This window comes from Pseudomonas boreofloridensis, from assembly GCF_030580795.1.
Classification (GTDB): domain Bacteria; phylum Pseudomonadota; class Gammaproteobacteria; order Pseudomonadales; family Pseudomonadaceae; genus Aquipseudomonas; species Aquipseudomonas boreofloridensis.
In genome coordinates, this window is the sequence record NZ_JAUQOQ010000025.1 from 1 (window position 1) to 47,557 (window position 47,557).

Sequence of the window (47,557 nt, forward strand, 5' to 3'; positions counted from 1 at the left end):
GAAGTGATGCGCTTGAAGAAGGCTGCAGTGCTAACGCTGTTCACTTGAGATCTGTCGTGCTGGCATTGGGGCTGCTGCGCAGCCCATCGCGGCACAAGGCCGCTCCCACAAAAATCCGTGCCAGGCCCTGTTTTCAGGGGGTACGCGGACGTTGTGGGAGTCCAATCCATGCATACCGCTGCTGGAGCGCATGAAGACTGGCAAGGCGCCGGCTGCGGTGAAGTCGAAGAAGTGATGCGCTTGAAGAAGGCTGCAGTGCTAACGCTGTTCACTCGAGATCTGTATTGCGGGCATTGGGGCTGCTGCGCAGCCCATCGCGGCACAAGGCCGCTCCCACAAAAATCCGTGCAAGGCCCTGTTTTCAGGCGTTACGCGGACGTTGTGGGAGTCCAATCCATGCACACCGCTGCTAGAGTGCATGAAGGCTGGCAAGGCGCCGGCTGCGGTGAAGTCGAAGAAGTGATGCGCTTGAAGAAGGCTGCAGTGCTAACGCTGTTCACTTGAGATCTGTATTGCGGGCATTGGGGCTGCTGCGCAGCCCATCGCGGCACAAGGCCGCTCCCACAAAATCCGCGCAACCCCTGAAAACAGGGGCCTTGCACGGATTTTGTGGGAGCGGCCTTGTGCCGCGAAAGGGCCGCAAAGCGGCCCCGACGATACCTGACTTACAGGCCTTCGAGCAGGTCCGACATGTCGTCGGCGTGCTCTTCTTCCTGGGCGAGGATGTCTTCGAAGATGCGGCGAGTGGTTGGGTCTTTGTCGCCGATGTACTGGATGATCTCGCGGTAGCTGTCGATGGCGATGCGCTCGGCCACCAAGTCTTCGAGGACCATTTCCTTCAGGTTGGAACCGGCCACGTACTGGGCGTGGGAGTTCTTGCTCAGGTTGTCCGGGTTGAAGTCCGGTTCGCCACCGAGCTGCACGATACGCTCGGCCAGCTTGTCGGCGTGCTCGGATTCCTGGTTGGCGTGCTCGAGGAACTCCTCGGCGGCGACGCTGGCCTTGATGCCGCTGGCCATGAAGTAGTGGCGCTTGTAGCGCAGGGTGCAGACCAGCTCGGTGGCCAGCGACTCGTTGAGCAGGCGGATGATCTCTTCACGGTCGGCCTTGTAGCCTTCGGTGATGGCGCCGTTCTCGACGTGCTCACGGGCACGATGGCGCAGGGTTTCGATGTCGGTCAGTACAGAGTTGCTCATGGGATTCTCCAGTCGAATCAGCTTTTCAGGTCAGAGTCTCGAGAGGTTTTACGCGCCAGGCACGGCCTTGCGGTCCTCTTCTCGTTGCTTGCAGGTCTTGAAACCTTTGGCGTCGACATGCCCGCTGGCGTCGAAGCGCACGTAGTAAGGCTGCTGCTTGCCATCCTTGTTGAGGATGTAGTCGTTGCAGATGCCCCCGTTGGGCAGGTCGCTCATGTTCGACGGACTACCGCCGATGGCGATGACCTTCTGCGTGGTCATGCCGTTCTCGACCTGCTTGACCAGCGGCTCGTTGCGGAAGGTGACGTAGTCGACCGGATTTTCCGGGCGGCTGTTGCTGCTGCAGGCGGCGAGGGCTGCGCTGGCGATCAGGACGGCCAGGGTCGCTTTGCTCATGATTACGCTCCTTGCAAAAGGTCCGTTACGGGTGGCTGTTAAGCTTGGAACCGCACGGCGCGTCAGGAGTTCGATTCATCAAGCGAAGCGGCAAGAGGCCGGAATACGGGGCCTGGCCGAGGATGTAAAAATTCTTGTCTACACTCAGCAGGACGAGCGCGCATCCAGCGCGCAGACAAGGAGACCACTCCATGAAGCTGCTGCACGTGTCATTGCTGGTGTTGGGCATGTCGATCGCCGGGCAGGGATTCGCCGCCACGGCGCAACAGGAAAAGATGAAGACCTGCAACGCCGAAGCCACGGGCCAGTCGCTCAAGGGCGATGCGCGCAAGGCGTTCATGAGCACCTGCCTGAAGAAGTCGCCCCCCACCCAGCAGGAGAAAATGAAGACCTGCAACGCTGACGCCAGCGGCCAGTCGCTCAAGGGCGACGCACGAAAAGCGTTCATGAGCGACTGTCTGAAGAAGAAGTGACCGGTGCCTATGCCTGTCGCCTGAAGGCTGGCAGACTGCGGATCTTCCCGCTGTCTGCCGCCGAGGCTGTATGACCTTCACTCCCCGCCAGATCATCCTGGCCAGTTGCATCATCGTGGTTGCCGGCCTGCTCCTGGCGTTGCCCCTGAAGTTGTTGCCCAGCCTGCTGGCCGGCCTGCTGGTGTTCGAACTGGTGAACATGCTCACCCCGCGCCTGCAACCGCTGATCGCCGGTCAGCGCGCCCGTTGGCTGGCGGTGGCGCTGTTGGGCACCTTGGTGGTCACCAGCCTGGCGTTGCTGATCGCCGGCGCCTTCAGCTTCCTGCTGCACGAGGCCGAGAACCCCGGCGCTTCGCTGGACAAGTTCATGGGCCTGGTGGAGCGCGCGCGGGGTCAGTTGCCGCCGTTCATCGAGGGTTACCTGCCCGCCAGCGCTGCCGAGTTCAAGGTGGCCATCGGCGACTGGATACGCAGTCACCTGAGCGATCTGCAACTGGTGGGCAAGGGCATGGCACACATGTTCGTGACCCTGCTGATCGGCATGATTCTCGGCGCCATCATCGCTTTGCAGCGCATCCCCGACCTGTCCCGGCGCAAGCCGCTGGCGGCCGCGCTGTTCGAGCGCCTGAGCCTGCTGGTGCAGGCGTTTCGCAACATCGTCTTCGCGCAGATCAAGATTTCCCTGCTCAACACCACCTTCACCGGCATCTTCCTGGCCGTGGTGCTGCCGCTGTTCGGCGTGCACCTGCCGTTGACCAAGACCCTGATCGTGCTGACCTTCCTGCTGGGTCTGCTGCCGGTGATCGGCAACCTGATCTCCAACACGCTGATCACCATCGTCGGGCTGTCGCTGTCGATCTGGGTGGCGGCTGCCGCGCTGGGTTACCTGATCGTGATCCACAAGGTCGAGTATTTCCTCAACGCGCGCATCGTCGGCGGGCAGATCCGCGCCAAGTCCTGGGAACTGCTGCTGGCGATGCTGGTGTTCGAAGCGGCGTTCGGGTTGCCGGGGGTGGTGGCGGGGCCGATCTACTACGCCTACCTGAAGAGTGAGTTGCGGCGTATGGAACTGGTTTGAAGGCCATCGGGGCTCTAGCGCAGGTTGCCCGCGCTAGAGCCCCGCGCGATCTCAGTCCGCCCCGTAGCGCTTGCGCGCTTCGATCGCCAGCCCGCTGCCGATGCTGCCGAAGATGTTCCCTTCCACGTGCCGGGCGTTGGGCAGCATCGCCGCGACGCTATTGCGCAGCGCCGGGATGCCGCTGGAACCGCCGGTGAAGAACACCGTGTCGACCTGCGCTGCCGTTACCCCGGCCTTGACCAGCAGCTCGTCGACACTGCCGCGCACCCGTTGCAGCAAACCGTCGATGGCGTCTTCGAACAAGGCCCGGCTCAACTGCGCCACCAACCCCGACTCGACCCGGCCCAGGTCGATGCTGCGGCTGTCGCGCTCGGTCAGCTCGATCTTGCTGGCCTCCACTTCCATCGCCAGCCAGTGCCCGGCGCGCTGTTCGATCAGGTTGAACAGCCGGTCGATGCCCAGGGTGTCCTCGATGTCATAGCGCATGTTGCCCAGGGCCAACTGCGATTTCTGGCCATACAAGGCGTTGATGGTGTGCCAGGTGGCCAGGTTCAGGTGATAACTGGTGGGCATCAGCGCGCCGCTTTTCATTCGGCTGCCATAGCCGAACAGCGGCATCACGCCTTGCAGGCTGAGCTGCTTGTCGAAGTCGGTACCGCCGATGTGTACGCCGCCGGTGGCGAGGATGTCGTCCTGGCGCGCGTCCAGCCGATGACGCTCGGGTGACAGGCGGATCAGGGTGAAGTCCGAGGTACCGCCGCCGATATCGACGATCAGCACCAGCTCTTCAGCGGCGATGCCCGACTCGTAGTCGAAGGCGGCGGCGATGGGTTCGTACTGGAACGACACGTCCTTGAAGCCGATCTTGCGCGCCACCTCGGCCAGGGTATCCTCGGCCTCCTGGTCGGCGGCCGGATCGTCGTCGACGAAGAACACCGGGCGGCCCAGCACCACCTGCTCGAAACTACGCCCGGCACTGGCTTCGGCGCGCTTCTTCAGTTCGCCGATGAACAGTCCCAGCAGGTCCTTGAACGGCAACGCGCTGCCCAGCACGCTGGTGTCGTGCTTGATCAGCTTGGAGCCCAGCAGGCTCTTGAGCGAGCGCATCAAGCGGCCTTCGTAGCCTTCGAGGTACTCGTGCAGGGCCAGGCGGCCGTACACCGGGCGACGCTCCTCGATGTTGAAGAACACCACCGACGGCAAGGTGATCTTGCCCTCTTCCAGGGCGATCAGCGATTCGACGCCCGGGCGGTGCCAACCCACGGTGGAGTTGGAGGTGCCGAAGTCGATGCCGAGGGCGCGGGCCGGGGATACGTCAGACATGGGGGAAAGCTTCCGGAGGCAAAACGGCCGCGCAGTTTATGCCAGTGGCCGACAGAATCAAGACCGATCGTCTGTCATGGCGCAACGCCAAACGGCCCTTGAAAGGCTATGCTTCACCCCTATCTTCACAAGCAGCACGATATTTCCTACTGGTGATCCTTAGATGGACTTCAAAGACTATTACAAGGTACTCGGCGTTGACCCCAGCGCGGACGAGAAGGCGATCAAGGCGGCCTACCGCAAGCTGGCGCGCAAGTATCACCCTGACGTCAGCAAGGAGCGCGACGCCGAGGACAAATTCAAGGAGGCCAACGAGGCCTACGAAGTATTGGGCGACGCCACCAAGCGCGCCGAGTACGACGAGATCCGCAAGTACGGTGGCCAGCACGGCCGGCCGTTCCAGGCACCGCCGGGCTGGGAAAGCCGTGGCGGTGGCGGCGGTGGTTTCGAGGGCGGCGATTTCTCCGACTTCTTCAGCTCGATCTTCGGTGCCCGTGGCGGCAATCCCTTTGGCGGCGCGCGCGGCCAGCAACAGCAGCGCAGTGCCGGCAGGCGAGGGCAGGACGTGGAACTGGAACTGGCGGTGTTTCTCGAAGAGACCTTGAGCAAGGAATCCAAGCAGATCAGTTTCCAGGTGCCGCAGACCAACGCCGCCGGGCAACGCACCGGCTTCACCACCAAGACCCTGAACGTGAAGATCCCGGCCGGCGTCACCGACGGCGAGCGCATCCGCCTCAAGGGCCAGGGCGCACCGGGTGCGGGCGGCGGCGCCAACGGCGACTTGTTCCTGACCATCCGCATGGCGCCGCACCCGCTGTTCGACGTCGAGGGCCACGACCTGATCATCACCGTGCCCCTGGCACCGTGGGAAGCCGCCCTGGGCACCAAGGTGGCGGTGCCGACGCTCACCGGCAAGATCAACCTGACCATCCGCCCCGACAGCCAGAGCGGCCAGCGCCTGCGGGTCAAGGGCATGGGCCTGGCCACCAAGCAGGGCGAGCGCGGCGACCTCTACGCCCAGCTCAAGGTGGTCATGCCGAGCACCTCCGATGCGACCACCCGCGAACTGTGGACCAAGCTCTCCGAGCAGGCCGCGTTCAACCCGAGGACACAATGGAGTAAGTGACCATGAGCAGCACCCTGATCGTTCAACTGGACATGCGAACCCTCTGCCAGGAAGCCAACCTCACGGCCGACTGCGTGATCGAGATCGTCGAGCACGGCATCGTTGAACCCTCAGGGCGAACGCCCGACGACTGGGTGTTCGACGACCACGCGCCGGTCACCGTCAAGCGCGCGGTGAAGCTGCACCAGGAGCTGGAGCTGGAATGGGAAGGGGTGGCGCTGGCGCTGGAACTGCTGGAGGAAGTGCAGCAGTTGCGCAGCGAGAACAGCATGTTGCGCCAGCGTCTGGGGCGGTTCACCCAGATGTGATCCTGCCGGTGCTCAACGTCAGCTTCAGCGGGGCTCGGCACCTGGGTTGAGCAGCAGTTGCATGAAGGTCAGATCCAACCACCGGCCGAACTTCACCCCCACCTGCGGCATCTGCCCGGTCACGGCGAAGCCCAGGCGTTCGTGCAGGCGGATCGAGGCGGTATTGCCGCTTTCGATGGCTGCCACCATGACGTGCTTGCCGCCGCGGCGGGCACGCTCGATCAGCGCCTGCATCAGCAGCGGCCCCAGGCCTTTGCCACGCTGGTCGCCGCGCACGTACACCGAGTGCTCCACCGTGTGGCGGAAACCTTCGAAGGGGCGCCAGTCGCCGAACGAGGCGTAGCCGAGCACGCCGCTGTCGTCGGTCGCCACCAGGATCGGGTAGCCCTGCTCGGCCCGGGCGGCGAACCAGGCCTGACGGTTGGCCAGGTCCACCGGGGTTTCATTCCAGATCGCCGTGGTGTTGCACACGGCGTCGTTGTAGATGTCGAGGATGCCGGCCAGGTCGTCGGGCCGGGCATCGCGGATGCAGTCGCTCATGGCAGTGTCTCGCGAAGTCGAGGCCGCAGATTAAATGGTTACCAGCCCGCGCACACCCTCGGCCTGCATGTTTTCGCCACGGCCGCGCTGCACGATCTCGCCACGGGCCATCACCAGGTACTGGTCGGCCAGCGCCTCGGCGAAGTCGTAGAACTGTTCCACCAGCAGGATCGCCATGTCGCCGCGCTGCGCCAGGCGGCGGATCACCGCGCCGATTTCCTTGATCACCGAGGGCTGGATGCCTTCGGTGGGCTCGTCGAGAATCAGCAGGCGCGGGCGGCTGGCCAGGGCACGGCCGATCGCCAGTTGCTGCTGCTGGCCGCCGGACAGATCGCCACCTCGGCGCTGCTTCATCTGTTCGAGCACCGGGAACAGTTCATAGATGAACGCCGGCACCTGCCGCGCCTCGCGGGCGCTGAAGCGCGACAGGCCCATCAGCAGATTCTCCTCCACCGTCAGGCGCGGGAAGATTTCCCGGCCTTGGGGCACGTAGGCGATGCCCGCGTGCACCCGCTGCTGGGGCTTGAGCGCGGTGATCGGCTTGCCTTCCCATTCGATGCGGCCCTCGCGGGCGGGCACCAGGCCCATCAGGCAGCGCAGCAGGGTGGTCTTGCCCACGCCGTTGCGGCCCAGCAGGCAGGTCACTTCGCCGACCTTGGCCTCGAACGACAGGCCTCGCAGGATGTGGCTGCCGCCGTAGTATTGGTGCAGTGCGTCGATTTTCAGCATGTTCTGCCATCCGATGATTCAGGTCGTGGGCGCGGGCTCGCCCCGCGCTAGCGCCAGACCTGCAAATGATGTTGGCCGGGCAGGTCTAGACGCGGGGCATGCCCGCTCCCACGCCGATTCAGCTGCTCCCTAGCGACCGAGGTACACCTCGACCACCCGCTCATCCGCCTGCACCTGTTCCAGCGATCCGTGCGCCAGTACGCTGCCGTGGTGCAGCACGGTGACATGATCGGCGATGCTGCCGACGAAGCCCATGTCGTGCTCCACCACCATCAGCGAGTGCTTGCCCGCCAGCCCCTTGAACAGCTCGGCGGTGAACTCGGTCTCGGCGTCGGTCATGCCCGCCACCGGCTCGTCGAGCAGCAGCAACTGCGGCTCCTGCACCAGCAGCATGGCGATCTCCAGGAACTGCTTCTGGCCGTGCGACAACAGCCCGGCCTGGCGCGAGGCCTGGCTGTGCAGGCGCACGGTGCTCAGCACCTGGTCGATACGCGCGCGTTGCGCGTCGGTCAGCCGCGCGGTCAGGCTGGCCCACACCGATTTGTCGGTCTTGAGCGCCAGTTCGAGGTTCTCGAACACCGTCAACGCCTCGAACACCGTCGGCTTCTGGAATTTGCGGCCGATGCCGGCCTGGGCGATCTGGTATTCGCTCAGGCGGGTCAGGTCGAGGGTGTCGCCGAAGAAGGCGCTGCCGCTGTCCGGCCGGGTCTTGCCGGTGATCACGTCCATCAGCGTGGTCTTGCCGGCGCCGTTCGGGCCGATGATGCAGCGCAGTTCACCGACGCCGATGTACAGGGTCAAGGCGTTGAGCGCCTTGAAGCCGTCGAAGCTGACGCTGATGTCCTCCAGGCTCAACACGGTGCCGTGGCGGGTGTCGAGTCCGGCCTTGCGGGGCTGGCCCAGGCCGATGGCATCGCGACCGCTGCCGAGCTGATCGAACACCGGCTCGAGCATGAACTCCGGGTGTACCGCAGGCAGGCCTCTCATGGCTGGCTCCTTTTCTTCAGCAGCCCGACCACGCCCTTGGGCAGGTACAGGGTGACCAAAATGAACAGTGCGCCGAGGAAGAACAGCCAGAACTCCGGGAAGGCCACGGTGAACCAGCTTTTCATCCCGTTGACCAGACCGGCGCCGAGCAGTGGGCCGATCAGCGTGCCGCGTCCGCCCAGGGCCACCCACACTGCGGCCTCGATGGAGTTGGTCGGCGACATCTCGCTGGGATTGATGATGCCCACCTGCGGCACGTACAAGGCACCGGCCAGGCCACACAGCACGGCGCTGAGCACCCACACCAGCAGCTTGAAGCCGCGCGGGTCGTAGCCGCAGAACATCAGGCGGTTCTCGGCGTCGCGCAGGGCGGTGAGCAGGCGGCCGAACTTGCTGCGGGTCAGCCGCCAGCACAGGTACAGGCTGCTTAGCAGCAAGGCCACGGTCAGCAGGAACAACACCGCCCGTGTGCCGGGCGCGGCCACGTCGAAGCCGACGATGGTGCGGAAGTTGGTAAAGCCGTTGTTGCCGCCAAAGCCGGTCTCGTTGCGGAAGAACAACAGCATGCCGGCGAAGGTCAGGGCCTGGGTCATGATCGAGAAGTACACGCCCTTGATCCGCGAGCGGAAGGCGAACCAGCCGAACACCAGGGCCAGCAGCCCCGGCGCCAGCACCACCAGGCACAGTGCCCAGGCGAAATGCTGGGTGCCGGCCCAGTACCACGGCAGCTCGCTCCACGACAGGAAGGTCATGAAGCCAGGCAGGCCGTCGCCGGCGGCCTGGCGCATCAGGTACATGCCCATGGCGTAGCCGCCCAGGGCGAAGAACAGGCCGTGGCCCAACGACAGCAACCCGGCGTAGCCCCAGACCAGGTCCAGGGCCAGGGCGACGATGGCGTAACAGAGGATCTTGCCGACCAGCGTCAGGGTGTAGGCCGAGACCTGCAGGGCGTGCCCCTCGGGCAATAGCGACAACAGCGGCAGGGCGATCAGCACCAGGGTCAGCAGGGCGCCGAGGGCCAACGACAGCCGAGGCCCGGCCTTGTGCGCGGCGGTGACAAGCAGTGGCTGGTTCATCAGTCGATTACCCGTCCCTTGAGGGCGAACAGACCTTGCGGGCGCTTCTGGATGAACAGAATGATCAGCGCAAGGATGAGGATCTTGCCGAGCACCGCACCGATCTGCGGTTCCAGCAGCTTGTTGGCGATGCCCAGACCGAAGGCCGCCCAGAGGCTGCCGGCCAGTTGCCCGACGCCACCGAGCACCACCACCAGGAAGGAGTCGATGATGTAGCTCTGGCCCAGGTCCGGGCCGACGTTGCCGACCTGGCTCAGGGCCACGCCACCGAGGCCGGCGATGCCCGAACCGAGGCCGAAGGCGAGCATGTCCACGCGGCCGGTGGACACCCCGCAGCACGCCGCCATGTTGCGGTTCTGGGTGACGGCACGCACGTTCAGCCCCAGCCGCGTGCGGTTGAGCAGCAGCCAGGTGAGCAGCACCACGGCCAGGGCGAAGCCGATGATCACCAGGCGGTTGTACGGCAGCACCAGGTTCGGCAGCACCTGCACGCCGCCGGACAGCCAGGCCGGATTGCTCACTTCGACGTTCTGCGCGCCGAACAGCAGGCGCACCGCCTGGATCAGGATCAGGCTGATGCCCCAGGTGGCCAGCAGGGTTTCCAGGGGGCGGCCATAGAGGTGGCGGATGACCGTGCGCTCCAGCGCCATGCCGACCCCGGCGCTGATGGCGAAGGCCACCGGCAGGGCGATCAGCGGATAGAACTCCAGGGCGCCGGGGGCGTAGCGCTGCACCAGCACCTGGACCATGTACGTGCTGTAGGCGCCGAGCATGAGCATTTCGCCGTGGGCCATGTTGATCACCCCGAGCAGGCCGAAGGTGATAGCCAGGCCCAGCGCCGCCAGCAGCAGGATTGAGCCCAGCGACAGGCCGCTGAAGGCCTGACCGAGCAGTTCGCCGATCAACAGCTTGCGTTGCACCTGGGCCAGGCTGGTCTCGGCGGCGGTGCGCACGCCCGGATCGCTTTCCGCACCGGGTTGCAGCAGTGCTTCGAGTCGGGTTCGGGCCAGCGGGTCGCCCGTCTCGCCAAGCAGGCGCACGGCGGCCAGACGTACCTGCGGTTCGCTGGCGCCCAGTTGCAGGTTGGCCAAGGCCAGGCCCAGCGCGGCGTGCACCGCCGGGTCGGACTCCTGGGCGAAAGCGCGGTCGAGCGTTGCCATCTGCGCCGGTTGCGCGCTTTTCTGCAACTGCTGGGCCGCGCCCAGGCGCACACGGCTGTCGCCTGCGGACAATTGGTGGCTGGCCAGGGCGTTGTCGATCAGGCCGCGCAAGCGGTTGTTCAGGCGCACCTTGCGCGTGTCATCGGCGGCGATGCGGCCCTCGCGCAGGTTCTCCAGCAGCGCCAGGCGCGCAGGGTCCGGTTGCGCAGCCCAGCGTTCGAGCAAATTGGCCTGCTCGGCAGGCTTGGCCGCGAGGAAAAATTCGCCCTCGCTAGCCTCGGCTGCCAGCGGCAGGAGCAGTAACAGCGTCAGCAGCAGTCTGAGCATGTGGGCAGTCCTGGAAATCGGAGGTGGATTCATCGCGGGGCAAGCCCGCTCCCACCGGGGCTGTGTAACCCCATGTTCATGGGGTCACGCGGCTGTTGTGGGAGCGGGCTCGTCGCGCGATTGGGCCGCCGCGCGGCCCCCTGCACTCAGTTGCCTTTCACCGCATGGTCAGGCCGCTTGTCGTTGCCCGGAATGAACGGGCTCCAAGGCTGCGCGCGCAGTGGCTGTTCGGTCTCCCAGACCACGCTGAACTGCCCGTCGTCCTGGATCTCGCCGATCATCACCGGCTTGTGCAGGTGGTGGTTGGTCTTGTCCATGGTCAGGGTGAAGCCCGATGGCGCCTGGAAGGTCTGCCCGGCCAGCGCTTCGCGCACCTTGTCCACATCGGTGGACTTGGCTTTTTCCGCTGCCTGCGCCCACATGTGGATGCCCACGTAGGTAGCTTCCATCGGATCGTTGGTCACCGCCTTGTCGGCGCCGGGCAGGCCTTTGGCCTTGGCATAGGCCTTCCAGTCAGCCACGAACTTCTGGTTGACCGGGTTATCCACCGACTCGAAGTAGTTCCAGGCCGCCAGGTGACCGACCAGCGGCTTGGTGTCGATGCCGCGTAGCTCTTCTTCACCCACCGAGAACGCCACCACCGGCACATCGGTGGCCTTCAGGCCCTGGTTGGCCAGTTCCTTGTAGAAGGGCACGTTGGAGTCGCCATTGACCGTGGAGATCACGGCCGTCTTGCCGCCAGCGGAGAACTTCTTGATGTTGGCGACGATGGTCTGGTAATCGGCGTGGCCGAACGGGGTGTACACCTCTTCGATGTCCTTGTCGGCCACGCCTTTGCTGTGCAGGAAGGCGCGCAGGATCTTGTTGGTGGTGCGCGGATACACGTAGTCGGTGCCCAGCAGGAAGAAGCGCTTGGCGCTGCCGCCGTCTTCGCTCATTACGTATTCAACCGCTGGGATCGCTTGCTGGTTAGGCGCCGCACCGGTGTAGAAAACGTTTGGCGACATCTCTTCACCCTCGTACTGCACCGGGTAGAACAGCAGCCCGTTGAGTTCCTCGAACACCGGCAGCACGGACTTGCGCGACACCGACGTCCAGCAGCCGAACACCACCGCGACCTTGTCCTGGGTCAGCAACTGGCGGCTCTTCTCGGCGAACAGCGGCCAGTTGGACGCGGGGTCTACCACCACAGGTTCGAGCATCTTGCCGTTGACCCCGCCCTTGGCGTTGATCTCGTCGATGGTCATCAGCGCCATGTCCTTGAGCGACGTCTCGGAGATGGCCATGGTGCCGGACAGCGAATGCAGGATGCCGACCTTGATGGTCTCGGCGGCCTGGAGGCTCCAGCTCAGGCCCATGGCCGCGAGCGATGCGCTGAGGGTAAAGGCCTTGATCAGACTGCGACGCTTCATGTGCTCTCTCCGCTGCGTTGTTGTGGTGTTGGCGCAGGGGAGACTGCAAAGGCTGTGCCGTGGTGCGCAAAGGCACGCGGCAGACGGGCTGTGCTTCGGGGCGGGGCGTAGGCGGGGGCGAGGTTGGTGCTCTGTGGTGAGGGCTGCACCGAGTTGGGGCCGGGGCGGGGTGATCGGGGCCGCACGGCGGCCCCGCGTCAGTCAATCGCGACGCACGGCGCCGCGCGCCTGGCGCTTGCTGCGCACGAACTGGTAAGTCACCGCCAGAATCAGGAACCACAGCGGCGTGACCACCAGCGCCGAGCGGGTATCGGCCTCCAGGCTCAGCAGCACCAGGATGAAGGCGAAGAACGTCAGGCACACGCAGCACATGAAGCGTCCGCCCGGCATCTTGTACTTCGAGGCCTGGTGCAGGGGCTCACGGTGCTTGCGGTAGCTCAGGTACGACAGCAGGATCAGCGTCCAGACGAACATGAACAGCACCGCCGACACCGTGGTCACCAGGGTGAAGGCTTCGATCACGTTCGGCACCAGGTAGATCAGCACCGCGCCCAGCAGCAGGCAGGTGCAGGAGAAGTACAGGCCGTTGGCCGGGACGGCGCGGCGCGACAGTTTCTCGAACGCCTTCGGTGCGTCGCCTTCCTGGGCCAGACCAAAGAGCATGCGGCTGGTGGAGAACACGCCGCTGTTGGCCGAGGACGCCGCCGAGGTCAGTACCACGAAGTTGATGATGCTCGCCGCTGCCGGCAGGCCGGCCAGCACGAACAGCTCGACGAACGGGCTCTTGCCCGGCACCACGTCGCGCCATGGGGTCACGGCCATGATCGCGATCAGTGCCAGCACGTAGAACACGATGATGCGGATCGGGATGGAGTTGATCGCCCGGGGCAAGGTGCGCTCGGGGTTCTTCGCTTCGGCGGCGGTGGTGCCCACCAGCTCGATGCCGACGAAGGCGAACACGGCGATCTGGAAGCCGGCGAAGAAGCCCATGACCCCATGCGGGAACATGCCGGCGTCGTTCCACAGGTTGGCCAGTTGCGCAGTGCGCCCGCTCGGCGAGGTGAAACCGGTGACCACCATGTACAGGCCGGTGGCGACCAGGCCGAGGATGGCGATGATCTTGATCAGGGCGAACCAGAACTCCATCTCGCCGAACAGCTTGACCGTGACCAGGTTCAGCGACAGCAGCACCGCCACGCAGGTCAGTGCCGGTATCCACTGGGGAAGCTCCGGAAACCAGAATTGCGTATAGGCGGCGATGGCGACCACGTCGGCGATGCCGGTGACCACCCAGCAGAACCAATAGGTCCAGCCGGTGAAGTAGCCGGCCCAGGGGCCGAGCAGGTCGGCGGAAAAGTCGATGAACGATTTGTAGTTCAGGTTCGACAGCAGCAGCTCACCCATGGCGCGCATGACGAAGAACAGCATGAAGCCGATGATCATGTAGACGAAGATGATCGACGGACCGGCCAGGCTGATGGTCTTGCCCGAGCCCATGAACAGGCCGGTGCCGATGGCGCCGCCGATGGCGATGAGCTGAATGTGGCGGTTGGTCAGGTTGCGTTGCAGATGCTGGTCATCTGTCGGGGAGGGAGAGGTTTGGGTCATAGGCTGCATTCCATTGAGGGTCAGTCTTTTTGTGCGCGAAAGCCGGGTAGGCTATCACGTCGCGTTCCGATCGCGGGTGTGGCAGATCGGCACGATCTTGACGGTGCAGACAGGACTATCACCTGACCGGCATCAAGCGTTGCCCTTTTCCCAGGTCAACCCGCCTGCACCGCTGCACCCGCGAAAACATACTGCTGTTCACGCCTGAACCGCGGCCCGACTCCGCCGTATCACCAAGCTGTCGAGCGCCCACATCACCAGCATCGATACTCCCACCAATGGGAAGACCACGCCCAGCACCAGCATCACCCCCACGGCGGCCTTCCAGCGTGGCAGGTCATGGCGCAGCGGTGGTACGCCCAGGCTGCCGCTGGGTTTGCGTTTCCACCACATGACCAGCCCGCTGACCGCGCCCAACAGAATCATCAAGCACACCAGCAGGATGATCGCCTGGTGCACCGGGCCGAACATCCGCCCCTCATGCAGCATCACCCCCAGCTCAGTGGCGCGCGCCGCCGTGCCGTAGTCCTGCCAGCGCACGTCGGCCAGCACCTGGCCGGTGTACTGGTCCACATGCAGGGTGGCGTCGTGGCGCGGGTCGTCGGCGAACACGGCGATGGTGAAGACGCCGTCGGCGGTGGTCGGCGCAGTGATGCTGTAGCCGGGCGTCACGCCACGCGCGTCGGCCAGGTCCTGGACTTGCTGCAAACCGATTTGCGGCGCCGCTGGAGCACTGTGGCCGGTGTGATGGCCCCTATGCTCGGCGTGCGCACCGGACACCGGCATCGGCGTATTTTCCAGGGCCCAGGGCACGGTTTGGCGGTGAGCGTCGTTGAGCGCACCGGCCTGTTGGTCCGAGGTGGGCACCGTAGTCCACATGGCCGCCGGAAAGCGGTTCCACAGCTCGGCGTATTGCTTGCCCCAGAAGCCGGTCCAGGTCATGCCGCTGAGCAGCATGAACAGCAGCAGTGCCGATCCCCAGAAGCCGACGACCGCATGCAGGTCGCGCCACAGCAGGCGCCCGCGCGCCGTCAGGCGTGGCCACAGCACGCCGGCGCCGCTGCGTCCTCGCGGCCACCACAAGTACAGCCCGGACACCACCAGCACGATGCCCCAACCCGCCGCCAGTTCCACCAGACGGTCGCCCAGGGTGCCGATCATCAGTTCGCCGTGCAGGGCGCGGGCGATGGCTTGCAGGTTGCGCTTGCCGTCCTGGACGCCCAGCACTTCGGCGCGGTAGGGGTCGACGAACACGTTCAGCTCACGGCCGCCGTCGTGCACCACGAACTGCGCACTGCGCTCGGCGTTCAGCGGCGGCAGGTACTGGCCGATGTGGCCCTGGGGATAGGCCTGCCGCACCTTGGCCAGCAGCGTGTCGGCGCTCTGGCGCTGCGCGCCGGCCTCGACCACCATCAGGTCGCGGTACATCCAGGGGTCGAGCTGCGGCTTGAACAGGTAGACGATCCCGGTGAGCGCCAGCAGGATCATGAACGGTGCGACGAACAGCCCGGCGTAGAAGTGCCAACGCCAGGCCAGGTTGTAGAAGGAAGGCTGCGGTTGTTTCACGGTATCTCCCGTTCGCCCCAGCGGGCGCGGTGTTGGCCGCGTCCGCGGGGTCGATGTCGTTGTTGTTATGTCAGAAGCTGAAATCGACCTTGGTCCAGAAGGTTCTGCCCGGCTCGTTGACCGGCTGCGGATCGGCGGCCGGATAGCCGAACCCGGCGTTGCCGGCCAGGTTCAGGTGCTCGGCGTAGGTCTTGTCGAACAGGTTGTCGACACCGGCGCTGAGCTTGAGGTTACGGTTGACCTTGTAGGCTCCGTTAAGCGAGAACACGCCGAATCCGCCGCTCTTCTCGTAGTCCTTGCCGACCACGTTGCCCTGGTTCTGGGCGATGCGGTTCTGCGCCGCCACCAGCCGCCACAGCCCGCCGACGCTCCAGGCGTCGCGACTGTAGGTCAGGCCCAGGCGACTTTCCAGCGGTGGCATCTGCGGCAGCGCCTTGCCGTCGCTGCTGTTTTTGCCCCAGGCGTAGGCCAGGGTGGCGTCGGCCTTCCAGTTGTCGGTCAGCGCATAGGCCGCGCCCAGTTCGCCGCCCATGATGCGCGCATCGATGTTCTGCGCCTGGGTGCTGCTCATGCCCATCATGCCGGTGCGGTAGTCGAACAGGATGTAGTCGCGGATCTGCCCGACATAACCCGATGCCCAGGCCTCCAGGCGCTCATCCTTGTACTGGATGCCAACGTCGAGCTGGGTGGTCTTCTCCGGCTTGATGGCGTCGAAGGCGTTCACCGCGCCGTTGGGGCCCTGCTTGGGCGAGAACAGCTCCCAGTAGTCGGGGAAGCGCTGGGCGTGGCCCAGGCCGATGTAGGCGGTGGCCGGGATTGCCGCGAGGTCGTGCTCGTAGCGCACGAAGCCGCTGGGCAGGGTGTCGGCGCGGGTGTCGCCGACGGTGGCGCTGGCCTGGCGGAAATCGCGGGCCGAAGCACGGTCCAGGCGGGCGCCGGCGATCAGCCGGTCTTCGCCGGTGGCGTACCAGGTCAGCTCGCTGAACGCCCCGTAGTTGTGGAAGTCGGCGTCCTTGGTCCAGGGCTGGCCCTTGTGGGCGTCGACGCCCATGCCGCCGCGCTTGCGGTGCTCGTTGGTCTGCGCGTCGAGGCCGCTGATCAATTGCACGTCGGCCCAGCGCCAGGTGGCCTTGAGGCGCGCGCCGAGGGTGCGGCGGTCGACGTTGCTGACCATGGGCATGCCCATCATGCCGCGCCCGGACGGGGTGCGCAGGCTGTAGTTGTCCATCACGTGGTCGGCGTAGTTGTAGTAGACCTGCGCCTCGACCGTGTCCAGCACCTCGCCCAGGTTGGACTTCTCGAAACGCAGGCCCAGGCTTTCGCGCTTGAATTGCGAGCCGTCCATACCGCGGCCGGCATAGCGCGCCTCGCCATCGCCCTTGCCAGCCGTGAGTTCGAGCAGGGTATCGGCGTCCGGGGTCCAGCCCAGGGTGACGTCGCCATTCCACTTGTCCCAGCGCGACGGCACCGTGTCGCCGTGGCCATCGTGGTAGTCGTCGGCGCGCGACTGGTTGCCGACGAAGCGGGCGTAGCCCTGATCGTTGCCGGCGGCGGCGTCGAGCACCTTGTCGAAGCGCCCGTTGGAGCCGGTCAGCAGGCTGGCGTTGACGCGGCTGCCGAGGGTGCCGAACTGTTCGGGCTCGCGCTCGAAGAGGATGGTCCCGGCCGAGCCGCCAGGCCCCCAGATCACGCTCTGCGGGCCTTTGATCACGGTCAGGCGGTCGTAGGTTTCCGGGGAGATGTAGGAGGTCGGCGCGTCCATGCGGTTGGGGCAGGCGCCGAGCATCACGCCGCCGTTGGTGAGGATGTTCAGGCGCGAGCCGAACATGCCGCGCAGCACCGGGTCGCCGTTGGTGCCGCCGGAGCGGATGGCGGAGAAGCCGGGGATGGTCTTGAGGTAGTCGGCGCCGTCGCTGGCCGGCACCGGCTGGCGGGGATCCTTGGGGTTGGTGACCACGGTCAGCGGCGAGCTGGGGGCCACGGCAGTGATCACCGTCGGGCTCAGCTCGGGTGCGTCATGGTGCGAGTGGTCGGCGGCGACGGCCAGCGCGAGAGGGCTGAGCAGCGAGCCGCAGAACAGGGCGAGGGTGCGCGGTAGCGCAGGGGTACGGGTGCAGCCGGACATAATGATTCCAGTCGATCAGTCGTGAAGACGCCCAAGGCCACCTGGCCTTGGGCATGAAGGGGGTTCAGACGACGATCGACAGGGGCGGCGCACGGCTGCGCGCGCCGGGAAACACGGCATGCAGGGCATGGCCCTGGCGGGTGGGAATGGCGCCCAGGGTGGGCGGCGCCAGGCGGCCAGCACTGAGCGGGCTGAGGGTCTGGGGCAGGGCAGGGCAGTTGAACAGCAGGCTGCAATAGCCGCAGCGTTCCCAGTCGGCGTGCAACTGGCCGTCGTTGCAGTGGTCCTGCGCGGCCGGCTCGGCGTGCGCCATGGGCATGCTCATGTCCATCGCCATGCCGGCGTGGTGATCCATCGGCAGCGACTGGGAAACCAGCGGCCCGATGAAGATCATCCACATGGCGAACAGGCTCAGCCAGCCGCCACCGACGCGCCTGCGATCAGGGCGGGTGTTGCGGGCTGTGCGTGTGCGCGACAGGCTCATGGCCAGCGCCGATCAGCGGTCAGTGCGCGTGGGCGTGTCCGGCCTGTTCGGCGGGCGGCTGCTTCTGCACCACCACCTGGACGGTGACGTCGCCGGCCTTCTCGAAGTGCAGGGTCAGCGGGAAGCGCTTGCCGTCCTCGAGCAGGCTACGGTCCTTGGGCTGCATCAGCATGACGTGGTAGGCGCTGGGGGCGAACACCACGTCCTTGCCCGCGGGCACCTCGACGCCCTTGACCTGCTGCATCTTCATGGCGCCGGTGGTGGTTTGCACATGCTCGTGCAACTGGGTGTCGTCGCTGATCGGGCTGTCGGCGCCGAGCAGGCGATCGTCGCTGGCGCCGTTGTTGTGCACGACGAAGTAGGCGGCGACGTTAGGGGCGTTGGGCGGTAGTTGCAGCGACCAGGGATGGGCGATATGCAGTTCGCCCACGCTGTATTCGTGGGCGTTGGCGAAGGCGCCGGGCAGCAGCAGGGCGGCCAGGACGAGGGCATGCTTGAGCATTGAATGTTCTCCGGTCTGTCGAGGTTCAGGGACGGCGTCGTGAACTCAGACCAGGGGAGAGGCGCGCGGATTGAGCGCCGGCCACAGTTGGCGCGGCGTCGGCTGGTGCGCGGGCAGTGGCGGTGACTGGGCGTAGCTGCGCCCGGGCGGGCTGTGCAGGTGCGGCGCGTGGCCGGTGAGGGCGAGCGCCGGAGCGCTGCCGGAACAGCACCAGCAGTGTTGCATGCCGGCGTGTTGGTCCTGCTGGCCGAGATCGATCTTGGCCAGGGACTGCACGTCGAACGTGGCCTTGCTCGCCCCGCTGGAGCAGAAGGCACCCCACAGCAACTGCTCGGCCGCACCCTTGGGTGCGGCCGAAGACAGCGGCATGGCCAGCAGGTTGAACAGCACTGCAAGGCAGGCTATCCAGGCAATGTGCCGACGTGGGGTCATGGAAAGATCCGGTCAGGAATCAGGTGGCTATTGTACGGCGCAGTATAGGGAAAAACGCCCCGGTGCGGTGATCTGCCGCAGAGGCGAGTCGCCTCGTCAAACCTTGCCGCGCCCCAGCAGCCCGCGCACGGTTTCCTGCAGGTCCGCCGGTAGCACCACGATCTTCGAATTGTCGCTGCCGGCCAGGTTATCCATGGCGTCGATGTAGCGCTCGCCCAGCAGGTACATGGCGGGGGTGGTTTCGTTACCCACCGCATCGCGCACCAGCGAGATCGCCCGCGCCGAGGCTTCGGCCAGGCTGATCTGTGCTTCGGCATCGAGGCGGGCGGCCTGCAGGCGTGCCTCGGCTTCGAGGATCGCCGCCTGTTTGGCACCTTCGGCGCGGGTCACGTCGGCCTTGCGCTCACGCTCGGCGGCGGCCTGGCGTTCCATGGCCTTCTGCATGTTCTCCGAGGGCTTGATGTCCTGGATCTCCACCGAGCGCACGGTCACGCCCCAGTCTTCGGTCTGCTCGGACATCGCCTCGCGCAGGCGTGCCTTGATCTGCTCGCGGCTGGACAGCGCTTCGTCCAGGTCCATGGCGCCGACGATGGCGCGCAGCGAGGTCATGGTCAGGCTGGTGACGGCGAAGGAGAAATTCTGCACGCCATAGGAGGCTTTCTGCGGGTCCACCACTTTGGCGAAGCACAGGGCATTGGCGACGATCACCGCGTTGTCGCGGGTGATGATTTCCTGCTGCTGCACGTCGAGGATGATGTCCTTGGTCGGCAGGCGATAGGCGACCACGTCCATGTACGGCACGAGGATGTTCAAGCCGGGCTTGAGGGTGCTGTGGTAGCGACCCAGACGCTCGACGATCCATTCCTCGCCCTGGGGGACGATGCGCACGCCCTTGAACACGGTGATCAACACGAACAGCGCGATGGCGCCGACGACGATGAGGCTGGTCATTGCTAGCTTCCTTTCAGTAGAGGTTCAGGGGCGGGTCACCCGCACGATGTTGCCTTCGATGGCGCTCAGGCGCACACGCTCGCCAGCGGCGATGTCGCTGTCGGCGATGCAGGTCCATTCTTCGTTGCCCAGCACGGGCTTCTGAAAACGCACACGGCCTTTCTGGAACTGCGACACGCTGGCGGTGAGCAGGCCGACTTCGCCGATCACGCTGTCGGCGGTCCAGCGCAGGTCAGGCTTCTTGTTGCGAAACACCTTGAACCACAGCAGCGTGGTGACGGAGGACAACGCCACCCACAGCAGCACTTGCATGTCCAGTTGCAGGGCCGGCGCGACCAGGGCGATCAACGCCACCAGCACGGCGCCGATGCCGAACCAGAGAATGAAGAAGGTCGGCAGCACCAGTTCCAGCAGGATCAGCGCGATGCCGAAGACGAGCCAGATCCACCATTGCATTTCCATATGGGCAGGGCCTTGCGGTGAGGGAGGCTGAAGTTTACGGCAGGGGGCCGCGACTGTCTTGTGCCTGAGCTTTGGCAGTGGTGAGGGCGGCGGTGAGCTGGCGTGTTGGGGTCGCCGTTTGGCGTCCTGCAGGTGTGCAGCGCTCGGGATCATGGGGCCGCTGTGCGGCCCAATCGCGACGCAAGGCCCACGCGGGCGTGCAGACTCCAAGAAGTTGAGCAAGACCACGGGTCGGTGGTAGGTGAAAGACAGTTGGCTCCTACCGAGATTGCGCTCGCTTTATTTCCGGGGCACGGCATGCGAAACCGGGTAATCATGCGTTTGTTACTCATCTGCAGCGCATGATTTCCAGAATCCAGCGCGTCTTTTTGTGGGAGCGGCCTTGTGTCGCGATTGGACCGCACAGCGGTCCCGGCAATGGCAGCGGCGAAGCTGAAAACATGGGACCGCTACGCGGTCCAATCGCGACACAAGGCCGCTCCCACGAGGGCGTGCAGACTCCAATGAAGTTGAGCAAGGCCACGGGACGGTGGTAGGTGAAAGACCCCCCAGTCCAACCAGATCATGGTTGTCATACGAAGCAACACTGCAATCCAACCGCTCAGGCGCACCGCGTCTATCGTCGAACACACCTTCCACAGGAGCGCGACATGGACCGTCCCAGTTCCCATCGGCTACGACGAGGCCGCTTTTCCGAGCCAGGCCGTTTCTATCTGCTGACTACCACCACCCGCAATCGGCTTGCTCTTTTCGACGCCTTCCCGCTCGCCCGGACGGTCATTTCTCAATTGAGACATTCTGACCAAGAGCAGGCCTGCCGCTCGCTGGCCTGGGTGCTGATGCCTGATCACCTGCATTGGTTGATCGAGTTGGGCAATGTGAAACTCGACACACTCATGTGCCGCTTCAAGTCCCGCAGCAGTTGCGCACTGTATCGGGCAGGGGCCCCACGTAGGCCCATCTGGCAGCCAGGCTTCCATGATCGAGCGCTGCGTCGTGAAGACGACCTCAGGGCTGTCGCTCGCTACATCGTTGCCAACCCGCTCCGAGCAGGGCTGGTCAGGCAAGCGGGTGATTATCCGCATTGGGATTGCGTGTGGTTGTGAGCCCGGCAGTACTCACCTGCCCAGGTTTCACAACCCCAACGCCTCACTCAGCGCCGCCACCGACTCGAACAGTCGATCCACTGTCGGCAGCGGCGGGCGCTTGAGCACCAAGACCGGCACCCCGCGCTCGCGGGCCACTTGCAGTTTCGGCTCGGTGGCGGCGCTGCCGCTGTTCTTGCTGACCAGCACGTCGATCTGCCGTCGTGCGAACAGCGCCCGCTCGTCTTCCAGGTGAAACGGCCCGCGTGCGCCAATCACTTCGCAGCGCGCGTTGCCCGGACAGGCTTCCAGGGCGCGCAGGGTCCAGAACTGCTGCGGCGGGATGGCCTGCAAATGTTGCAGCGGCTCGCGCCCGAGGGTGAACAGGGGGCGCTGAAACGGCGCCAGGGCGTCGATCAGTTCCGTCCAGTCGGCCACCTCACGCCAGTCGTCTCCCGGCTGGGCCTGCCACGCCGGTCGGCGCAGCGCCCAGCAGGTCACCCCGGCCGCCTGCGCGGCGCGTGCCGCGTTGGCGCTGATCTGCGCGGCATAAGGGTGGGTGGCGTCGATCAGCAGGCTGATGCGTTCGGCTTTCAGGTACGTCGCCAGCCCTTCGGCGCCGCCATAGCCGCCCACGCGCACCTGGCAAGTCAGGTCGTCGGGTACACGGCCGATGCCTGCCAGGCTGTAGACGTGCTGCGGGCCCAGGCGCCGGGCGATGGCCAGGGCCTCGGTGATGCCGCCGAGCAAAAGGATGCGCTCGCTCATTGCACACCCGCCGTGCCGACCACACCGCCCTGGCGGTCGATGGCGAACACCTCCACCTGCACCTGCGTCGGCACCACGCTGCGGGCGAACGCCAGGGCGTGGGCGCAGACCGCATCGCCCAGGGCGACACCCGCCGCATGGGCCAGCGCCAGCGCCTGCTGGCTGGTGTTGGCGGCGACGATGGCGTCTTGCAGCGCGGCGGGCGCGCCGATGTCCGCTGCCCAACCGGCCAGTTGCGGCAGGTCGATGCTCGAGTGGCGGCTGTGCAGGTCCATGTGCCCAGCGGCGAGCTTGCTGATCTTGCCGAAGCCGCCGCACAGGGTCAGGCGTGCCACTGGCACTTTGCGCACATGCTTGAGCACCGCGCCGACGAAGTCGCCCATCTCGATCAAGGCCATTTCCGGCAGGCCGTAGATCCGCCGCATGGTGTCCTCGCTGGCGTTGCCCGTGCAGGCGGCGATGTGCGTGCAGCCATTGCTGTAGGCGACATCGATGCCCTGGTGGATCGAGGCGATGTAGGCCGCGCAGGAAAACGGCCGGACGATGCCGCTGGTGCCCAGAATCGACAGCCCGCCCAGGATGCCCAGGCGCGGGTTCATTGTCTTGAGCGCCAGCGCCGCGCCGTCCTGCACGTTGACCGTGACCTCGAACCCACCGGCATAGGCGCAGGCCTCGGCCAACTGCTGCAAGTGTTCGCCGATCATTCGCCGCGGCACCGGGTTGATCGCCGGCTCGCCCACCGCCAGCACCAGGCCGGGGCGGGTGACGGTGCCCACGCCCTCGCCGGCGACGAAGCGCACGCCGGGCTGTTCGATCAGCCGCACCTGGCTGTAGAGCAGGGCGCCATGGGTCACGTCCGGGTCGTCGCCGGCATCTTTCAGGGTGCCGGCTTCGGCGCGCTCGGCATCGCGCCGGCAGAATTCCAGGCGCATCTGCACCTGCTTGCCCTTGGGCAAGGTGATCTGTACCGCATCGCTGGTCTGGCCGGTCAGCAACAGGCGCGCCGCCGCCAAGCTGGTGGCCGTGGCGCAGCTACCGGTGGTCAGGCCGCTGCGCAGCGGCGCCGGTTGTTCACGGGTTTCTTCACGCATCGACGGGTTTGACCACCTCGAGCAGGGTAATCGGCAGGGCTTGGCGCCAGGTATCGAAGCTACCCAGGGCCTGGGCCTGGGCCACATGCAGGCGGGTCAACTCGCCGCCGTTCGCTTCGCGGAACTGCGCCAGGGCCAGCTCGCTCTGCAAGGTCACGGCATTGGCCACCAGCCGCCCGCCGGGGCGCAGGCGCTCCCAGCACACCGGCAGTACGCCCTCGCCCGTGACACCGCCGCCAATGAAGATGGCATCGGGGCGCTCCAGCTCGGCCAGGGCCTGCGGCGCCTTGCCACGAATCAGTTGTAGACCCGGCACGCCGAGCTGGTCGCGGTTGAATTCGATGAAGCCCTGTCGGCCTTCGTCGGCCTCGATAGCCAGGGCGCGGCAACTGGGGTGGGCGCGCATCCATTCGATGCCGATCGAGCCACAGCCGGCACCGACATCCCACAACAGCTCACCCGGCTGCGGCGCCAGACGCGCCAGGGTGATGGCACGCACGTCGCGCTTGGTCAACTGACCGTCGTGGCGAAAGGCACTGTCGGGCAGACCGCTGACCGGTGACAAGCGCGGCGTGTCGGGCGCGGCCTGGCAGTCGATGGCGACCAGGTTGAGCGCGGCGCTGCTGCCCGCTGGCCACGCGTCGGCGGTGCCGCTCAGGCAGCGTTCGGCCGCCCCGCCCAAGTGCTCGAACACCTGCAGGCGACTGGGGCCGAAACCGCGTTCGCAGAGCAACCGGGCGATGGCGGTCGGGCTGTCGCCGTCATTGCTCAGCACCAGCAGGCGCACGCCGCTGTAGAGGTGGGCATTGAGCGCCGCCAGTGGCCGCGCCACCCCCGAGACCACCTGCACCTCCTGCAAAGGCCAGCCCAGGCGCGCGGCGGCCAGGGCGCAGGAGGAGGGCATCGACAGCACCTGCATCTGCTCGGCCGGCACCTGGCGCGCCAGGCTCGCGCCGACGCCGTAGAACATCGGGTCGCCGCTGGCCAGCACGCACACCGGCTCGCCGCGCCGGGCCAGCACCGGTGCCAGGGAGAACGGGCTGGGCCAGGGCTGGCGCTGGCCGACCACGCAGCGCGGCAGCAACGCCAACTGGCGCGGGCTGCCGAAGATCGTCGGTGCGCCCAGCAGTGCGCGCCGGGCCTGTTTACCCAGGCCGCTGAAACCGTCTTCGCCGATGCCTACTACTGTCAGCCAGGGGGCCATGTGATGCTTCCGTTGGGTTGAGGGGCACGATCAGCGCCAGCGCGATTTCCACGACCGGCTCGACCACCGGCTTTTCATGCCGCCGGACAAAGCAGGCATAATACCGCGCCTTCCCTCCACAAGCGCGCCTCGACGATTGCCGGACACCCTCTTGAAGCCAAGCCCAACCCCCCGCGCAGCACCACGTCCCTCGGCCTGTCCGGGGTTGTGGCGCATCGTCGCCGCGCGCGATGGCGGTATCTGCCGGATCAAGTTGCCCGGCGGGCGTTTGCTGGCCGCCCAGGCCGAGGCCGTGGCCGACGCCGCCGAGCGCTACGCCTCGGGCGTGATCGAGGCGACCAACCGCGCCAACCTGCAAATCCGCGGCATCGGCGCGCAGCACCCGGCGCTGATCGAGCACCTGCTGGCTGCCGGGCTGGGGCCGCGCGAGGCCGCTGGCGACGATGTCCGCAACCTGATGCTCAGCCCGCTGGCCGGCCTCGATCCGGCCAGCGTCGTGGATGTTCGCCCGCTGGCCGCGCAGCTCTTGCAGCTGCTGGAAACCACCCCGCGCCTGCATGCGCTGTCGGCCAAGTTCGCCGTGCAGTTGGACGGCGGCGAGGACCTGGCGATGCTCGCTCACCCTCATGATCTGTGGCTGTCGGCCCTCACCCTCGACGGCGAGCCCTGGCTGGCCTTCGGCCTGGCCGGCTGTCCGGGCGAGGATCCGCCGCTGGGGGCCGTGCCGTTCGACCAGGGGTTGGCGCTGGTGCAGGCGGTACTGGAACGCTTTCTCGACCTGGCCAGCCCTGAGCAGACGCGCATGCGCCACCTGCTGCAGACCTGTCCGGCGCAGACCTTCGTCGCCGACCTGGGCCTGCCGATTCGTCACGATGCCGCCGTACTCAACTGGCGCCGTCCGGCGAGTCAGGCGCGCTGGCTCGGCGCGCTGGCCCAGCGTCACGGCGTGGCCCTGGGCGTCGCGCCGCCGCTGGGACGCCTGACTCCAGACATGCTGCGCGGCGCGGCGCACGTCGCCCGTCTGGTCGGAGACGGCAGCCTGCACCTGACCCCCTGGCAAAGCCTGGTACTGCCGAACCTCGACCCCACGCAGCTCATCGACGCCCAGGCGGCGCTGGCCGAGCTGGGCCTGATCGACGCTGCGCAGCAGCCGCTGGCCCGCCTCGCGGCCTGCACCGGTTCCAGCGGCTGTGCCCGCGGCCTGGCCGACACCAAGGCCGATGCCCGGCTGCTCGCCGGCCGGTTGCACCACGGCGTTCCGGCCAGCGTGCACCTGACCGGCTGTCCGCGCTCCTGCGCCATGGCCCACGTGGCCCCGGCGACCTTGCTGGCCCGCGCGCCCGGACGCTACGACCTCTATCTGCGCGACGCGCGCCTGCCCGGCTTCGGCCGCTTGCGCGCCTGCGACCTTACCCCAGAAGAAGCAGGCGCCATGCTCGACCTGCCGACGGAGCACCTTGATGATTGACTACATCCGCGATGGTCAGGAGATCTATCGCAATTCCTTCCGCATCATCCGCGAGGAGGCCCGCCTGGAGCGGATTCCCGCCGACCTGGAAAAGCTCGCCGTGCGCGTGATCCATGCCTGCGGCATGGTCGAGGCCATCGATGGCCTGCAGTTTTCTGCCGGCGCGGGTCTGGCCGGACGCCAGGCCCTGGCCAACGGCGCGCCGATCCTGTGCGATGCGCACATGGTCGCCGAGGGCATCACCCGCGCCCGCCTGCCGGCCAACAACCCGGTGATCTGCACCCTGCGCGACCCGCGCGTGCCGGACATGGCCAAGGCGGCCGGCAACACCCGCTCCGCGCTGGCCCTGGAGCTGTGGCGCCCGCACCTGGCCGGCAGCGTGGTGGTGATCGGCAATGCCCCCACTGCACTGTTCTACCTGCTGGAAATGCTCGATGCCGGGGCGCCCAAGCCCGCCCTGATCCTGGGCTTCCCGGTGGGCTTCGTCGGCGCTGCCGAGTCCAAGGCCATGCTCGCCGCCGACAGCCGTGGCGTGCCCTTCGTGATCATGCAGGGCCGCCTGGGCGGCAGCGCCATGGCCGCAGCGGCGGTCAACGCACTGGCCACGGAGGTGGAATGATGCAGGCACGCGGACGTCTGCTGGGGCTGGGCGTAGGCCCCGGCGATCCCGAGCTGATCACGGTCAAGGCGCTGCGCCTGCTGCGCGAGGCGCAGGTGGTGGCCTACTTCGTGGCCAAGGGCAAGCGCGGCAATGCCTTCGGCATCATCGAGGGGCACTTGCAGGCGCAGCAGACGCTGCTGCCGCTGGTGTACCCGGTGACCACCGAGGCGCTGCCGGCGCCGTTGTCGTACGAACAGGTGATCAGCGACTTCTACGACGAAGCCAGCGTGCAGGTGGCCGAACACCTGGAGGCCGGTCGCGACGTGGCGGTGATCTGCGAGGGCGATCCGTTCTTCTACGGCTCGTACATGTACTTGCACGACCGCCTCGCCCAGCGCTACGAAGCCCAGGTGATCCCAGGCGTGTGCTCGATGCTCGGCGGCGCCTCGGTGCTGGGCGCGCCGTTGGTGTACCGCAACCAGACCCTGACCGTGCTCTCTGGCGTGCTGCCCCACGCCGAGCTCAAACGGCGCCTGGCCGACGCCGACGCGGCGGTGATCATGAAGCTGGGCCGCAACTTCCCCAAGGTGCGCGAGGTGCTCGCCGAGCTGGGCCTGGATGGCCGCGCCCTGTACGTGGAGCGCGCGACCATGGCCAACCAGAAGATCGTCGCGCTCGATGCGGTCGATCCGCAGTCCTCGCCGTATTTCTCGCTGATCGTGGTGCCGGGGGAAAAATGGCAGGGATGAACACGCAGGCGATGGCCATCGTCGTGCTCGGCCAGGGCAGCCTGGCCACCGCACGGCGCCTGCAGCAGCGTTATCCACAGGCACGCATTCATGGCCTGAGTGGGCGTGTGGAAGGCGTCGATCACCTGTATGCCTCGTTCGGCGACACCCTGCGCGCGCTGTACCGCGCGGGCGTGCCGATCATCGCCCTGTGCGCGGCCGGCATCGTCATTCGCAGCCTCGCCGCTGTGCTCGACGAAAAGGGCAGCGAGCCGCCAGTGCTCGCGGTGGCCGAGGACGGCAGCGCAGTGGTGCCGCTGCTCGGTGGCCTGAGCGGGGTCAATGGGCTGGCCCGCGAGCTTGGCGAGGCGCTGGGAGTGGCTGCGGCGATCACCACCAGCGGCGAACTGCGCTTCGGCACCTGCCTGCTCAACCCGCCGCCCGGTTACGCCCTGGCCGACCTGGAGCAGGGCAAGCGTTTCGTCTCCGACCTGCTGGCCGGCGAGCCGCTGCGCATCGAAGGCGCGGCGCCTTGGCTGGCCCAGGCCCCACTGACCCAGGCCGACGACGCACGCCTGACCTTGCACGTGGGCTGCACGGCGCGCCCGGCCAGCCGCGATGAACTGCTGATCCACCCGCGTTCGGTGCTGGTGGCGGTGGACGAGACACAGCCCGAACTGGCGCGGCGCGTGCGTGAGGCGCTGGCGGCGGCGAACATCGCCCAGGCGTCGCTGGCCTGCCTGCTGGCGAGCGAACCGGCGATGGCTGAACCCGCCGTGCACGCGGCGGCCCGCGAACTGGGCGTGATCCTGCGCTTCGCCCCGGCAGGTGTCAGCGTCAGCGAGAGGGCGCAGCAAGCGCTGGCCGGTGCGCAGGTGATCGAGCAGGACGGCCTGGCCATCGCCATAGCCGCCGCGCCGTTCGATGCGCAGCAGATTGGCCGGGGCCGTGGTCGTCTGGCGGTGATCGGCCTGGGCCCCGGCGCGGCCGAGCTGATGGTGCCGGCGGTCAAGGCCGAGCTGGCCCGCGCCGAGGATGTGCTGGGCTACGAGACCTATGTGCGCATGGCCGGTCCCTTCCGCGACGACCAGGTGCTGCACTGCACCGACAACCGCGAAGAGATGCAGCGCGCCCGGCATGCCTTCGCGCTGGCGGCGCAGGGGCGTTCGGTGGTGGTGGTGTCGTCGGGCGATCCGGGGGTGTTCGCCATGGCCGCCGCCGTGCTCGAAGCGCTGCATGAGTCCGACGACCCGGCCTGGCACCGGGTCGAGCTGCAGATCCTGCCCGGTGTCTCGGCCTCGCTGGCCACCGCTGCTCAGGCGGGCGCGCCGCTGGGGCACGACTTCTGCGTGCTGTCGCTGTCGGACAACCTCAAGCCCTGGTCGATCATCGAAACCCGTCTGGACCTGGCGGCCCAGGCCGATCTGGTGCTGGCGTTCTACAACCCCATCTCCAAGGCCCGCCCCTGGCAACTGGGCCAGGCCCTGGACGTCGTGCGCCGTCACCGCGACGGTCGCACGCCGGTGGTGCTGGGGCGTGACATCGGCCGCCCGGGACAGACGCTGAAGGTGGTGACGCTCGCCGAGCTGCTGCCGGAGATGGTCGACATGCGCACCATGGTGCTGGTCGGCTCGTCCACCACCTGCGTATTCCAGCATCCGGGCGGTGTGCAGTGGGTGTACACCCCGCGCTGGTACCCCCCGCACGGGTGACCGCAGAGGAACTCCTTCAGCGCGCCACGCCAGGCGGCGCCTGGCTAACGTGGTGGTCCCTGATGTGCAGGGACCACCCCAAGGAGTTTTCAAATGAGCGACGACAAAACCAGCGCCGATGCCGGCTTGCTGGTCGAAGGCAACCTGCTGGCCTGCGGTGCGGGCATGTCCGATCAGCACCGCCAGGATGTGAAGAACGCGTTCCACTTCGCCACCCTTGCCGCAGACAAGGTGCTGGATATCGAAAAGGATGGCAAGGCGTGGTACGACAAGTTCCTCGACGCCATGCGTGACGTCGGTTTCACCACCCCCAAGCGCAGCTTCGAGATGGAAACATCCACCGAGCTCAGCGTCACCCTCGGCGCGGTGGCCGTGCGCGTCATCGGCGCGGCTGGCAGTGCCCTGCTCGGCGGCACTGCGGTGGGCGCGCTGGCGAAGAAGGCGTTCGACAAGCTCACCACGGTGGAGAGCGACACCCGCATCGTCCACCACAAGAAGAAGAGCAAGGACCGCGGCGTGGTGGGCATGGCCGCCTGCGTGGAAACCGCCAAGGGCGATGTGGTCATGGTCATGAGCTGCGTGCAATCGACCGCGCCGAACATCGACGATGACGTGCTGGGTGTGCAGTTCAAGCTCGACAGATCGGATTACTACGCCGGTCAGGCCGTACTGACACTCAACAGCTTCGTCTACGAAAAGGTGCGCGCCACCATCGAGGAAAAGCTCGGCGTGCGCAGCGTCGAGAACGTCCTGCAGTACGACATCTGATCCAGGCGCGGCGTCCGTGGGCGCCGCGTTTCCGAGTCCGTCCAGACGAGAACTACCGCCATGACCTATCACGATCACAGCGTGCTGCTGGTCGGCCACAGCATCGTGCTGATGCCGCCGGACATCTTGCCGCAGTCACGCGCCGATGCCCTCGATTCACTGCAGTACTGTCAGTTGCTGGCCTGCAAGCAGGCTGGCGAGCGCTTCGACCATCCCGACGCCTGGGCGGCGGCTTATCGCCAGGCGTTCGCTGCGCTGAGCTGGATCCGCACCGTCAACCTGCACGAACAGCTCACCTTGGGCGCTGACGGCCTGAGCACTGACGATGCACCCCTGGCCACCTGGTTCAAGCAGCGCCAGATCGCGCTCGATGCACTGAGAGAAACGGTCGCCGACCGCGTCTGCGGCCATGCAGCGGGCCTCGATCATCTCCTGCGTTTTGCCGTGCGCCAGCAGGCCGAGCGCGCAGACGTGAGCGTCGAGTTCGCGCTGATCGGCAGTGGTCCGAGCCTGGACCTGTGCAGCGTAGCGTGGCGCAGCGAGCAGCCGGTGACCCGCGACACTTTCGCGGCGGCCTTGCGCCACCTGCCGTCCAGTGTCGAGGTGAGCCTGCGCGCGATGTCATTGAACCTGAACACCCAAGCCTTCGCGTCACGCCGCGCCGCCCTGCGTGGTCTGGTCGAGCAGAAGGAGCGCGATCAACCACGGCGCCTGGAACTGGGAGTGAGCAGCCATGAGTGAGCACAATGCTGCCGTGATCGGCGCCGGTGTGGTGTCGTTCCTTCCGGGCCTGTCGCTGGCGCAGAAGGACAAGGTGAAACTGGCGCTGGCGCTGGCCGAGCGTGCGACCCAGGGTGCGTTCGAAGAGGGCCTGGTACAGGACTGGTTCGCCTACTACCGCAACCAGTTGAAGTTCATGGGCTGGGACGCGGTGACCGCCGAGCAGATCAATTGGCCGGACGACTCGCGAACCGAGCAGGTGGACAAGGTGCTGAGCCTGATCGCCAAGACCGCCGGCGGCCATTTCGCCGATGCGGTACAACTGTCGCTGGCCAAGCTGCTGGGCAATCCCAAGCCACTGGCCAGCCTCGAGCACCACGCCCAGGCGCGCCAGCACTTCCAGCTACTGCCCTGCGCCCCGGCCGGCGAGCACCGCGTGGACATGGTGCTGTACCACGAGATCGACACCCGCGATGTCTGGAGCGCTGGCTTTCTCACCCGCCAGCGCACCCTGAAAAATGTCCGCGCCGAACTCGTGCGCTTCAACCTACTGGCCTTCGAGCACAGTCACCTGCCCAACGTGCAGCAACGTGTGGTCGAGGTTTCACTCAACCGCATCCTCGATTACGACCTCTAGTTGCTTGCAGCTTGCAGCTTGCAGCTTGCAGCTTGCAGCTTTCAGCCTTGCTGGCGCTGGCTGGCCCAGAACTGGATCAGCTCGCGCAACTGAGACAGCTCCACCGGTTTGGCCATGTGTCCATCCATGCCGACCTGCAAGGCGCGCTCCTTGTGCTCGCCGAGAATGTGCGCGGTCAGCGCCACCACCGGCGTGCGCGGGCGCTGGTTGGCCAGTTCCCATTGGCGAAGCTGCTCGGTGGCGGAGAACCCGTCCAGCACAGGCATCTCGCAGTCCATCAGCACCAGGTCGTAGCGTTGGGTCTTCATCGCCCTCAGCGCTTCTTCGCCGTTGCTGGCCGTGTCGGGCTCGAGATTGAGTTTGCCGAGCATGCCGCGAATCACTTTGGTGGAAATGCTGTTGTCCTCGGCCACCAGGATGCGGAAGTCGGTGGGCAACTCCAGCGGTGCCGGGGCGTTGCCCAGGGCGCTGGCCAGGGCCGTCTCGCGACCGCGCTGGGCCAGTTCCTCGGCGAGGGTGGTCTTGAGCGTGTAACCGGCCACCGGCTTGGCCAGGATGCGTTTGATCCCGGCGTTGCGGGCGATGACCTTGCTCGGCGCATTGCTGATCCCCGTGAGCATGATCACCAGAATGTCGTGATTCAGGCTCGGGTCTTCCTTGATCTTCGTCGCCAGTTGCATACCGGTCATGCCGGGCATGTTCTGGTCCAGCAGTACGGCGTCGAAGTAGTCGCGCAAGTGCGCCTTGGTGCGCAGCAGCGCCAGCGCTTCCTTGCCCGACGGTACTGCGCTGACGTTCATGCCCCAGGCGCTGCACTGCTGCACCAGCACCTTGCGGCAGGTGTCGTTGTCGTCCACCACCAGCACCCGAGCGTCGCGCAGCGAGCCGTCGAGGTCGGCGCTGGGCTGTTCGAGGCGCGCCGGATCCAGCGGCAGGGTGAGCCACAAGGTGTTGCCACGGCTGGTGCTGGTCTTGATGCCGAACTCGCCCTGCATCAGGCCGATCAGTTGCTTGGCGATCACCAGGCCCAGGTGGCCGCCGAGCTTGTTGCTGGAGAGGAAATGGTGGCTGTGCAACTCGGCCTGCAGCAGCGCCTCGCGCTCGGCGCTGGGCATCGGCTCGCCGCTGTCCTGCACGGCGATGCGCAGGCGCGTGGCGTCGCCGCGCTGATCGAGGGCCACCACCAGCAGGATTTCGCCTTGGTCGCCGTTCTTCAGGGCGCTTTCCAGCAGGCTGGACAGCGCCTGGCGCAGGCGTGTCGGGTCGCCGCTGATGACCCGCGGCACCTGCGGCTGGGTGAAGCTGATCAGCTCGATGTTCTGTTGCTCGGCCTTGGCCCGGAAGATGTTCAGGCAGTCTTCGATCAGGGCATTGAGGTCGAACTGCACATCGTCCAGCTCGATCTGCCGCGATTCGAGCTTGGAGATGTCGAGGATCTCGTTGATCAGGGTGAGCAGCTCGTTACCGGCGCTGTGAATGGTCTGCACGTAGTCGCGTTGCTTCACCGACAGTGGCGTGCCGAGCAGCAGTTCGGTCATGCCCAGCACGCCGTTCATCGGGGTGCGGATCTCGTGGCTGATCTTGGCCAGGAACTCGGCCTTGGCATTGATCTCGGCATTGCTGGCGGCCAGCGCGCGGCTGGCGCGCACGCGCTCGTCGTTGGTCCTGCGCAGGCGCTCGCTGACCGCCAGGTTCAGCAGCAGGCCGCTGACCACCGTCAATCCCAGCAGGATGCACAGCAGCCACGGTGTGGCGGTGCGGGTCAGGCCGAGCAGGGCGGGCAGCAGCACCAGGCCGCCCAGGCTGAACACCAGCATGCCCGAGGCGAACAGCCGCGCAGGCGTGTAGCCCTGATACCAGTAATAGGCGCTGATCAGGAGCATGCTCAGGCTGCCGAGGGCGAGCAGGACGTAGGTGGTGAGGTTCAGCGGCAGGGTGTCGACGAACAGCAGCAGCAGGCCGCAGAGCCCGCCGATGAGCATCTGCGCCTGTAGCAGGCGGTTCAGCCGGCGAGAAGCGCAGGGGGCGAAGAAGCGTTGGGTGAAGTGCAGGCCGACCAGCCCGGCCAACACCAGCATCAGGTAGGCCGCCGGGGTTTGCGCGCTGTGCCACAGGCGCCACCACGGGCCGCAGAGGTTGAGCAGGATCAGCGCGCTGAGCAGCATCAGCGCGTGGTACAGCGCCAGCACCAGGGTGGTGCCGGAGCGGGTGTAGAAGAAGCGGATCAGGTTGTGCAGGATCAGCATCGCCAAGGCGCCGAACAGCAGGCCGAACAGCAGCGGTTGGCGTTGGTCGCTGGCGGCCTGCGCCGCCGATTCCAGGCTGATCGCCGGTCGCAACTGGTGTTCGGACACCAGTCGCACATAGAGGTCCAGCGCTTGCGTGGCATTGGGCAACGCCAGCACATGGTCGCTGCCACGCAAGGTCGGGTTGCCATCGCTCGGCGCGCGACCATGGTGGAACTGGCGCAGCAGCTTGCCGTCGACCAGGGCATAGAGGTCCAGGCGCGAGAGGTCGGGGGCGAAGATGCGCAGCAGGCGTTCCTGGTCGGCAGGCTCCAGGCGGTAGTGCAGCCACAGGGCCTGGTCAGGCTCGGCAGCGTCCAACGCGTCCAGTTCAAGGGGGCTGAACTGGTTGCGGTAGCGTTCGGAGCGGATGTCGGACAGTTGCAGGCTAGCCTGCTCGTCGAGCAGCACCGACCAGCCCGAGCCTTGTTCGGCCGAAGCCGGCAGCAGGCAGAGCAGGGTCAGCAGGCTGACCAGCAGGGCAGTGGCAATCCGAAGCCGACGCACGTCGAGATCCTTTCTGGGCTGAGGGGCCGGGCGACAACTATGCGCGGCGGGGCGCGACGAAGGCAAGGCCCCGAAGGGCCCTGTCGACGAGCGCGGGGCAGGCGTCAGCGCGGGTATTCACCGCGCTCACGGGCGATGGCGCGATAGCCGATGTCGGTGCGGTAGAAGCTGGCGTCCCAGCTGATCTGTTCAGCCAGGCGGTAGGCCTGTTGCTGGGCCGCCTGGACGGTGTCGCCCAGGGCTGTGGCGCAGAGCACGCGACCGCCGGCGGTGACCACTTGGCCCTCCTTGAGCGCGGTACCGGCATGGAACACCTTGCCTTCCAGCGCGGCGGCCGCGTCCAGGCCGCTGATCGCCGCGCCCTTGGCGTAGTCGCCCGGGTAGCCACCGGCCGCCAGCACCACGCCCAGGCTCGGACGTGGATCCCACTGCGCCTCGACCTTGTCCAGGGCCTTGGCGAAGGCCGCTTCGATCAGCAGCACCAGGCTCGACTCCAGGCGCAGCATCACCGGTTGGGTTTCCGGGTCGCCGAAGCGGCAGTTGAATTCGATGACCTTGGGGTTGCCCGCCTTGTCGATCATCAGGCCGGCGTAGAGGAAGCCGGTGTAGACATTGCCTTCGGCGGCCATGCCGCGCACGGTCGGCCAGATCACCTGGTCCATCACGCGCTGGTGCACCTCGGCGGTGACCACCGGCGCGGGCGAGTAGGCGCCCATGCCGCCGGTGTTCGGGCCGCTGTCCTGGTCGCCGACACGCTTGTGGTCCTGGCTGGTGGCCATGGGCAGCACGTTGTGGCCGTCGACCATGACGATGAAGCTGGCTTCCTCGCCGTCGAGGAATTCTTCGATCACCACGCGCGAACCGGCATCACCGAAAGCGTTGCCGGCGAGCATGTCGCGCACGGCGTCTTCGGCTTCCTGCAGGGTCATGGCGACGATCACGCCCTTGCCCGCGGCCAGGCCGTCGGCCTTGATGACGATCGGTGCGCCTTTCTCGCGCAGGTAGGCCAGGGCCGGTTCGATCTCGGTGAAGTTCTGGTAGTCGGCGGTCGGGATCTTGTGGCGAGCCAGGAAGTCCTTGGTGAAGGCCTTGGAGCCCTCCAGTTGCGCCGCGCCCTGGGTCGGCCCGAAGCAGTCCAGGCCACGGCTGCGGAACAGGTCGACCACGCCGATGACCAGCGGCGCTTCCGGACCCACGATGGTCAGGTCGACGTTCTTCTCGGCGAAATCGGCCAACTGCTCCAGGGCACAGACGTCGATGGCGACGTTCTCGCACTTGGCTTCAGTGGCAGTGCCGGCGTTGCCGGGGGCGACGAAGATTTTCTCGACCCGTGGATCCTGCGCGACTTTCCAGGCCAGGGCGTGTTCACGACCGCCGCTGCCAATGATCAAAACTTTCATTACAGACTCCTTCGGAGAAGCTGCAAGCTGCAAGCTGCAAGAAAAGCGCTATGCGCTGATTCTGCCAACCCTGCAGCCAGGGGATGTGTGGTGCTGCCGCTGCAGGCAAGCGCTCAGGGCTCTTGCTTGCAGCGTGTAGCTTGAAACTTGCCGCTACCGTTTAGTGGCGGAAGTGGCGCATACCGGTAAACACCATCGCGATACCGGCCTCGTCGGCGGCGGCGATGACTTCGGCATCGCGCATCGAGCCGCCCGGTTGGATCACCGCGCTGATGCCGACCTTGGCGGCGTTGTCGATGCCATCGCGGAACGGGAAGAACGCGTCCGAGGCCATGACTGCACCTTGCACCTGCAGCCCAGCATGCTCGGCTTTGATGGCAGCGATGCGCGCGGAGTTGACGCGGCTCATCTGACCGGCGCCGACGCCGATGGTCTGACGGTTCTTGGCGTAGACGATGGCATTGGACTTGACGAACTTGGCCACTTTCCAGGCGAACACCAGGTCATGCAGTTCCTGTTCGGTTGGCGCGCGCTGGGTCACGACCTTCAGCGCCTCGGCACCGATCATGCCGATGTCGCGGCTCTGCACCAGCAGGCCACCGTTGACGCGCTTGAAGTCCCAGCCCATCGGGCGCTCGGCTGGCCACTGGCCGCACTCGAGCAGGCGCACGTTCTGCTTGGCTGCGACCACTTCGCGGGCGGCCTGGGAGATGCTCGGGGCGATGATCACCTCGACGAACTGACGCTCGACGATGGCCTTGGCGGTTTCGCCGTCCAGTTCGCGGTTGAAGGCGATGATGCCGCCGAACGCCGACTCGCTGTCGGTGGCATAGGCCAGTTCATAGGCCTGGCGGATGCCGCCTTGGTCTTCCGGCACCACGGCCACGCCGCACGGGTTGGCGTGCTTGACGATGACGCAGGCCGGCTTGACGAAGCTCTTCACGCATTCGAGCGCGGCGTCGGTGTCGGCCACGTTGTTGAACGACAGTTCCTTGCCTTGCAACTGGAGGGCGGTGGAGATGCTGGCCTCGCCCTTGTTCGCCTCGACATAGAACGCCGCGCTCTGGTGCGGGTTCTCGCCGTAGCGCATTTCCTGGGCCTTGACGAACTGAGTGTTGAAGGTGCGCGGGAATTCGCTGCGGCCTTCGGTGGACAGTTGCGCCTGGGACTGGTCGATGCTGCCCATGTAGTTGGCGATCATGCCGTCGTAGGCGGCGGTGTGCTCGAAGGCCTTGAGCATCAGGTCGAAGCGCTGGGCGTAGGTCAGGCCGCCGGCCTTGAGGCTTTCCAGGACTTGGGCGTAGTCGCTGGCGTTGACCACGATGGCCACGTCTTTATGGTTTTTCGCGGCCGAGCGGACCATGGTCGGGCCGCCGATGTCGATGTTTTCGATGGCGGTCGGCAGGTCGCAGCCCGGCTTGGCGATGGTCGCCTGGAACGGATACAGGTTCACCGCGACCAGGTCGATCGGCTTGATGCCGTGTTCGTCCATGATGGCGTCGTCGGTGCCGCGACGGCCGAGGATGCCGCCGTGGATCTTCGGGTGCAGGGTCTTGACCCGGCCGTCCATCATTTCGGCGAAGCCGGTGTAGTCAGCCACTTCCACCGCGTTCACGCCGTTGTCCTTGAGCAGCTTGTAGGTGCCGCCGGTGGACAGGATCTCGACACCGAGCTGTTGCAGCTCGCGGGCGAACTCGAGGATACCGGTCTTGTCGGAGACGCTGATCAGGGCGCGGCGGATCGGCAGGCGGGTAGTCTGGTCGGTCATTTCGGATTCCATAACGCGGTGGAGTCAGCAAAAAAGGCGCCTCTTTCGACGGAGCCGCCTTTTCTGATTGGGATTCTGGCTTACAACAGGTCGTACTGCTTGAGCTTCTTGCGCAGGGTGCCGCGGTTGAGCCCGAGCATCTCGCTGGCCTTGGTCTGGTTGCCCTTGACGTGGTTCATCACGCTTTCGAGCAAGGGTGCCTCGACTTCCGAAAGCACCAGGTTGTACACGTCCGTGACGGTGGCGCCTTCCAGGTGGGCGAAGTAGTTGTGCAGTGCCTTCTCGACGCTGTCGCGGAGCGTCTGCCCCTCTTCGCTCGGCGTGTTCAGGTGCTGCTTGAGGTTGGCGTTGTCGCTCACGGGCGTTGTTCCACTCACTAATGTCTCGGTCATCATCGTCATGCGGCCACCCCTTGTCCGTCCTCTGTCTCAAGGCTCTGTCGACGTTCGGCGAAGAACGCCTGAACGTTGGCGCATTGCGCTTGGGTATCTTCCAAGGCATTGAACCGGGCGCGAAACTCCCTGCCGCCCTTGCGTGTTGCCAGGTACCAGCCCACATGCTTGCGGGCGATACGAACGCCCATCACATCGCCGTAGAAGGCGTGCAATGCGGCCAAGTGCTCCAGCAGAATGCGTTCCACTTCGTCCAGCCCGGGGGCTGGAAGCTGCTCGCCGGTGCGCAGGTAATGCTCGACCTCGCGGAAGATCCACGGGCGTCCCTGCGCGGCGCGGCCGATCAGCAGGCCGTCGGCACCCGTGGCCGCCAGCACCGCCCGGGCCTTCTCCGGAGAGTTGATATCGCCGTTGGCGAACACCGGAATCGACACCGCCTGCTTGATCGCGGCGATGGTGTCGTACTCGGCGTCACCGGTGTACAGGTCGGCGCGGGTCCGGCCATGCACGGCCAGCGCCTGGATACCCGCCTGTTCGGCGATCTTCGCCACCGTCAGGCCATTCTTGTTCGAGCGGTCCCAGCCGGTGCGAATCTTCAGCGTGACCGGCACATCGACCGCCGCGACCACCGCCTCGAGGATCTCGGCAACCAGCGCTTCATCTCTCAATAAAGCAGAGCCTGCCGCTTTGTTGCAGACTTTTTTCGCCGGGCAGCCCATGTTGATGTCGATGATCTGCGCCCCGGATTCGACGTTGGCCCGCGCCGCCGCCGCGAGCATCTGCGCATCGCCGCCGGCGATCTGCACCGAGCGCGGCTCGGGATCGCCTTCGTGGATGCGGCGCAGGCGCGACTTGCGGCTGTTCCACAGGTTCATGTCGCTGCTGACCATCTCCGACACCACCATGCCCGCCCCCAGGCGTTTGCAGAGCGTGCGAAAAGGCTGGTCCGTGACCCCGGCCATGGGCGCGAGGATCAGGTTGTTGTGCAGTGTGTATGGGCCGATGCGTACCGCCGACATAGGTGTTCCCTGTTGTGGGGCCGGATCAATTGGAGTTCGAAAAAGGGATCGCATGATACCCGCTCTCGGTGACCGGATAAAGATGGATCTGGATAAAAAGTGAGCAGCCGCGCGCCTGCGCTGCAGGCACGAAGCGGCAAGCTATGAGCTGCAAGCTGCAAGCCAGCGCGGATCGGCTTCAGCTTGCAGCTTGCAGCTTGCGGCTTGCCGCTGCCTCAATCCGGGGAACGGAAGCTGAGGCTGTAGTTCACCGCCTTGGGGCCGGGGTCGAGGATGTCGAGGGCGATGTGGATGGGGGTCTGGCTGGGCATTTCGCCGCGCCCGGCCAGTTCGCCCGAGAGGTACTCGCTGGGCTTGAAGCGACGGCTGGCGATCAACTGGCCGTTGAGGTCGGCGAAGCGCAATTCCAGCAGCGGGAAGGGCTGGCTGAACGGGGCGCGGTTGTAGATGATCGCGTCGACGATCAAGGCGCCCTTGAAGTCCGGGTGGCTGCGCACCACCAGGTTGCTGCTCTTGATGCGGTTGATGTCGACGCGGGTCGGCACCTGGCAGCCGAGCGTCGGACACAGTTGCTGGAACAGCGGGCGATAGCGGTCGTGGCGGGCCATTTCGTCGAAATGGTAGTAGACGTACTGGAACCCCAGCAGGCCGGCGGCGATCAGCGCCAGCGCGCCCCAGAGCAGGCGCTTGCCCCAGTTCGGTGCGGGTTTCTGCCAACCCAGTTGCAGTGGATCGTCCATCACCTCCACCAGCGGCGCCTTGCGGGTCCGGCTCGGCGTGCTCGACAGCATCGGCTCCAGCCGTTCGTCGGCGCTGGTTTCGTCGGCGGGCTCGAGGTGATCGTCGTCGTCGCGGGCCGAGACCCGCACGGCGGCGACTTCGTCGTCCAGTGCCGACAGGCCGCTGCGCTCAAGCGCTGGCTCGCGCAGGGGCGGCGCCTCGTCGAAGGGTTCGTCGTGCTCGGCGTGCAGCCCGGTGGGGCGTTCGTCGTCGTCCAGGTCCAGGCGCGTGCCCAGCGAGGGTTCGGTGCGCGCGCTGTCTTCGGCGTCGAGGTCCGGCGCCGGGGTGTCGAGCAGAATCGGCGTCGGAGGGGGCTCGGGATGCGGTTCGAGGTGCTCGTCGTTGGCCGTGCCGAAGGCCTGCTCGCCGAGCTCATCGGCACGCGGATCGTCGCGCCGCGCCTGCAGCGAGTCGTCGCCGTGCGCGCGCTGACGCTGCGCGTCCGGGCCGCGCCGTTCCAGATGGGCGAGGGCCTGGTCCAGGTCCATGGCGTCGAGGTCGGCAGCCCAGTCGCCCTGAGTGGGCGGCGGCGCCACGGGGTCGGCGGCCACCGGAGCGGCTGCCAGGGGTGTCTGCGGCGGCTGTGCCGGGGCCTCGGTCAGCGGCTTCACGGCGCTGATCTGGCTTTGTTCGAGCAACTGCCGGGCGGCGTTGAACACCTGCAGGCACTGCCCGCACCGCACCACCCCACGGGCCACGCTCAACTGTTGATGGTTGATGCGAAAGCGGGTCTGGCAATGCGGGCACTGGGTGACGAAACTGTCGGTCATGCGGCGATCCGGGGGCTGTGCAGGAGTAGGGTCCAAGAGGTTCAGCGGCGACGGCCACTGATGCGCACCCAGCCGTCGCGTTCGGCGATCGGGTCCAGGTCGAAATCGTCAGCATAGGCCTTGGCCACCTCTTCGCCCTGTTCGGCGAGGATGCCCGACAACGCCAGCAAGCCACCGGGGCGCACCAGGCCGGACAACTGCGGCGCCAGCGACACCAGCGGCCCGGCGAGGATGTTGGCGACCAGCACGTCGGCTTGCAGGGCCGGCAACTGCTCAGGCAGGTAAAGCGCCAGGCGCTGTTCGGCGATGCCGTTGCGCCCGGCGTTGTCACGCGAGGCCTCCAGGGCCTGCACGTCGATGTCGGTGCCGACCGCCTCGCGGGCGCCGAGCAGCAGCGCGGCGATGGCCAGGATGCCCGAGCCGCAGCCGAAGTCCAGCACCTGAACGCCGTCCAGCGCCTGACCGTCGAGCCATTCCAGGCACAGGGCGGTGGTGGGGTGGGTGCCGGTGCCGAAGGCCAGGCCCGGATCGAGCAGCAGGTTCACCGCCTCGGGCTGCGGCGCCTGGTGCCAGCTCGGCACGATCCACAGGCGCTGACCGAAGCGCATGGGCTGGAAGTTGTCCATCCAGCTGCGTTCCCAGTCCTGGTCCTCGATCACCTCGGCCTGGTGCTCCGGCAGCGTGTCGCCGGTCAGCAGGCGCAGGTGGGCGAACACCTGCTCAGGCTCGGCGTCGGCTTCGAACAGCGCCAGCAGATGAGTGTGCGACCACAGTGGCGTGGTGTTGAGGTCGGGCTCGAAGATCGGCTGATCTTCGGCGTCCATGAACGTGACCGAGACGGCGCCGACTTCCAGCAGCGCGTCTTCGTAGGTTTCGGCTTGTTCCGGGCTGATGGCCAGGCGTACTTGCAGCCAGGGCATGGCGGGCACCTTTGGTAAATCTGCAGGGGCAGCGACGGGGCTGCGCGAAAGCGTGCAAGTTTACGCGAGTGCGCGGGGTTTGTAGAGCCGAAGGCCTGGCCTCGATCGCAGCGTTCGGCGCGACCCAGGCCAGGCGGGCGCCCCGTTCAGGGTTGGCGCAGGAACGCCAGTACGGCAGCGTTTACCGCGTCGGCAGCCTCCATCTGCACCATGTGGCCGACACCCGGTAGCACCTGCACTTGGGCGCTCAGCCCGTCGGCATGGGACGCCGGGATGATCGCGTCTTCGGCGCCCCAGACCAGCAGCGTCGGGTGCTCGGCGGTCACGCTGCGCAGGTCGTGCCGTTGCCGGTCGCCCTCGGCCAGCGCCGCCGCCAGTTGGCGCAAGGCGGCGTCCACGCCCTCCAGGCGCTTGAACTTGAGCATGTCCTCGAGCATTTGCCGAGTCACCTGCGTGGCGTCGGCGAACAGCTGGCTCATCGGTCCTTTCAGGGCATTGCGGCTGCCGGCCTCGATGAAGTCGTGCAGGTACTGGCCGTTGAGGGTTTCGCCCAGTGCGGCGCTGGCGACCAGGGTCAGGCTGGCCACTCGCTGCGGCGCCAGGCGCGCCGCATTCAGGCATACCGCGCCGCCCATGGAGTGGCCGGCCAGGTGGGCACGGGCAATGCCCAGGTGATCGAGCAGGGCCAGCAGCGCCGCGCTCAGTTCGTCCAGGTCACCACGCTGCAGGGCCTTGGCCGATTCGCCGTGGCCGGGCAGGTCGAGGGCGATCACCCGACGTTCGGCGGCCAGGGCTGGGTGGTTGAACAGCCAGTTGTTCAAGTCGCCGGCAAAGCCGTGCACCAGCACCAGCGGTGTGTCGCCTTCGCCCAGCTCGAACCAGCGCAGCAGGCGCCCACCGACCTCGGCCTTCTGCGGTAGCGGCCCCTGGGTCTGGTCGCTACCGCAGAAGGCGACGAACTCGGCCTGGAAGCGCTGCACCACGGCGTCGATCTCGGCCTCGTCGGCTTCGCCCTCGACCACCACCGCCAGCAGCGCACCCACCGGCAGGGTTTCGTCGGGCTGGGCGACGCAGCGACGCAGCACACCGGTGAACGGCGACTCGACGCTGCCGTTGATCTTGTCGGTCTCGACGTCCAGCACTTCTTCGCCGGCGGTGAGCGTGTCGCCTTCCTGTTTGAGCCAGGTATCGACCCGGCCTTCGCTCATCGACAGGCCCCACTTGGGCATGGTCAGGGTATGGATCTGGCTCATGCGGCATTCCTCGCAGCGTCGATCACTTTATGCACGGCCGCTTCGATCTTCGCCGCGTCCGGCAGGTAAAGGTCTTCCAGCGCGTCGGAGAACGGCACCGGCGTGTGCGGCGCGGTGACCATCTCGATCGGGCCCTTGAGCGCGCAGAAGGCTTTCTGCGCCACCAGTGCGCTGATGTCGGTGGCCATCGAGCAGCGCGGGTTGGCTTCGTCGATCACCACCAGTCGGCCGGTCTTCTCCACGCTCTCCAGAATGCTGTCCTCATCCAGCGGGCTGGTGGTGCGCAGGTCCAGCACTTCGCAGTCGATACCCTGGCGGGCCAGGTTGGCGGCGGCTTCCAGCGCGACGTGGACCATGCGCCCGTAGGTCACCAGGGTCACGTCGTCGCCGTCGCGCAGGTAGCTGGCCTCGCCGAACGGCACCGTGTACACCTCTTCCGGCACCTCGCCCTGCAGGCCATACAGCAGCTTGTGCTCGCAGAAGATCACCGGGTCGTTGTCGCGGATCGCCTGGATCAGCAGGCCCTTGGCGTCGTAGGGCGTGGCCGGGCACACCACTTTCAGGCCGGGGATGTGCGTCCACAGCGAGGTGAGCATCTGCGAGTGCTGGGCGGCGGCGCGCAGGCCCGCGCCGTACATGGTGCGCATCACTAGCGGGGTCACGGCCTTGCCGCCGAACATGTAGCGAAACTTGGCGGCCTGGTTGAGGATCTGGTCCAGGCAGCAGCCGGCGAAGTCGACGAACATCAGTTCGCAGACCGGGCGCAGCCCTTGGGTCGCGGCGCCGACCGCCGCGCCGACGTAGCCGATTTCCGAGAGCGGCGCATCCAGCACGCGGCCGGGAAACTGGTGGTACAGGCCCTTGGTCACGCCGAGCACGCCACCCCAAGCGTCGTCCTCGCCGGGCGCACCGGCGCCGCCGGCCACGTCCTCGCCAATGATGAACACCGTGCTGTCGCGGCGCATTTCCTGAGCCAGGGCCTCATTGATGGCCTGCTGGTAGCTGATCTTTCTTGCCATGGTGATTCTCCTTGTCGTTCTTCGGGTCGGCTCAGGGATAGGCGACGTAGACGTCGGTGAGCAGGTCGGCCGGTTGTGGCTTGGGGTCGGCCTTGGCGCGGAGCACGGCCTCTTCGATCAGGTCGGCGACGCGGGCGTCGATGGCGTCGAGCTGGGCGGCGTCGAGCAGGCCGGCGCGGGTGGTCTTGTCGCGGAACTGCAGCAGGCAGTCGCGCTGTTCGCGCAGGGTCTTCACCTCGTCCGGGGCGCGGTAGGTCTGGGCGTCGCCCTCGAAGTGACCGTAGTAGCGGCTGAGCTTGACCTCGATCAGCGACGGCCCTTGCCCGGCGCGGGCGCGCGCGATGGCGGCAGCGGCGGCTTCGTAGACGGCGAAGAAGTCGAAACCGTCGATGGTCACTCCGGGCATGCCGAACCCGGCGGCGCGGTCGGCGATGTGGTCGCAGGCCACCGACCAGGTGGACGCAGTGGCTTCGGCGTAGCCGTTGTTCTCGGCGACGAAGATGCACGGCAGGTTCATGATCGAGGCCAGGTTCATCGCCTCGAACACCGCACCTTCGTTGGAGGCGCCGTCGCCGAAGAAGGCCACCGCCACGTCGTCGCGGCCCTTGAGCTTGGCCGCCAGCGCCGCACCGGCCACCAAGGGTGCGCCAGCCCCGACGATGCCGTTGGCACCGAGCATGCCCTTGCCCAGGTCGGCGATGTGCATCGAGCCGCCCTTGCCGCCGCACACGCCGGTGCGCTTGCCGTAGATCTCGGCCATCATGCCGTGCACATCGACGCCCTTGGCGATGCAATGGCCGTGGCCGCGGTGGGTGGACGCGATGCAGTCGCTGTCGCGCAGGTGCGCCATGACCCCGGCTGCCGACGCTTCCTCGCCGGCATACAGGTGGACGAAACCGGGGATTTCGCCAGTGGCGAACTCCACGTGCAGGCGTTCCTCGAAGGCGCGGATGGTGCGCATCACTTCATAGGCATGCAGCAATTGCGCTGAACTGAGCTCAGTGGACATGTTGTTGTTCTCCAGGGGTTGTCTCAACACGGGGTTGCAGGGTGCAGTCGGTGGCCGTGGGCCACGGCCAGCAGGCGATGACGGGCGGCGTGGGCGAGCACGGCCTCGACCTCGACGGTCAACGGGCCGTGCAGGTCGAGGGTGATGGTCGGGGTGTCGTGGGCGGCGAATTCGATCTCGCGCTCGCCGTCGAGCGCCAGGGTGCCGGCACGCAGGTGCGGACGCTGCGGGGTGTCCGGGCTCAGCGTGCCGCTGGCGCTGATGCCGCAGCCTTGCAGCAGGCCAGGGGCCAGCGGCACGATCAGCGCCTGTTCGGCACCGGGGCTCAGGCGCACCCAACTGCCCAGCGGCGCCTCGCGGCTCACCGGCTGCCACAACCCGCACAGGGCCGACAAACCGATGGCGTGGGGCTCGGCGAAGCAGGCGAAGATTTCGTCGAGATCCTCGCGCCGGCTGAGGGCGCGGGCGCCGACGAAACGCTGGGGCGAGACCGCGACTTCGACCAGCGCCCATTCGCACAGGCCCTGCTCGGGCACCTTCACCAGCAGTCGCTTGTTGCGCCGCAGCGCCAGGCGGGCGGGCACCCGACCCGCAGCCACCAGCCCGGCAGCGAGTCCGGCGCTGGTGGCTTCGCGCAATTGTGGAAAGGCGTTGTTGGTGCCGGTGGACAAGGTCAGCAACGGGATGTCGCCCACGTGCGCCGCCACCGCCTTGTGGGTACCGTCGCCGCCCAGCACGGCGATCAGATCCACGCCGCGCTCGCGCATGCGGCGGGCCGCCAGGTGGGTGTCAGCGACGGTCTGGGTCAGGGGCAGGTCGAGGATTTCCACGGCCGGCCAGTGCTGCAGACTCGCCCCCGGCCCTTGGCTGGCCTTGAGTACGGCAGCGGCGATCCCGGTCATGTCGCTGGGCAGCAGCACCTTGGCCACGCCCGTGGCGCCGAAGGCCGCGAGCAGGCGCTGGATGGCCGAGGCCTTGTCGGTGCTCGAGTGCAGCCCGGCGCTGCTGGTCAGGCGCCGCAAGTCGCGACCGGAGGCCGGGTTGGCGATGATTCCGAGGGTGGGGCCGGGCTGCGTCATGGCGCACCTCATCTTGTTGTTATGCCTTGCCCGGAGCAGGAGCAAGCGCGGTGCCAGCTCTGAGGCTTTGCGCGCAAACGGCCGTGGCAGAGCGCTCTGGGCAGGATTTCACGGGGCGCAAGCGGGGCTTCGCTGAGACGCGGCGTGTCGCTTGGCTCGCGCGCAGCGGGGGTTACTGAGACGCGGCGTCTCACGCCTGCCGATAATCAGACGAGGCTTGTCGATGCCTGCCGGCAAGCGCTTAATGGCCGCACAACGACAAGAACCACAGGAACCGGAGGCCTCATGCTTGCCGCGCATTCCCGAGCCCACGTCGATTGCGTCAGTCGCGTGGTGAAAAACGCCGAGCGCTTGCCCCAGGCGCCCGTGCCGCCGCTGATCCTCGACTCCTGGCGACGCTCCATGGAGGTGTACCGTCTGGACCCGGCCTCCCAGCAGGGCCCGCGCATCCTTTCACAACGCCTGCTCAACGAATGCCGCGAACGCGCCGAGCTGTTCCTGCGCATCGCCGGCGATGCCGTGGCGCGCCTGCATGAACAGGTGCGCGGCGCCGACTACTGCGTGCTGCTCACCGATGCCCAGGGGCAGACCATCGATTACCGGGTCGAGACGAACATCCGCAGCGACTGCCGCAAGGCCGGGCTGGACCTGGGCGCCTGCTGGTCCGAAGGCGAGGAGGGCACCTGTGGGGTCGCGGCGGTGCTGACCATCAAGGCGCCGGTGACAGTGCACAAGCGCGATCACTTTCGCGCCGCGTTCATCGGCCTGACCTGTACGGCGGCGCCGGTGTTCGACCCGCTGGGCGACCTGCTGGGGGTGATCGACGTTTCCGCGCTGCGCTCGCCCGATGAACGGCGCAGTCAGCACCTGATCCGCCAACTGGTCGAACGCACGGCGCGGGAGATCGAGAACGCCTTCTTCATGCACCACGCCCAGGGGCACTGGGTGATGCGCGCGCACGGTACGCCGGGCTACGTGGAGAGCCAGCCTGATTATCTGTTGGCCTGGGATGCCGAGGGCCGCCTGCAAGCACTCAACAGCCTGGCCCGGCAGCGCCTGGTGCAGCGGCTGGGGCGGCTGCCGGCGCACATTGGCGAGCTGTTCGACCAGGCGCAGTTGCGCCAGGTCTGCAACGCCTCGGCCCAGCGCCTGCCGGGGCTGGGTGGTCTGTATGGGCGGGTCAGCGCGCCGCGCCAGCGTACCCCTGCGTCGCCGCTGCACAGCGCGCAGGATTCGCGTATCGCACAGCATCTGCGCCTGGCTACACGGGTCAAGGACTGCAACCTGGCGGTGCTGGTCGAGGGCGAGACGGGGGCGGGCAAGGAGGTGTTCGCCCGCCAGGTGCACCACCAGAGCCAGCGCAGCGCCGGTCCCTTCATCACGTTGAACTGTGCGGCCATTCCGGAAAGCCTCATCGAAAGCGAGCTGTTCGGCTATGTGGCCGGGGCTTTTACCGGGGCGTCGAGCAAGGGCATGCAGGGGCTGTTGCAGCAGGCGCACGGCGGCACCCTGTTCCTCGACGAGATCGGCGACATGCCGCTGAACCTGCAGACGCGTCTGCTGCGGGTGCTGGCCGAAGGTGAGGTGGCGCCGCTGGGCGCGGCGCGACGTGAGCGCGTCGACATTCAGGTGATCGCCGCCACGCACCGCGATCTGGCCGCGAGGGTGGCGCAGGGGCTGTTTCGCGAAGACCTGTATTACCGCCTGGCCAATGCCCGCTTCGCGCTGCCGCCGCTGCGCACGCGCGAGGATAGGCTCGGTCTGATCCAGCGCTTGCTCGCCGAAGAGGCCGTGGCCTGCGGGGTGGACGTGGTGCTGAGCGATGCGGCGTTGCAGGCGCTGCTGGAATACCGCTGGCCTGGCAACCTGCGCCAGTTGCGCCAGGTGCTGCGCTATGCGTGCGCGGTGAGTGAAGTCGGGCAGGTGCAATGCAGGGATCTACCGCACGAGGTACGCGGCAAGGTGCTGGAGACGGGCGACGGCGTGGTGTCCTGCCCGGCACGACAGGCGTTGCTCGACGCGTTGATTCGCCATCGCTGGAAACCGGCTGACGCCGCGCGTGCACTGGGTATTTCGCGGGCGACTTTGTATCGGCGGGTGCACGAGCATCGGATCGAGATGCCACGCATGAAAGGCTGAGCGCCCCGCCGCCGACCGAGCGCCCATGAAAAACCCCGGAACGCGTCCGTAATGCTGTTCACTTAAAGAATGCTGGGTCCGCTTCGCGGCCCTTTCGCGGCACAAGGCCGCTCCCACAAAGTCCGCGCAAACCCTGAAACATGGGGCTGTACGGACCCTGTGGGAGCGGCCTTG

General features: G+C 66.7%; 45 protein-coding genes. 14 read left to right on the forward strand and 31 right to left on the reverse strand.

The window, feature by feature from the left end; all coding sequences use genetic code 11:
- Positions 1–168: 168 nt before the first annotated feature.
- Complete coding sequence (locus Q6A47_RS21075) at positions 169–504, forward strand: hypothetical protein (protein WP_304485272.1); 336 nt, start codon at positions 169–171, stop codon at positions 502–504.
- Positions 505–665: 161 nt separating this feature from the next.
- On the opposite strand, the gene Q6A47_RS21080 is transcribed toward Q6A47_RS21075, so the two are convergent.
- Positions 666–1,196, reverse strand: a complete 531-nt coding sequence (locus Q6A47_RS21080; protein WP_029613665.1) for a ferritin-like domain-containing protein — start codon at positions 1,194–1,196, stop codon at positions 666–668.
- Positions 1,197–1,244: 48 nt separating this feature from the next.
- Entirely contained in the window at positions 1,245–1,592 is a 348-nt protein-coding gene (osmE, locus tag Q6A47_RS21085; RefSeq protein ID WP_116887474.1) for an osmotically-inducible lipoprotein OsmE, read from the reverse strand.
- 191 nt (positions 1,593–1,783) lie between these two features.
- Here osmE and Q6A47_RS21090 point away from each other — a divergent pair, with 191 nt between their 5' ends.
- Together Q6A47_RS21090 and Q6A47_RS21095 are read left to right on the forward strand one after the other, a co-directional pair.
- On the forward strand, positions 1,784–2,065 hold the full coding sequence (locus Q6A47_RS21090) for a PsiF family protein (RefSeq protein ID WP_029613666.1): 282 nt from the start codon (positions 1,784–1,786) through the stop codon (positions 2,063–2,065).
- A 70-nt stretch (positions 2,066–2,135) separates the two neighbouring features.
- On the forward strand, positions 2,136–3,143 hold the full coding sequence (locus Q6A47_RS21095) for an AI-2E family transporter (RefSeq protein WP_304485273.1): 1,008 nt from the start codon (positions 2,136–2,138) through the stop codon (positions 3,141–3,143).
- A 51-nt stretch (positions 3,144–3,194) separates the two neighbouring features.
- Here the strand turns inward: Q6A47_RS21095 and Q6A47_RS21100 are convergent, their stop codons facing one another.
- The gene (locus Q6A47_RS21100; RefSeq protein ID WP_304485274.1) at positions 3,195–4,466 is read right to left on the reverse strand and encodes an Hsp70 family protein; all 1,272 of its coding nucleotides are present in this window, start codon (positions 4,464–4,466) and stop codon (positions 3,195–3,197) included.
- A 163-nt stretch (positions 4,467–4,629) separates the two neighbouring features.
- Here Q6A47_RS21100 and cbpA point away from each other — a divergent pair, with 163 nt between their 5' ends.
- Both cbpA and Q6A47_RS21110 read left to right on the forward strand, forming a co-directional pair.
- Complete coding sequence (gene cbpA / locus Q6A47_RS21105) at positions 4,630–5,592, forward strand: curved DNA-binding protein (RefSeq protein ID WP_029613669.1); 963 nt, start codon at positions 4,630–4,632, stop codon at positions 5,590–5,592.
- A gap of 2 nt (positions 5,593–5,594) precedes the next feature.
- On the forward strand, positions 5,595–5,900 hold the full coding sequence (locus tag Q6A47_RS21110) for a chaperone modulator CbpM (RefSeq protein ID WP_039582903.1): 306 nt from the start codon (positions 5,595–5,597) through the stop codon (positions 5,898–5,900).
- Positions 5,901–5,924: 24 nt separating this feature from the next.
- Here the strand turns inward: Q6A47_RS21110 and Q6A47_RS21115 are convergent, their stop codons facing one another.
- The 14 genes from Q6A47_RS21115 to Q6A47_RS21180 all read right to left on the reverse strand — a co-directional run bounded on the left by Q6A47_RS21115 (position 5,925) and on the right by Q6A47_RS21180 (position 20,261).
- Positions 5,925–6,440 carry a GNAT family N-acetyltransferase gene (locus Q6A47_RS21115; RefSeq protein WP_304485275.1) on the reverse strand — a complete coding sequence of 172 codons (516 nt, stop codon included), beginning with the start codon at positions 6,438–6,440 and terminating at the stop codon, positions 5,925–5,927.
- Positions 6,441–6,470: 30 nt separating this feature from the next.
- Positions 6,471–7,169, reverse strand: coding sequence for an urea ABC transporter ATP-binding subunit UrtE (urtE, locus tag Q6A47_RS21120; protein ID WP_039582907.1), 699 nt, complete (start codon positions 7,167–7,169; stop codon positions 6,471–6,473).
- 129 nt (positions 7,170–7,298) lie between these two features.
- Positions 7,299–8,156 carry an urea ABC transporter ATP-binding protein UrtD gene (gene urtD, locus Q6A47_RS21125; RefSeq protein ID WP_304485276.1) on the reverse strand — a complete coding sequence of 286 codons (858 nt, stop codon included), beginning with the start codon at positions 8,154–8,156 and terminating at the stop codon, positions 7,299–7,301.
- Complete coding sequence (gene urtC / locus Q6A47_RS21130; protein WP_029613671.1) at positions 8,153–9,232, reverse strand: urea ABC transporter permease subunit UrtC; 1,080 nt, start codon at positions 9,230–9,232, stop codon at positions 8,153–8,155. Before urtC ends, urtD begins: the two co-directional genes overlap by 4 nt.
- Positions 9,232–10,752 (reverse strand): urea ABC transporter permease subunit UrtB, encoded by a 1,521-nt coding sequence (gene urtB, locus Q6A47_RS21135; RefSeq protein ID WP_369811577.1) that lies wholly within the window; start codon positions 10,750–10,752, stop codon positions 9,232–9,234. Before urtB ends, urtC begins: the two co-directional genes overlap by 1 nt.
- A gap of 113 nt (positions 10,753–10,865) precedes the next feature.
- Entirely contained in the window at positions 10,866–12,131 is a 1,266-nt protein-coding gene (gene urtA, locus Q6A47_RS21140) for an urea ABC transporter substrate-binding protein (protein WP_304485278.1), read from the reverse strand.
- A 201-nt stretch (positions 12,132–12,332) separates the two neighbouring features.
- Positions 12,333–13,739, reverse strand: a complete 1,407-nt coding sequence (gene cycA, locus Q6A47_RS21145) for a D-serine/D-alanine/glycine transporter (protein ID WP_304485279.1) — start codon at positions 13,737–13,739, stop codon at positions 12,333–12,335.
- Positions 13,740–13,937: 198 nt separating this feature from the next.
- Positions 13,938–15,305 carry a PepSY-associated TM helix domain-containing protein gene (locus Q6A47_RS21150; protein ID WP_304485280.1) on the reverse strand — a complete coding sequence of 456 codons (1,368 nt, stop codon included), beginning with the start codon at positions 15,303–15,305 and terminating at the stop codon, positions 13,938–13,940.
- 70 nt (positions 15,306–15,375) lie between these two features.
- Positions 15,376–17,430, reverse strand: coding sequence for a TonB-dependent copper receptor (locus Q6A47_RS21155; protein ID WP_304485281.1), 2,055 nt, complete (start codon positions 17,428–17,430; stop codon positions 15,376–15,378).
- Between the two features lie 64 nt (positions 17,431–17,494).
- Complete coding sequence (locus Q6A47_RS21160; protein ID WP_304485282.1) at positions 17,495–17,914, reverse strand: DUF2946 domain-containing protein; 420 nt, start codon at positions 17,912–17,914, stop codon at positions 17,495–17,497.
- 19 nt (positions 17,915–17,933) lie between these two features.
- Positions 17,934–18,416: a copper chaperone PCu(A)C gene (locus tag Q6A47_RS21165; RefSeq protein ID WP_039582919.1), complete on the reverse strand. Its 483-nt coding sequence runs from the start codon at positions 18,414–18,416 to the stop codon at positions 17,934–17,936.
- A 45-nt stretch (positions 18,417–18,461) separates the two neighbouring features.
- On the reverse strand, positions 18,462–18,848 hold the full coding sequence (locus tag Q6A47_RS21170; RefSeq protein WP_116887480.1) for a DUF2946 domain-containing protein: 387 nt from the start codon (positions 18,846–18,848) through the stop codon (positions 18,462–18,464).
- Positions 18,849–18,944: 96 nt separating this feature from the next.
- Positions 18,945–19,799: an SPFH domain-containing protein gene (locus tag Q6A47_RS21175; protein WP_039582922.1), complete on the reverse strand. Its 855-nt coding sequence runs from the start codon at positions 19,797–19,799 to the stop codon at positions 18,945–18,947.
- A 24-nt stretch (positions 19,800–19,823) separates the two neighbouring features.
- The gene (locus tag Q6A47_RS21180) at positions 19,824–20,261 is read right to left on the reverse strand and encodes an NfeD family protein (RefSeq protein ID WP_029613677.1); all 438 of its coding nucleotides are present in this window, start codon (positions 20,259–20,261) and stop codon (positions 19,824–19,826) included.
- 650 nt (positions 20,262–20,911) lie between these two features.
- Between Q6A47_RS21180 and Q6A47_RS21185 the strand changes: the two genes are divergently transcribed.
- On the forward strand, positions 20,912–21,367 hold the full coding sequence (locus Q6A47_RS21185) for an REP-associated tyrosine transposase (RefSeq protein WP_304485283.1): 456 nt from the start codon (positions 20,912–20,914) through the stop codon (positions 21,365–21,367).
- 27 nt (positions 21,368–21,394) lie between these two features.
- Here the strand turns inward: Q6A47_RS21185 and Q6A47_RS21190 are convergent, their stop codons facing one another.
- From Q6A47_RS21190 to cbiE, 3 genes are read right to left on the reverse strand one after another with little or no spacing between them, the layout of a single operon-like run.
- Entirely contained in the window at positions 21,395–22,114 is a 720-nt protein-coding gene (locus Q6A47_RS21190; RefSeq protein WP_304485284.1) for a cobalt-precorrin-6A reductase, read from the reverse strand.
- Positions 22,111–23,205, reverse strand: a complete 1,095-nt coding sequence (locus Q6A47_RS21195) for a cobalt-precorrin-5B (C(1))-methyltransferase (protein WP_304485285.1) — start codon at positions 23,203–23,205, stop codon at positions 22,111–22,113. The genes Q6A47_RS21190 and Q6A47_RS21195 overlap by 4 nt, the downstream gene beginning before the upstream one ends.
- A complete protein-coding gene (gene cbiE, locus Q6A47_RS21200) occupies positions 23,198–24,409 on the reverse strand; it encodes a precorrin-6y C5,15-methyltransferase (decarboxylating) subunit CbiE (protein ID WP_304485286.1) in 1,212 nt (403 codons plus the stop codon). The genes Q6A47_RS21195 and cbiE overlap by 8 nt, the downstream gene beginning before the upstream one ends.
- Positions 24,410–24,485: 76 nt before the next feature.
- Between cbiE and cobG the strand changes: the two genes are divergently transcribed.
- The 7 genes from cobG (at position 24,486) to Q6A47_RS21235 (ending at position 31,043) form a co-directional block, all read left to right on the forward strand.
- Complete coding sequence (gene cobG / locus Q6A47_RS21205) at positions 24,486–25,877, forward strand: precorrin-3B synthase (protein ID WP_304485287.1); 1,392 nt, start codon at positions 24,486–24,488, stop codon at positions 25,875–25,877.
- Positions 25,870–26,496 (forward strand): precorrin-8X methylmutase, encoded by a 627-nt coding sequence (locus tag Q6A47_RS21210; RefSeq protein ID WP_039582945.1) that lies wholly within the window; start codon positions 25,870–25,872, stop codon positions 26,494–26,496. Before cobG ends, Q6A47_RS21210 begins: the two co-directional genes overlap by 8 nt.
- The gene (locus Q6A47_RS21215) at positions 26,493–27,227 is read left to right on the forward strand and encodes a precorrin-2 C(20)-methyltransferase (protein WP_295481577.1); all 735 of its coding nucleotides are present in this window, start codon (positions 26,493–26,495) and stop codon (positions 27,225–27,227) included. The genes Q6A47_RS21210 and Q6A47_RS21215 overlap by 4 nt, the downstream gene beginning before the upstream one ends.
- The gene (cobJ, locus tag Q6A47_RS21220; protein ID WP_304485288.1) at positions 27,215–28,918 is read left to right on the forward strand and encodes a precorrin-3B C(17)-methyltransferase; all 1,704 of its coding nucleotides are present in this window, start codon (positions 27,215–27,217) and stop codon (positions 28,916–28,918) included. The genes Q6A47_RS21215 and cobJ overlap by 13 nt, the downstream gene beginning before the upstream one ends.
- A gap of 93 nt (positions 28,919–29,011) precedes the next feature.
- Positions 29,012–29,686: a hypothetical protein gene (locus tag Q6A47_RS21225; RefSeq protein ID WP_304485289.1), complete on the forward strand. Its 675-nt coding sequence runs from the start codon at positions 29,012–29,014 to the stop codon at positions 29,684–29,686.
- Between the two features lie 60 nt (positions 29,687–29,746).
- Entirely contained in the window at positions 29,747–30,427 is a 681-nt protein-coding gene (locus tag Q6A47_RS21230; protein WP_304485290.1) for a hypothetical protein, read from the forward strand.
- The gene (locus Q6A47_RS21235; RefSeq protein ID WP_304485291.1) at positions 30,420–31,043 is read left to right on the forward strand and encodes a hypothetical protein; all 624 of its coding nucleotides are present in this window, start codon (positions 30,420–30,422) and stop codon (positions 31,041–31,043) included. The genes Q6A47_RS21230 and Q6A47_RS21235 overlap by 8 nt, the downstream gene beginning before the upstream one ends.
- A 41-nt stretch (positions 31,044–31,084) precedes the next feature.
- On the opposite strand, the gene Q6A47_RS21240 is transcribed toward Q6A47_RS21235, so the two are convergent.
- The 11 genes from Q6A47_RS21240 to Q6A47_RS21290 all read right to left on the reverse strand — a co-directional run bounded on the left by Q6A47_RS21240 (position 31,085) and on the right by Q6A47_RS21290 (position 45,244).
- Positions 31,085–33,835 (reverse strand): hybrid sensor histidine kinase/response regulator, encoded by a 2,751-nt coding sequence (locus Q6A47_RS21240; RefSeq protein ID WP_304485292.1) that lies wholly within the window; start codon positions 33,833–33,835, stop codon positions 31,085–31,087.
- Positions 33,836–33,939: 104 nt separating this feature from the next.
- On the reverse strand, positions 33,940–35,235 hold the full coding sequence (gene purD / locus Q6A47_RS21245; RefSeq protein WP_039582956.1) for a phosphoribosylamine--glycine ligase: 1,296 nt from the start codon (positions 35,233–35,235) through the stop codon (positions 33,940–33,942).
- Positions 35,236–35,395: 160 nt separating this feature from the next.
- Positions 35,396–37,003, reverse strand: a complete 1,608-nt coding sequence (gene purH, locus Q6A47_RS21250) for a bifunctional phosphoribosylaminoimidazolecarboxamide formyltransferase/IMP cyclohydrolase (RefSeq protein ID WP_039582957.1) — start codon at positions 37,001–37,003, stop codon at positions 35,396–35,398.
- 80 nt (positions 37,004–37,083) lie between these two features.
- On the reverse strand, positions 37,084–37,404 hold the full coding sequence (fis, locus tag Q6A47_RS21255) for a DNA-binding transcriptional regulator Fis (protein ID WP_029614158.1): 321 nt from the start codon (positions 37,402–37,404) through the stop codon (positions 37,084–37,086).
- Positions 37,401–38,414 (reverse strand): tRNA dihydrouridine synthase DusB, encoded by a 1,014-nt coding sequence (dusB, locus tag Q6A47_RS21260; RefSeq protein ID WP_304485293.1) that lies wholly within the window; start codon positions 38,412–38,414, stop codon positions 37,401–37,403. The genes fis and dusB overlap by 4 nt, the downstream gene beginning before the upstream one ends.
- Before the next feature lie 215 nt (positions 38,415–38,629).
- On the reverse strand, positions 38,630–39,964 hold the full coding sequence (locus tag Q6A47_RS21265; RefSeq protein ID WP_304485294.1) for a DUF3426 domain-containing protein: 1,335 nt from the start codon (positions 39,962–39,964) through the stop codon (positions 38,630–38,632).
- 41 nt (positions 39,965–40,005) lie between these two features.
- Positions 40,006–40,884 carry a 50S ribosomal protein L11 methyltransferase gene (prmA, locus tag Q6A47_RS21270; RefSeq protein WP_039582961.1) on the reverse strand — a complete coding sequence of 293 codons (879 nt, stop codon included), beginning with the start codon at positions 40,882–40,884 and terminating at the stop codon, positions 40,006–40,008.
- A 146-nt stretch (positions 40,885–41,030) separates the two neighbouring features.
- Positions 41,031–42,137 carry an acetoin dehydrogenase dihydrolipoyllysine-residue acetyltransferase subunit gene (locus Q6A47_RS21275; protein WP_304485295.1) on the reverse strand — a complete coding sequence of 369 codons (1,107 nt, stop codon included), beginning with the start codon at positions 42,135–42,137 and terminating at the stop codon, positions 41,031–41,033.
- Positions 42,134–43,156 (reverse strand): alpha-ketoacid dehydrogenase subunit beta, encoded by a 1,023-nt coding sequence (locus Q6A47_RS21280; protein WP_029614155.1) that lies wholly within the window; start codon positions 43,154–43,156, stop codon positions 42,134–42,136. Before Q6A47_RS21280 ends, Q6A47_RS21275 begins: the two co-directional genes overlap by 4 nt.
- Positions 43,157–43,187: 31 nt before the next feature.
- The gene (locus Q6A47_RS21285) at positions 43,188–44,165 is read right to left on the reverse strand and encodes a thiamine pyrophosphate-dependent dehydrogenase E1 component subunit alpha (RefSeq protein WP_304485296.1); all 978 of its coding nucleotides are present in this window, start codon (positions 44,163–44,165) and stop codon (positions 43,188–43,190) included.
- A gap of 23 nt (positions 44,166–44,188) precedes the next feature.
- The gene (locus Q6A47_RS21290; protein WP_304485297.1) at positions 44,189–45,244 is read right to left on the reverse strand and encodes an ATP-NAD kinase family protein; all 1,056 of its coding nucleotides are present in this window, start codon (positions 45,242–45,244) and stop codon (positions 44,189–44,191) included.
- A 285-nt stretch (positions 45,245–45,529) separates the two neighbouring features.
- On the opposite strand from Q6A47_RS21290, the gene Q6A47_RS21295 reads away from it, so the two are divergent.
- Positions 45,530–47,383 carry a sigma-54-dependent Fis family transcriptional regulator gene (locus tag Q6A47_RS21295; protein WP_304485298.1) on the forward strand — a complete coding sequence of 618 codons (1,854 nt, stop codon included), beginning with the start codon at positions 45,530–45,532 and terminating at the stop codon, positions 47,381–47,383.
- Positions 47,384–47,557 lie beyond the last annotated feature (174 nt).

Coding starts and splice junctions, on each gene's coding strand:
- Q6A47_RS21195 (WP_304485285.1), bottom strand. CDS start 23,205: ATGCGTGAAGAAACCCGTGAACAACCGGCGCCGCTGCGCAGCGGCCTG.
- Q6A47_RS21185 (WP_304485283.1), top strand. CDS start 20,912: ATGGACCGTCCCAGTTCCCATCGGCTACGACGAGGCCGCTTTTCCGAG.
- Q6A47_RS21210 (WP_039582945.1), top strand. CDS start 25,870: ATGATTGACTACATCCGCGATGGTCAGGAGATCTATCGCAATTCCTTC.
- fis (WP_029614158.1), bottom strand. CDS start 37,404: ATGACGATGATGACCGAGACATTAGTGAGTGGAACAACGCCCGTGAGC.
- Q6A47_RS21295 (WP_304485298.1), top strand. CDS start 45,530: ATGCTTGCCGCGCATTCCCGAGCCCACGTCGATTGCGTCAGTCGCGTG.
- Q6A47_RS21110 (WP_039582903.1), top strand. CDS start 5,595: ATGAGCAGCACCCTGATCGTTCAACTGGACATGCGAACCCTCTGCCAG.
- cobG (WP_304485287.1), top strand. CDS start 24,486: ATGCCGCCGGACAAAGCAGGCATAATACCGCGCCTTCCCTCCACAAGC.
- Q6A47_RS21280 (WP_029614155.1), bottom strand. CDS start 43,156: ATGGCAAGAAAGATCAGCTACCAGCAGGCCATCAATGAGGCCCTGGCT.
- urtA (WP_304485278.1), bottom strand. CDS start 12,131: ATGAAGCGTCGCAGTCTGATCAAGGCCTTTACCCTCAGCGCATCGCTC.
- Q6A47_RS21190 (WP_304485284.1), bottom strand. CDS start 22,114: ATGAGCGAGCGCATCCTTTTGCTCGGCGGCATCACCGAGGCCCTGGCC.
- Q6A47_RS21100 (WP_304485274.1), bottom strand. CDS start 4,466: ATGTCTGACGTATCCCCGGCCCGCGCCCTCGGCATCGACTTCGGCACC.
- Q6A47_RS21095 (WP_304485273.1), top strand. CDS start 2,136: ATGACCTTCACTCCCCGCCAGATCATCCTGGCCAGTTGCATCATCGTG.
- dusB (WP_304485293.1), bottom strand. CDS start 38,414: ATGTCGGCGGTACGCATCGGCCCATACACACTGCACAACAACCTGATC.
- urtB (WP_369811577.1), bottom strand. CDS start 10,752: ATGAATCCACCTCCGATTTCCAGGACTGCCCACATGCTCAGACTGCTG.
- Q6A47_RS21175 (WP_039582922.1), bottom strand. CDS start 19,799: ATGACCAGCCTCATCGTCGTCGGCGCCATCGCGCTGTTCGTGTTGATC.
- cycA (WP_304485279.1), bottom strand. CDS start 13,739: ATGACCCAAACCTCTCCCTCCCCGACAGATGACCAGCATCTGCAACGC.
- Q6A47_RS21170 (WP_116887480.1), bottom strand. CDS start 18,848: ATGACCCCACGTCGGCACATTGCCTGGATAGCCTGCCTTGCAGTGCTG.
- Q6A47_RS21090 (WP_029613666.1), top strand. CDS start 1,784: ATGAAGCTGCTGCACGTGTCATTGCTGGTGTTGGGCATGTCGATCGCC.
- purH (WP_039582957.1), bottom strand. CDS start 37,003: ATGACCGACCAGACTACCCGCCTGCCGATCCGCCGCGCCCTGATCAGC.
- cobJ (WP_304485288.1), top strand. CDS start 27,215: ATGGCAGGGATGAACACGCAGGCGATGGCCATCGTCGTGCTCGGCCAG.
- Q6A47_RS21115 (WP_304485275.1), bottom strand. CDS start 6,440: ATGAGCGACTGCATCCGCGATGCCCGGCCCGACGACCTGGCCGGCATC.
- urtE (WP_039582907.1), bottom strand. CDS start 7,169: ATGCTGAAAATCGACGCACTGCACCAATACTACGGCGGCAGCCACATC.
- purD (WP_039582956.1), bottom strand. CDS start 35,235: ATGAAAGTTTTGATCATTGGCAGCGGCGGTCGTGAACACGCCCTGGCC.
- Q6A47_RS21080 (WP_029613665.1), bottom strand. CDS start 1,196: ATGAGCAACTCTGTACTGACCGACATCGAAACCCTGCGCCATCGTGCC.
- Q6A47_RS21180 (WP_029613677.1), bottom strand. CDS start 20,261: ATGGAAATGCAATGGTGGATCTGGCTCGTCTTCGGCATCGCGCTGATC.
- prmA (WP_039582961.1), bottom strand. CDS start 40,884: ATGCCCTGGCTGCAAGTACGCCTGGCCATCAGCCCGGAACAAGCCGAA.
- Q6A47_RS21290 (WP_304485297.1), bottom strand. CDS start 45,244: ATGACGCAGCCCGGCCCCACCCTCGGAATCATCGCCAACCCGGCCTCC.
- Q6A47_RS21235 (WP_304485291.1), top strand. CDS start 30,420: ATGAGTGAGCACAATGCTGCCGTGATCGGCGCCGGTGTGGTGTCGTTC.
- Q6A47_RS21155 (WP_304485281.1), bottom strand. CDS start 17,430: ATGTCCGGCTGCACCCGTACCCCTGCGCTACCGCGCACCCTCGCCCTG.
- Q6A47_RS21285 (WP_304485296.1), bottom strand. CDS start 44,165: ATGTCCACTGAGCTCAGTTCAGCGCAATTGCTGCATGCCTATGAAGTG.
- urtC (WP_029613671.1), bottom strand. CDS start 9,232: ATGAACCAGCCACTGCTTGTCACCGCCGCGCACAAGGCCGGGCCTCGG.
- cbiE (WP_304485286.1), bottom strand. CDS start 24,409: ATGGCCCCCTGGCTGACAGTAGTAGGCATCGGCGAAGACGGTTTCAGC.
- Q6A47_RS21275 (WP_304485295.1), bottom strand. CDS start 42,137: ATGAGCCAGATCCATACCCTGACCATGCCCAAGTGGGGCCTGTCGATG.
- Q6A47_RS21225 (WP_304485289.1), top strand. CDS start 29,012: ATGAGCGACGACAAAACCAGCGCCGATGCCGGCTTGCTGGTCGAAGGC.
- cbpA (WP_029613669.1), top strand. CDS start 4,630: ATGGACTTCAAAGACTATTACAAGGTACTCGGCGTTGACCCCAGCGCG.
- Q6A47_RS21075 (WP_304485272.1), top strand. CDS start 169: ATGCATACCGCTGCTGGAGCGCATGAAGACTGGCAAGGCGCCGGCTGC.
- Q6A47_RS21230 (WP_304485290.1), top strand. CDS start 29,747: ATGACCTATCACGATCACAGCGTGCTGCTGGTCGGCCACAGCATCGTG.
- osmE (WP_116887474.1), bottom strand. CDS start 1,592: ATGAGCAAAGCGACCCTGGCCGTCCTGATCGCCAGCGCAGCCCTCGCC.
- Q6A47_RS21215 (WP_295481577.1), top strand. CDS start 26,493: ATGATGCAGGCACGCGGACGTCTGCTGGGGCTGGGCGTAGGCCCCGGC.
- Q6A47_RS21265 (WP_304485294.1), bottom strand. CDS start 39,964: ATGACCGACAGTTTCGTCACCCAGTGCCCGCATTGCCAGACCCGCTTT.
- urtD (WP_304485276.1), bottom strand. CDS start 8,156: ATGAGAGGCCTGCCTGCGGTACACCCGGAGTTCATGCTCGAGCCGGTG.
- Q6A47_RS21160 (WP_304485282.1), bottom strand. CDS start 17,914: ATGAGCCTGTCGCGCACACGCACAGCCCGCAACACCCGCCCTGATCGC.
- Q6A47_RS21165 (WP_039582919.1), bottom strand. CDS start 18,416: ATGCTCAAGCATGCCCTCGTCCTGGCCGCCCTGCTGCTGCCCGGCGCC.